The organism is Xaviernesmea oryzae (genome assembly GCF_900109605.1).
GTDB lineage: Bacteria > Pseudomonadota > Alphaproteobacteria > Rhizobiales > Rhizobiaceae > Xaviernesmea > Xaviernesmea oryzae.
Window position 1 is genome coordinate 56,539 of the sequence record NZ_FOAM01000011.1, and the last position, 55,913, is coordinate 112,451.

Here is a 55,913-nt window from a genome sequence, read left to right on the forward strand (position 1 = left end):
GCCAGCCAAGAACGTCGCTGGGCACTTTCGAGACCATGTCCACCTCGCGACCTACCCGGTAGCCTTTCGCTTCCAAAGCGGCGACGACCGCGATGGCGCTCGCGCCGCTTCCCGAAATGATCCCGTCCGGTGGGTTTGGTTGCGACATGCGGGTCTCGAAGGCGGCGCGGATGGTGGCCAGATTGTCGTCGATGTCCACGGTGAGCAAGGGAATGGCTTCCAGGCCGAATTCGGCAATGGCGCGGTCGAAGCCGGCGCGCATGTGGCGATAAAAGGTCAAATGGGCCGGCGGCTGCAAAAGCAGGATCCGACGCCGGCCAAGGGCCGCCAGGCGGCGCACAGCTTCATAGGCGAAATGTTCATTGTCGAAGTCATGGAAGGGATGGGCAAACCCCATATCCGTGCGCCCATGGGTCACGAAAGGAAAATTCCGCTCCATCATCAAGGCGATGCGCGCATCCCTCGGCTCCGTGCGGGAGAGGATGATGCCGTCGGCCGCGCCCGTGTCCAGCACATAGCGAACCGGCGCCAGGCTGTCGCCGGAGGGGCTGTAGGGCGTCACCACCAGATGATAGGGCGTGTCGCGCAGCACTTCGGAAATGCCGATGACGATCGGGCTCGTCAAGCCCATCACTTCCTCTTCCAGCGACAGGATGAGGCTGATCACATTGGTCTTGCCTGTGCGCAGGCGCACGCCGGCGCGGTTCGGCTGATAGCCGATCTGCCGCGCCACCAGGCGCACGCGCGCCTTGGTCTCCGCACCGATGTCAGGTGCATCCTTCAGCGCACGCGAGACGGTGGTGATGCCAAGCCCCGTCATGAAGGCAATGGTCTTCAGCGTCGGGCGCGCTGCCGTCTGGTGGGCACCGTCGGCGCCCTTGGTCGTTTCGTCCATCTCTGCCGGTTCCGCCCGTGATCGATTTTCCGTCCTCGTTTCCTGATCACCTCAACGCCTAAATGGCTTCAAGTGCAAGGAGAGGAAACTTCGGAGCGAAAATGAAAACTGAAACGATATAGGAGGCTTGTCCATCGAAAAATATCAGGCATCTGCAACCTGAGCAGGATTTTGGTTTTGCGCATGTGCAAAATCATAAGATGTACTTCTCGGCCAAAATTTGCGTCATATTTTGCTATCATTGCGCATATATGGCAGATTTTGCCGCTTTCGCAGTGCGGCAGCCTAGGAAGAAGGTTCTCTCATGAATTGTATTGCGGCGATTCACAAAAAATTTCGGATACTGCGGTTGCCAACCAAGACGCGCTTCAGTAGCTTTTCTACGGCAACGTTACAGTGAGGGAGGAGACTCATGACTTTGCGTATCTGGACGGCCATCATGGCGGCAAGTGTGGTTCTGCCGCTGTCGGCGGCGAAGGCAACCGATCTCGAAGTGACCCATTGGTGGACCTCGGGCGGTGAGGCGGCGGCTGTCGCGGAATTTGCCAAGGCATTCGATGCCACGGGCAACAAATGGATCGACGGCGCGATCGCCGGGTCCGGTGGCACGGCACGACCGATCATGGTGAGCCGCATCACGGGCGGCGATCCGATGGGCGCAACCCAATTCAACCACGGGCGGCAGGCTGAGGAGCTGGTTCAGGCCGGCTTGATGCGCGACCTGACCGACGTTGCCACGAAGGAAAAATGGAAAGAGATCATCCGTCCGGCCACCTTGCTCGATGGCTGCACGATCGACGGCAAGATCTATTGCGCACCCGTCAACATTCACTCCTGGCAGTGGCTGTGGCTCTCGAACGACGCTTTCAAGAAGGCCGGCGTCGAGGCGCCGAAGAACTGGGACGAGTTTGTTGCCGCCGCACCGGCGCTCGAAAAGGCCGGCATCGTGCCCCTGGCCATCGGCGGCCAGGCCTGGCAGGCGTCTGGCCTGTTCGATGTTCTCGTGATCTCGCTCGGCGGCAAGGATTTCTACGAAAAGGTCTATAGCGCCAAGGACGCCGATACGATCAACGGTCCCGACATGGCCCGGATCTTCAAAGCAGCCGACGATGCACGCCGCATGTCCAAGGGCACGAATGTCCAGGACTGGAACCAGGCAACGAACATGGTCATCACCGGCAAGGCCGGTGGCCAGATCATGGGGGACTGGGCGCAGGGGGAATTCCAGCTGGCTGGCAAGAAGGCCGGGACTGATTACGCCTGCCTGCCGGGTCTCGGCGTGAATGAATATATCACCACCGGCGGCGACGCCTTCTACTTCCCCCTCTTGAAGGATGAGGCCAAGAGCCAGGCGCAGGCGGTCCTCGCCAGCACGCTGCTCAACCCCAAGACCCAGGTGGCTTTCAATCTGAAGAAGGGCTCGCTGCCGGTGCGCGGCGATGTCGATCTGAATGCAGCCAATGACTGCATGAAGAAGGGTCTCGACATTCTCGCCAAGGGCAATGTCCTCAAGAGCACGGACGAGCTTCTTTCAGCCGACATCCAGAAGCAGAAGGAGGATCTGTTCGCCGAGTTCTTCTCCTCCTCTATGAGCCCTCAGGACGCACAGAAGCGCTTCGCCAGCATCATTGCTTCCGCCGATTGAGGCCTTCTCCTGCCCGAAGCCGGCCGATACGCCGGCTTCGGCACCGCATGCCCCGGATGGGTTATCCCAAGCCACGGTGTGCGGTGCTGCCTTCCTTGCTTTGGCTGAAAGGCAAAGCGGGGCAGGGCAGTCATGCCCTCGAGACATGCGCCCAAGGAGACGTCTTGCCATGACGGGTCAGACCATCGCCCGCCGTCCGAACCAGCTGTTTCGCAATCTCAATGCGAAAATCGCCTCCATCCCGATGATCCTCACCGCCGTGGTGATCTTCCTCGGGGGCACGCTGTGGACGGTCGTTTATTCCTTTACCAATTCCAAACTGCTGCCGCGGCTGTCCTTCGTCGGTTTGGATCAGTATGAGCGCCTGTGGGCCGCCACGCGCTGGACGGTCTCCATCACCAATCTCGCCATCTATGGCGTGCTGACGCTGATCTTCAGCCTGGTGATCGGCTTTCTCCTGGCCGCGCTGATGGACCAGAAGATCCGCTTCGAAAACACCTTCCGCACGATCTTCCTCTATCCCTTCGCGCTCTCCTTCATCGTCACCGGCCTGGTGTGGCAATGGATTCTCAATCCGGAGTTCGGCATACAATCCGTTGTGCGCGCGCTCGGATGGACGAGCTTCACCTTCGATCCGCTCTACAATGCCGACATTGTCATCTATGGCATCCTGATCGCCGGCCTTTGGCAGGGCACCGGGCTTGTCATGTGCCTGATGCTGGCGGGTCTGCGCGGCATTGACGGCGAGATCTGGAAGGCTGCCCGCGTCGACGGCATCCCGACTTGGAAGACCTATCTCTTCATCGTCATCCCGATGATGCGCGCCGTCTTCGTCACCACGCTGGTCATCATCGCCTCGGGCATCGTGCGCGTCTACGATCTCGTGGTCGCCCAGACCAGCGGCGGCCCCGGCATCGCTTCGGAAGTGCCGGCCAAGTACGTCTATGACTACATGTTCCAGGCGCAGAACCTGGGGCAGGGCTTCGCCGCCTCCACCATGATGCTCGTCACCGTCGCCATCATCATCGTCCCCTGGGCCTATCTCGAATTCGGAGGGAAGAAGCGTGGCTAATCCTGGTTCCCTCGCCGTCACCGTTGCCGGCGCCGATGCGATGAGCGATTCCCTTGCCGGCCCGCGCGGTCGCCGCCCGCAGCGAAGCCTGTCCGGCCGCAACATCATGATCTATGGAACGCTGGCCATTGCTGCGCTCTACTATCTGCTGCCGCTTTACGTGATGGTCGTCACATCGCTCAAGGGCATGCCCGAAATCCGGCTTGGCAACATCTTTGCGCCGCCTGTGGAGATCACCTTCGAACCCTGGGCAAAGGCCTGGGCCAGCGCCTGCACGGGGCTCAACTGCGATGGCCTGTCGCGCGGCTTCTGGAATTCGGTGCGCATCACCATTCCCTCGACCGTGATCTCGATCGCGATTGCCTCGATTAACGGTTATGCGCTGGCCAACTGGCGCTTCAAGGGCTCGGAGATCTTCTTCACCATCCTGATCGTCGGCGCCTTCATCCCCTATCAGGTGATGATCTATCCGATCGTCATCGTTCTCAGGGAAATGGGCATCTACGGCACGCTGACCGGACTGATCATCGTCCATACGATCTTCGGCATGCCGATCCTGACGCTGCTCTTCCGCAACTATTTCGTCTCACTGCCGGAGGAGCTGTTCAAGGCCGCGCGCATCGATGGCGCCGGCTTCTGGACGATCTATCTCAAGATCATGCTGCCGATGTCGCTGCCGATCTTCGTGGTGGCGATGATCCTGCAGATCACCGGCATCTGGAACGACTTCCTGTTCGGCGTGGTCTTCACCCGGCCGGAATATTACCCGATGACCGTCCAGCTCAACAACATCGTCAACTCCGTTCAGGGGGTGAAGGAATACAACGTCAACATGGCGGCGACGATCCTCACCGGTTCCGTTCCGCTCTTCGTCTACTTCGTCTCCGGACGTCTCTTCGTGCGCGGCATCGCCGCCGGCGCCGTGAAAGGCTGATCTCTCATGTCTTCAAGCGTATCCATCAGAGACCTGTCGCTGAATTTCGGTGCCGTCAGCGTGCTCCAGCATCTCGATCTGGAAATTGCCGATGGCGAGTTTCTGGTCCTGCTCGGCGCGTCCGGCTGCGGCAAGTCCACGCTTTTGAACTGCATTGCCGGCCTGCTCGATATTTCCGACGGCCAGATCTTCATCAAGGGCAAGAACGTCACCTGGGAGGAGCCGAAGGACCGTGGCATCGGCATGGTCTTCCAGTCCTATGCGCTCTATCCGCAGATGACGGTGGAGAAGAACCTGTCCTTCGGCCTGCAGGTCGCAAAGGTGCCGCAGGCGGAGATCGACAAGCGCGTGGCACGAGCCGCTGAGATCCTGCAGATCCAGCCGCTCCTGAAGCGAAAGCCGGCGGAACTCTCAGGCGGCCAGCGCCAGCGCGTCGCCATCGGCCGGGCGCTGGTGCGCGACGTCGATGTCTTTCTGTTCGACGAGCCGCTTTCCAACCTCGATGCCAAGCTGCGCTCGGAGCTGCGTGTCGAGATCAAGCGGCTGCACCAGTCGCTCAAGAATACGATGATCTACGTCACCCATGACCAGATCGAGGCTTTGACTCTGGCCGACCGGATCGCGGTGATGAAGGGCGGCGTCATCCAGCAACTCGCCGACCCCATGACGATCTACGGCACGCCGGAAAATCTCTTCGTCGCCGGCTTCATCGGCTCACCCTCGATGAATTTTTTCCGCGGTGCCATTCGCCAGGAAAATGGGCGGTCGATCGTCGATGTCGGGGGCCTGGCCTTCGATCTCTCGCGCTATCCTGCCCGCGCGCTGTTGAAAGCCGGTCAGAAGGTGGTGCTCGGGGTGAGGCCGGAGCATATCCGCGTGGACGAACCCGTCGAGGGTTTCATCACGCATCAGGCTGCCGTCGATATCGAGGAGCCGATGGGCGCCGACAATCTTCTCTGGCTGAACCTTGCCGGCCAGCCCATCTCGGTGCGAATTGCCGGCCAGCGCCGCTACGCACCAAAAACGCCCGTCACGCTCGGCTTCGATATGGCCACCGCGTCGCTGTTTGATGCCGAGACCGAAAATCGCCTTTGATCGGATACCTCCCATGTCCTTCGAAACCACCACTGTCCAGCCCGAAACCATCGATCTCGCCGGCACCTGGCAACTGTCGTCGGCAGATGGCCAGCATCGCACGACGATCCATCTGCCTGGGGATGTTCACTCGGCGCTGGCGGATGCAGGCCTGATTCCCGAGCCCTATTTCGGCGCCAACGAGGCCGTGGTTCAGTGGGTGGCCGAGCAGGATTGGGTGTTCGAGCGCGAGGTCACTCTGGCGGCCGAGGCCCTGGATGCACCCTGGTATCTCGATCTCGAAAGCCTGGATACGATCGCCTCGGTCTTCGTCAACGACCAGCTGGTGCTGGAGGCGGAAAATTGCTTCCGCCGCTATCGGCCGGATGTCGGTGGCGTGCTGAAGGCCGGCGTCAACCGCTTGAAGATCGTCATCCGGTCTTCGATCGCCGCCGGCGCCGAGCTGCAGGCGGCACAACCCTTCTACATTCCGCATCAGGAGCTGAACTCGCCGATCCCCAATGGCAATATGCTGCGCAAGCCGCAATGCCATTTCGGCTGGGACTGGAACATCGCCATCGCCCCCTTGGGCGTCTATGGCACACTGGCGCTGAGGAAGTTGGCACCGGCGCGCATCGAGCATGTGCAGACGCAACAGATCCCGCGCGCCGATGGCGGCGTCGACCTTCTCGTCAAGGCGACCCTGTTTGCCGAGGAGCCCTGTGTCGTCTCGGTCGCCTTCGGGCTCGATGAGCGCAAAGACCGGATCGACTGCGCGCTGGGCGCCGGCGAAACGGTGGTCTCCCAGGGTTTCACCCTGGCCGAGCCTCGGCTCTGGTGGCCGGCCGGCAGCGGCGAGCAGGCGCTCTATGCGCTGACGGTGACGGTGGCAGGCGAGACGGTCGCGCGCCAGATCGGTATTCGCTCCGTCGAACTCATCACCGATCCAGATGCGGCCGGCGCCCGCTTCGCGCTCAAGGTCAATGGCCGTGAGATCTTCTGCCGTGGCGCCAACTGGATTCCGGCCGATGCCCTGATGTCGCGGGCGACGCGCGAGGCGACGGAGGATCTGCTGCGTTCGGCGGCCGACGCCAATATGAACATGATCCGCATCTGGGGCGGCGGCTTCTATGAGGCCGACAGGTTCTACGATCTCTGCGACCGTCTCGGCCTGATGGTCTGGCAGGATTTCATGTTCGCCTGCAACCTCTATCCCTCGACGCCCGATTTCCTTGCCAATGTCGAGGCGGAGGTCGATTATCAGGTGCGCCGGCTCGCCAGCCATCCCTCCATCGTGCTGTGGTGCGGCGACAATGAGCTGGTGGGCGCGCTGACCTGGTTCCCCGAGAGCCGCGAGAACCGGGACCGCTATCTGGTCTCCTACGATCGCCTGAACCGGGTGATTGAGGTGGCGATGAAGAAGGCCGCGCCGGAACTGATCTGGTGGCCGTCGAGCCCGTCTTCGGGCTACCTGAACTTTGGCGATGCGTGGCATGCCGATGGCTCCGGCGACATGCATTACTGGTCGGTCTGGCACGAAAACAAGAGTTTCGACAATTACCGCACCGTGCGCCCGCGCTTCTGCTCGGAATTCGGCTTCCAGTCCTACACCTCCATGCCGCTCGTCCGGCAGTTTGCCGAGGCGAAGGATATGAACATCGCCTCGCCTGTGATGGAGGTGCATCAGAAGAATGTTGGCGGGAACGAGCGGATCGCCGGCACCATGTTCCGCTATTTCCGCTTTCCCCGCGACTTCGACAGCTTCGTCTATTTGAGCCAGATCCAGCAGGGCCTGGCGATCCGTACGGCCGTCGAATTCTGGCGTTCGCTCAAGCCGCATTGCATGGGCACGCTCTATTGGCAGCTGAACGACACCTGGCCCGTCGCCTCGTGGTCGAGCCTCGATTATGGCGGCAACTGGAAAGCCATGCACTACATGGTGCGCCGCTTCTTCCAGCCCGTGGCGGTGGCGGCGATCCCCTCCGAGGATGGCAAGACGATCGCCTTCTCCATGGTCAACGACACAACCGCGCCCGTGACGGTCGAGCTCGAAACCTTCCTGGTGTCGCTGACGGGCGAGCGGCGGCCTTTGATGGCCGTGGCTGGCACATGCAGCCCGGATGCCGCCGCCACGCTTGCCACGATCGAAGCGAACGACATCCCGGCCGATCACCTCTTATTCTGGCACTTCACCGCCTCGAACGGCATGAACGGCGAGGGTCATCATGTCGCTGCGACCTACAAAGCGCTGGAACTCCAGCCCTCTGGCCTGTCGCTGAAGGCCGTGCCCGCAGGCGATGGCGCCTATGACCTGACAGTTACAGTCACAGGGCTGGCGCTGCATGTGATGATCGAGGCTGATCGCGAGGGACGTTATTCAGACAATGCCTTCGATCTGACTGCCGGCGAGAGCCGGACGATCCGCTTTACCCCGGTTGGCGGTGGTCAGGCCGTTCCGCGCTTCCACGCCTATGATCTGCACACGTCATACGCGGCATCGGCGCCGGTGCGGGACCTATCCGCAGCCGCCTGAGGCGAAACGGATCTGCGTGGCCGCCAGCGGCCGGGCTATTCAAGACGGCGGGGAGGTTGCCGCCGTTTTTAGCGCTCTTGCGAAAGCTCGTCCGGCGCGTGAGCCGGAGGCCGCAAGGCTTTTATAAACAGGAGGATTCACCATGCAAGCCATCAGCTTTCAGCTCTATAGCGCCCGCAATTTTCAGCCCTTTTCCGAAGTCTTCAAGACGGTCGCCCAGGCCGGTTACACCCAGGTCGAAGGCTATAGCGCGCTCTATGCGGAGCTGGATGAAGCCGCGCTTGCGGGGCTGAAATCCGACCTGGAGGCGAACGGCCTGACGATGCCGACCGCGCATTTCAGCCTGGATATGATCGAGAACAATCCATCACGTGTCATCGAGATCGCCAAGGCCGTCGGCATCGAGGCAATCTATTGCCCGCATATCATGGCTGATCTCAGGCCCACGGATGCAGAAGGCTGGCGCGATTTCGGCAAGCGGCTGGAGGCGGCCGGCGCGCCGCTGGTGGAGGCTGGTCATTCCTTCGGCTGGCACAACCATGACTTTGAATTCGTGGCGCTGCCATCAGGTGAAATTCCGATGGAGCTGATTTTCCACGGTGGCCCCAATCTGCGCTGGGAAGCCGATATCGCCTGGGTCGTCCGCGGCGGCGCCGATCCGTTCGACTGGATCGACCGCTATGGAAGCCGTATCGGCGCCGTTCATGTGAAGGATATCGCCCCAGTGGGCGAGGCCGCCGACGAGGATGGCTGGGCCGATGTCGGTCATGGCACGGTCGATTGGCCAAAGCTCTTCCCGATCCTCGAGGCCACGCCAGCCAAGTATTTCATCGTCGAACATGACAATCCGAAAGACGTGAAGCGTCTTGCCGATCGGTCGATCGCCTCCATTCGCACCTATGGCTGAAGGCCTGCCGGCCTCTTCTGAACCCTTTCTTCGAAAGCTCTTGCGGATCGGCGCCTGCCTTGTCGGGCAGGCGCATGACCGCCTTCAAAGGCATTCTCCATGACCACGGATATTGAAACACGCGAGCTTGGCGTCGGCATCATCGGCTGCGGCAACATCTCCACGACCTATTTCAAACTGGCGCCGCTGTTTCGCGGCATCAAGGTCGTTGCCTGCGCCGACATCAACATGGCAGCAGCGGAAGGCCGCGCAGAGGAATTTGGCGTCGAGGCACAGACGATCGATGCACTGCTGGCCAATCCGGCCGTCGATATCGTCGTCAACCTGACCATTCCCGACGCGCATTTCCCGGTCTCCAAGGCGATCCTGGAAGCCGGCAAGCACGTCTACTCGGAAAAGCCGCTGGTGCTCTCGATCGAGCAGGGCGAGACGCTGCGCGGCATCGCCACGGCCAACGGACTGAAGGTCGGCTGCGCGCCGGATACGTTCCTGGGCGGCGCGCATCAGCTTGCCCGCCATCTCATCGACGAAGGCCGCATCGGCCGCGTCACCTCCGGCACCTGCCATGTGATGAGCCCCGGCATGGAGATGTGGCACCCCAATCCGGATTTCTTCTTCCTTCCAGGCGGCGGCCCGATCCTCGATCTCGGCCCCTATTACATCGCCAATCTGATCAACCTGATCGGCCCGGTGAAGCGCGTCGGCGCCATCACCTCGATGGCCAGCACGACGCGCACGATCACCAGCGAGCCGCGTAAGGGTGAAGTCATTCCGGTAAAGACGCCGACGACCATTCACGCCCTGCTGGAATTCCAGAATGGTGCGACGATCACGCTGTCGGCAAGCTGGGACGTCTGGTCGCATCGCCATGCCAACATGGAGCTTTACGGCACCGATGGCTCGCTCTTCGTGCCCGATCCGAACTTCTTCGGCGGCACGGTCCAGGCGAGCGGACGCGACAAGAATATCCAGCCGGTGCAGATGTGGGAGCATCCTTTTGCCGTTCCCAATCAGGAGCACCCGCAGGGGCCGATGGCCAATTACCGCACGGCCGGGCTTGCGGACATGGCCATCGCCATTCTCGAAGGCCGCGATGCCCGTTGCTCGCTGGAGCGCGCCCTGCACGGCGTCGACGTGATGGTGTCGATCCTGCGCTCCGGCGAAGAAGGTCGCTTCATCGATCTGACGACGACCTGCACGCAGCCGGCGGCGCTCAGCATCGAGGAGGCGCAGGCGCTCCTGCGCTGAGTCTGTCCCAGCCTGCCGGAGGCCGCTGCCTGTCGCGCAAGCAGCCGGTGCAATCCAGCGGCCGCCGCCGAATGTGGCGGCCGCTTCGGTCGGACCTGACCCAAGAGCCTGCATGGCAGACCGCTTACACTTGCAGGAACCCGTTTCTGAAAGCCCCGTTCCATGTCCAAGATCCAGAACCCCATTCTGCCGGGCTTCAATCCCGATCCCTCGATCTGCCGCGTCGGTGACGATTATTATATCGCCACCTCCACCTTTGAGTGGTTTCCGGGCGTGCAGATCCATCATTCGCGCGATCTCGTCACCTGGACCCTGATCACGCGGCCGCTGACACGCGCGAGCCAGCTCGACATGCGCGGCAATCCGGATAGCTGCGGCATCTGGGCGCCATGCCTCTCGCATGCGGATGGCCGGTTCTGGCTCGTCTATACCGACGTCAAGCGCTATGACGGCAGCTTCAAGGATGCGCATAATTACATCGTCACCGCCCCCTCCATCGAGGGACCATGGTCCGACCCGGTCTATGTCAACTCCTCCGGCTTCGACCCCTCGCTGTTTCATGACGATGACGGCCGCAAATGGTTCGTCAACATGCAATGGAACCACCGGCCGGAGACTTTTCACGGCGTTGCCAATTCCTCTGCCTTTGATGGCATATTGCTGCAGGAGTGGGATGCCGAGAGCGGCCGGCTCATCGGCCCCGTTCACAATATCTTCGCCGGCAGCGGCCTTGGCCTCGTCGAGGGACCGCACCTCTTCAAGCGCAAGGGCTGGTATTACCTGACGGTTGCCGAAGGCGGCACCGGCTACGATCACGCCGTGACCATGGCGCGGTCGCGCTCGATCGAGGGCCCTTACACGCTTCACCCGAATGCCCATCTGATCAGCTCGAAGGATGCGCCGGAGGCCGCGCTGCAGCGCGCCGGCCATGGGCAATATGTCGAGACGCCGGATGGCGAGGTCTATCATACCCATCTCTGCGGCCGGCCGCTTGCCCCGCACCGCCGCTCGGCGCTCGGCCGCGAGACCAGCCTGCAGAAATGTGTCTGGGCCGAGGACGACTGGCTGTATCTGAAGCAGGGAGGCATGGTGTCTGATGTCGAGGTCGAGGGGCCCGCCTTCGCGCCGGATGCGCCGCCGGCCAGCCAAGACCTCGCCGTCGAGACGCGGTTCGATGCGCCAGAGCTGCCGATCGATTTTCAGTGGCTGCGCACGCCGCTTCCCGAGCGCATCTTCTCGCTGACGGCAGCGCCCGGGCACTTGCGGCTTTACGGGCGCGAAAGCATCGGCAGCTGGTTCGAGCAGGCGCTTGTTGCCCGCAGACAGCAGCATCATCGCGTGCGGGTCGAAACCGTGATCGACTTCGAGCCTGAGATCTATCAGCAGGTGGCGGGCCTGACGCATTACTACAATCGTCACAAGCTGCATGCGCTCGGGATCACCCGCCACGAGACCCTCGGCCGCTGCCTGACCATCCTCTCCTGCCCCGGTGACTATCCGGAGGCGAAGCTGACCTATCCGATCGGCTCGGGGATCGCGGTGCCGGACGGTCCCCTGACATTGGCGGCCGAAATCGATGGCAACGGGCTACAATTTTTCTGGCAGAGCGAAGGCATGGACGCATTCGCGCCTATCGGCCCTGCGCTCGATGCAAGCGTCATCTCGGACGAGGGCGGGCGCGGCGAGCATGGATCGTTTACCGGCGCCTTTCTCGGTGTCTTCGCCTTCGATATTTCTGGTCGGGCAAAGCCGGCCGATGTCAGCCGCTTCCTCTACCGGCCGCTTGCCTGACGGCCACGCTTTGTCTGTCAGATCTCAGGCAAAGGGTTCGGCGCGTGGCGGCAGGGCCGGCACGTCGAAATGATCGGGCGCTGCGCCGGCCTTGGCGCTGTCGGCCATCATCCGATAGCCGATTTCCAGATGGCGGCAGAAGCGCTCGGCGTCGAAGAGCGGCGACCGGAAACGGTTTTCCGCGATCCTCGCCTTGTAGGCGGCGATTGCCTGCCTGTCTTTCGCGAGTTCAACGGCTCTGGCGACAAAGGCGTCCTGGTCGGGCGCTACGAGATCCGGCAGCCCGATTGATGTCAGCAGACTTTCGGAGACGCGCGAGGCGAAGTTCGTGCCTTTGACCGTCAGCACCGGGAGCCCGGCCCAGAGCTGGTCCGAAGTGGTGGTGTGGCCGTTATAGGGGAAGGTGTCGAGCGCGAGATCGGCCGCCTGCAGACGGGCGAGGTGATCTGCATAGGCCATCTTCGGCGCAAAGAGGATGCGCTCAGCCGCAACGCCGCGTGCCGCAATGGCCTTCAAGAAGTTGGTCCTGTGTGTGTCGCCGTCGATCATCACCCAGAGCAGCGCTTCGTGCTTCGCGCGAAGGATCGCCGCCCAGCTGTCGATGACCGCCAGGCCGATCTTGCGCGGCGTGTTGAAGGCCGCGAAGACAAAGCGGTCTTCGGGTAGGCCGAGTTCCGTCCGGCTCTTGGGCGCGGGAAGGGGGCGGTGGACGGGGTCGTTCGGCTGGTAGCTTTCAGGCAGGCGGCAGAATTTCTCGTGATAATAGGGCCGGGCGGTCGACGGCAGCACGATCGGATCGCCGATCACGTAGTCGCAATCGATATTCAACCCGCTTCCCGGAAAGCCCAGCCAGGCCACCTGCACAGGCGCCACCATCTGGTTGAGGATCGCCGAGCGCGAGGCGCTGGTCGGCCCCTTGAGGTCCACAAGGATGTCGATGCCGTCGCGGCGGATTGTCTCGGCTGCCTCCGCATCGCTGAGGGACAGTAGCGAGACGATCGGCCAGCCCCAGCGCTCCCGTCCGCCTTTGTCGAAGGCTTTCAGATGCGGCGGCGTATAGCAATAGAGGGTCACCTCGAGGCTGTCGCGATCATGCAGTTCCAGCACCCGCTGGAACAGGATCATCGTCGCATGTTGTTCCCAGAAATCGCTGGAGAGATAGCCGACCCGGATCTTTTCGCCCCACCTATGCGGCCGCAGGCGGCGTTGGCGCGCCAGCATGGGCGATGCCGTCAAGCGCCCCCAGCTGTTGTTCGTCGCCAGCCGGTTGATGCGCTCATCTTCGCAATAAAGCAGATTGCCATAGGGTAGTTCGCCGGCCAGCACCGCGGGATCGCCCATGCGCAAAGCCGCAGTCAGCTTCTTTTCGATGGTCTCGATTGTTTCGTAGTCGCAGAAATTGCGGGCGACCGACAGCAGGTTGAACAGTCGGTATGGGTCGTCCGGATCGCGCGCCGCAAGCTTCTTGAAGATGTCGAGCGTCAGCACATTGCGCTCGTCCTCCATGCTGATATCGGCAGCCAGGGTCAGATGCTCCTCGTCGTCGCTCTCCGCCAGGCTTTCCAGCACAAGGCCTGCCAGCCGTGGATCGTCGCCCTTGCGCAGCGTCTTTGCGAGGTTGAAGGCGATGGTGGCGTCGTGCGCCTTTCGTTCGAAGAGCATCATGCCGTAAAGCTGAGCGCGGTCATCGACGCCGGCGGCGGCGAAGAGCTTGGCGGCGCGGCGCAGCAACGCATCGTCCTGGCGCGCTTGGGCTACCTCGGCAAACAGGTCTGCAGCATCCGCCTCAAAACCCAGCTTCTCGAAGGTTTCGGCCAGCAAGGTGAGAACATCGGGATTGCGGCTGTCATCCACCAGGTCGCTTAAGAGCGTCAGCGCATCGATGTAATCGCCACGCTCATAGGACAAGCCTGCCGCAGCCAGTTTCACCTTCATTTCTTGCCCCTTGATTGCGCATCGCTCTCGTGCGGCCAAGACCTTGCCACCGGCCGCTTGCGCGAGGCTTCACCGCGTCATGAGGCTTTGGACAGGCAATCCACCAGTGAGGTGGCAAGATTGTCCATCAGGGTCAGGTAGAGCCCTGCGCCGGGCTTGAGGCTGCCGCCTTCAGGGTCGAGCGTGCCGGCATGGGCAGGCGTCCCCTCCAGAACCGTTTCGACCAGACGAGGCTCGAATTGCGGTTCGGCAAAGACGCAGACCGCGCCGGCCGAGAGGATCTTGGCGTGGATCTCCTGGATGCGCCGCGCCCCCGGCATGGCTTCCGGGCTGACGGTGATGGAGCCCGCCACGGTCAGCCCGTAGGCTCGCTCCAGATATTGATAGGCATCGTGAAAGACGATGAAGGGCTTGTGCCGGAAGGGGGCCAGCTTTTCCTTCATCCGCGCGTCCATCTCATCGATCTGGCGTGCGAGCTCGGCCCGATTGCGCTCGAAAAGCTGGGCGTGGTCTGGATCGGCGGTCGCGAGGCGCCGGGCGATTTCGTTGGCCATCGCTTTGGCATTGGCAGGGTCCAGCCAGAGGTGCATGTCGATCTCGCCATGCGGGCCTGCGTGGTCATGGCCGTGGCTGTCTTTTTCCGCTTGATCGTCGCCGTCCTCATGCGGTTCGAACAGCCCTCCTTCGCGCAGCGGCAGCGTCGTCACGCCCGGCGCATCGGCAAGGGTAACGATCAACGCCTTGCCGGAGAGGCTTTCCAGCGGTTTTTCCAGAAAGGTTTCGAAGCCGGGACCGATGCGAAAGACAAGATCGGCACGCGACAGCGCCGTGGCATTCGAAGGCTTGAAGCTGTAGGTGTGCGGCGAGGCGGCACCGTCGACAATCAGTTCCGGCGTTCCCACATCCTGCATGATCGCCGCCACCAGCGCGTGAACCGGCTTCACCGTGGCGACCACGTCAAGCGCTTCCCCCCAGGCAGGGCCGGAGAGAAGCGATGAGATGAGGGCTGCCGCAAGCCAGCGAGATAGGGCGATGGTCATGATCGGGCGGTTCCCCTCGCGTCAGACGAAAATCCCGGCAGCCATGGTTCCAGTGCCGGCAAGATCTTGTAATGCTTCGTAATGTTATTACATTGTTGTTCCGGGCTATAGTCTATGCGATACCCGCTGGCAAGTTTGAACTGGACTGCGCATCGTGTTCCTTCCTTCACCCTTCAAGTCCGTTTTGCGCGCCAAGCCCCACGTTGCGGCACTGGCAAACGATGATGGCCGGCTGGTTGCGCTGTCGGGCATGGGCGTTCGTCGTAGCGGACGCTGGCTGGTGCGCGGCGTCGATCTCGATGTGCGGCGCGGGGAGATCGTGACGCTGATTGGCCCCAACGGATCGGGAAAATCGACCACCGCAAAAGCTGCCATCGGCATCCTGTGCCCCGATGAAGGCGTGGCGGGCCAGCGCCCAGGATTGCGGATCGGCTATGTACCGCAGAAGCTTGCGATCGATTCGACCCTGCCCCTGACGGTGATGCGGCTAATGACCCTGACGGGGCCCATCGCACCGGCCGATATCGACGCCGCACTGCACGAAACCGGCATTGCGCATCTGGCGCGGGCGGAGGTGCAGGCGCTTTCCGGCGGCGAATTCCAGCGCGCGCTGCTGGCACGCGCCATCGCCCGCAAGCCCGATCTCCTGGTGCTGGACGAGCCGCTGCAGGGGGTCGATTTTGCCGGCGAGATCGCGCTCTACGCGCTGATCAAGCGCCTGCGCGACCGGACGGGATGTGGCGTCTTGCTGATCTCCCATGATCTGCATATCGTCATGGCTGAAACCGATACGGTGATCTGCCTCAACGGCCATGTCTGCTGCCGGGGAACACCGCAGAGCGTGACGGATAGTCCGGAATATCGACGTCTCTTCGGCCCGGTGGCGGCGCCGGCCGTTGCCGTCTATCACCACCATCATGATCATACCCATCTGCCCGATGGCCGAGTCCTACATCAAGATGGCAGCGTCACCACGCATTGCCATCCCGACGACGGTCACCATCATGAGGCGGCCCTGGCTGATGGGGATGACGATGCCTGTGGCTGCGGCGCAAACCATCATCGTCTCCAGGGTTTCGCGCCGGCGGAGGAGCGCCATGTTTGACGACTTCTTCCTGCGTGCCCTCGTCGCCGGCATCGGCCTCGCCTTCGTAACCGGCCCGCTGGGCTGCCTGGTCGTCTGGCGGCGCATGGCCTATTTCGGCGATACGATGGCGCATTCGGCGCTTCTGGGTGTGGCGCTGTCGCTGCTCTTCGATCTCAATGTGATGATCGGCGTCTTTCTTGTTGCGGCGGTGATCGCCTTGTCGCTCCTGCTTCTTCAGAGGCGCGGCGCGCTGTCAACCGATGCGCTCCTTGGCATTCTCTCGCATTCCACGCTGTCGCTCGGGCTCGTCCTGCTCGCCTTCATGCCCTTTGTCCGCGTCGACCTGATCGGCTTTCTGTTTGGGGATATTCTGGCGGTATCGACCACCGACCTTGCGTCCGTGTGGGTCGGCGGCGTTCTGGTTCTCGCGGCGATCGTCGCGCTTTGGCGGCCGCTTCTGGCGGGAACGGTCAGCCCCGATCTCGCGGAGGCCGAAGGCCTGCAGCCCGAGCGGGCGCGTATGCTCTTCATGTTTCTCATGGCCTTCGTGATCGCCATCGCCATGAAGATCGTCGGCATCCTGCTCATTACCTCGCTCTTGATCATTCCGGCCGCTACCGCCCGGCGCCTTGCCGGCTCGCCGGAGGTTATGGCCGTGCTCTCGGCTCTGCTTGGCGCGGCGGCGGTGATGGCCGGCCTGTTCGGCTCGCTGCGCTTCGACACACCCTCAGGTCCGTCGATCGTCGTGGCCGCACTTGCGCTCTTTCTCCTCAGCCTGCTGCCGTTTCGCCGCGAGGACCGACGCCCACAGGGAGTTCGCTCATGACCGACCCAACCAAACTGACCCGCAATCAGTCGCTCGTCGTCAATGCGTTGCGCGAGGCGGAGGCGCCGCTCTCTGCCTATATGATCCTCGACAAGCTGCGCGACGACGGATTTCGCGCGCCGCTCCAGGTCTATCGCGCGTTGGACAAGCTGATGGAGCGTGGCCTCGTGCACCGGCTGGAAAGCCTCAACGCCTTCGTCGCCTGCCAGCACGATCATGCGCATGGCGAGGCTCATGGGCACGGCAGCGGCGTGCTCGCCTTCGCCATTTGCGAGGACTGCGGCAGCGTGGCGGAGATCGATGACCCCGCCATCAATGCAAGGCTTTCCGCGCTGGCCGCCGACCGCAGCTTCAAGACCGACAAAACGACCATCGAAATACGTGGGCATTGCCGCGAGTGCACGGCAGTGGCCACGGCCTGAGCCTGTCAATCGGAATCGAATGAAGGGCTGAGGACTTCCAGGTGATGTGGTGCATCGTCCTCAGGCCATCCTCAGGCGGTTGTGCCTTTCGACCTCAGCCATACGGTTGGCGCTGTTATTTCGAGGCACGAGCTCCATCGAAATCGGCCGGCTGCGAAGCTGACGCGTGGCCTCTTATGATTCCGGGTGGAGGCGGGTGAGCGTGCAGGCGAAATGGCGCCAGTTTCGGACATAGCATGCGGCGGAAGCCTCAAGCCGAGCCACAGCCTGGGCATCCAGCAAGCGGATCGCGCGGGCGGGCGAGCCGACGATGAGCGAATTGTCCTCGAAGGTCTTCCCTTCCGTAACAAGCGCATTGGCGCCGACAAGGCAGTTGCGGCCGAGCACCGCGCCGTTGAGAATGGTGGCGCCCATGCCGATAAGGCAGTTATCGCCGATGGTGCAGCCATGGACGATGGCCCTGTGGCCGATGGTGCATCCGCTGCCGATCGTTACCGGGAAGCCTGCATCGACATGCACCACTGCGCCTTCCTGAATGTTCGACCTGTCGCCGACGACAATCGGCTCGTTATCACCGCGCAGCACTGCCCCGAACCAGACGCCGACTTCATCGCCAAGTGTGACGCGGCCGATGACATGCGCATCGGGTGCGATCCAGAACCGCCCCTCCGGCGGCAGGGCAGGTCGATCCGCACTTAGGGCATAGATCGCCATGGCGGTATCCTTTCAGGCAACGGTCACGGTGAAGTCGGGCAGGCCATCAATGCCACAAGCGATGACATCGCCGCGCGCCACAGGGCCGACACCGGCCGGTGTGCCGGTCATGATCAGATCTCCCGGCGCCAGCCGGAACAGCTTCGACAATTCGGCGATGACCTCCGGCACGGTCCAGGTCATGTCTTCCAAATGGCCTTCCTGACGAAGCGTGCCGTTCTGGCTCAGCCAGATCCGTGCCTTCGGGTCGAGTGCCAGCGTTTCCGCTGCGACGATGGGCCCGATCGGCGCCGATGCCTCGAAGGCCTTGGCCGCCGCCCAGGGCTTGCCAGCCTTCTTGGCGTCGGCCTGAAGGTCCCTGCGGGTAAAATCGATGCCGATGGCATAGCCGAAGATTTTCGAGTTGGCATCGGCGACGCTGATATCGCTCCCGCCATCCTTCAGCGCAACGACCAGCTCCACCTCGAACTGAACATCCTGCGAATGTCCAGGATAAGGGAAGGCCGTGCCTTCGAGCAGGCAGTTATCCGGATTCTTCTGGAAGAAAAACGGTGGCTCGCGGGTAGGATCCTGGCCCATCTCACGGGCATGGGCGGCATAGTTACGGCCGACGCAATAGACACGACGCACCGGAAAGGCGAGCGGCGAGCCGGCGATGGGAAGGAGCACAGGGGCGGCGGGTGGAAAAACGGTCTGCATGGCGAGGTCCATTGGCTGGATGTCGGGTGTCAGGATGCGTGGCCATGGAGGCCTATCATCACCCTGCGCGTACCGCCATCCTTGCGACGAACAGCCTCGAGGCGCAACCTTTCGCGGATGCGCCTCGCGATCTTTCACTTCCGCCGGCCATGCCCCACTGTTTGCGCAACAGCCACGCTAACTTATGCCAGCTCTGGTCGTTGAAACGGCGCGTCCTCAGCCGCAGGCGTAGGCCTGTAGCTCTTCCCGCGTGATTCGCATGGGGCCGCGCCGGCTCTTGTCATCGGGATTTGTATATTCCAGTCGTCCGGCAACCGGCAATTCCAGGGCTTGGCGAACCGTCATGATGCCGACGTCCTGTCGCTCGTTCCCACGCTTCAGGCTGACTTCAACGATTCTGGTCAGATGCTCCGCATTCATCGTGCTTCTCCCTCGTCCGTGCAATTGGTTATGAAGCGCGTCCGAATTCCTCAGGCACAGTTACTGACACGATCACGGTATTTATGAGGCGCCTCATGATCAGGATGACACAAGCTTCGCGTGCCGCAAAGTGAAAATTTTGCGTCAAATACCTGTTGAGCGCGTCTGCAATGTGTTAGTTCAGTATAAACAAGCTATACCTAGTGCATTGCACAATATACCGCAGCGCACAGCGGCTTCTTCCTCTGCCATGGGAACCGGTCGCTCAGTTTGGACGTTCATCATGGTCTACAATTAAAAGCGAGACGGTGATGACCTCTATCGGTGATTTGAGAACCGGCTTTACCGGCGACGTCGAGCGCAAGGATAGTCTGGGCGAACGGGCCTCTGGACTGGCCCAGGCGACCAAGGATGAAATCGGGGCGGTGGCTGCACATGCGCAGGACCATCCTTCCGCCACGGCGGCCTCCGCCCTGACCATCGCCGTTCTCGCCTTTGCAGCCGGCTATTTGTTGGGACAGAGCCGGCGCGACGACAGGATTTATGAACGCTTCTGGTGAGGACGCATCATGGACAATCGCGGATCGAAAGACGGAATAACGATCAAGAAGCTGCAGTGGTCACTGCCGATCGCGCTTCATCACGCAGGCGCAAGCCAGGAAGTCAGCGGCCCTTCCGAGGCCTTGGATTGGATGAGCCGGAACTGGCCGGATGCCCGCGGTCCACGCTACGTGGCTGCCCGGTCGCTCTGCCGCGCGGCCATGAGCGGGCGTAAGAGCCCCGAGGAGGCGCGGGACATGTTCCTGTCGGCCGCCGAGGAGGCCCGCCTCTCTGCCTCCGTTGCCTCGGCTGCCTTGCGCGCCACCGAGCACTGATGTTTTCACGCGTGGCATGCGCACCGGCTGGTATCTTCACGATTCCAGCCGGTCTTGCGGCGACCGTCTTGAAATTTTCCGCAGTAATCAAGCTCTGTGCTTTCGCACGAGTGGCGTTGTCAAATTCCTGCTCGCTACCTATCGGCTCGGTGTTGAGCTGCTTCGGCGAGACACGCCGGCCGGACTTGTTCTAGAACAACCCGATATCTCCCCGAGAGACCTTGCCATCTCGCTTTATCCGTCTTTGCGCCGTATAAGCCGGTCGTTCAAGGGGAGCGTTTTGGCTCCGTGATCGTCTCCATCGCTTTTGCTACAAGTCTCCCGATCTTGCTACAATGTAGCACTATCATCAGCGGAATGGGCAGGGAGGCGAGGGCACAAGGAAAGTCGGATATGAACGAAAGCCGAATGGACGGGGACAGAACATGAAAGCGCACTATTTCAGTGCCCCCGTCTTCGCTGTCGCCCCAATGATCGACTGGACCGACCGTCATTTCCGGAGTTTCGCGCGGACGATGACGCGTCATGCGCTGCTCTATACGGAAATGATCGTGGCCGATGCGGTGCTGCGCGGCGATCGCCAGCGGCTGCTCGGCATGGAGGCGCCGGAGCATCCGGTTGCGCTGCAGCTTGGCGGCAATGATCCCGCAAAACTGGCGGAGGCCGCGCGGATCGCGGTTGACTTCGGCTATGCCGAAATCAACCTTAATGTCGGCTGCCCGTCCGATCGGGTGCAATCCGGCATATTCGGGGCCTGTCTTATGCTCAACCCGGCGCTGGTGGCCGATTGTGTGGCAGCGATGAAGGCAGCCGTTGCGCTGCCGGTGACGGTGAAATGCCGCATTGGTGTGGATCAGCAGGAGCCTGAGGAGGCCCTGCGCGGTCTCATTGACGCGGTGAGCGCAGCTGGCGCGGATGCGGTCTGGGTGCATGCCCGTAAGGCTTGGCTTGAGGGGCTGAGCCCGAAGGAAAACCGCGAAATTCCGCCGCTCGACTATGATCTCGTATCCCGGGTAAAGGCGGAGAGACCGCAGCTTTTCATGGGTCTGAATGGCGGGCTGCAGACGCTCGATGCGGCGCTGGGCATGCTTGATCAGGTGGATGGTGTCATGCTCGGCCGTGCGGCCTATCACGATAGCGGCCTGCTGTCGGCCGTCGATGCCGCCTTTCCGGGGCTGGACGGACCGTCCATCGGTCAGCTTGCGCCTGCACAGCCTTTGACCCCGCGAGGGCATCGCGCCGATCCCGCCTTCTGGCAGAATGTGGCCGAGCGCATGGCCGACTATGCCGGGCGTCACCTTGCCAGCGGCGGACGCCTGATTCATGTGACCCGCCATATGGTCGGCCTGTTTCAGGGATGGCCGGGCGCCAGACGCTATCGTCAGATCCTCTCGTCCGAGGCCGCAGCGGCTGGTGCCGGTCCTGAGGTCATTCTCAAGGCTTTCGCAGCCGTTCTCGGGGGCGAGGAGCAGGCTTCGATCGGGCACGACGGTCTGTTGGCAACTGGCTGACTGGTCTCTGGCACGCAAGCAGAGAGGCGGAGCGCGCTTGCCTATCGGAGAGGGTAAGCAGGGCCGTCGATCTATAGGCAGCAACCGACTGGTCTATGCGGCTGCGCGAGCGAGCTTGACCGTACTGAGCATGGGTTTTGCAATCACGCTTCGCCGATCGATGCGAGCCGCCGTGCTGTATTTTGCTCAGCCGTTCATGGCGGGCGCATGAAAAAGGCGAGGGGATGCCTCGCCTTTTCCTTTAATCTGTCGCGCTGGCCGGGGCCAGCGGCGGGGCGCCTGTTAGGCGCGGATGTTGACGGCCTTCGGGCCCTTGCCCATGCGGTCCGGCTCGGTGTCGAAGGTGACCTGCTGGCCGTCCTTCAGGGTCTGGATGCCAGCAGCCTGCAGCGCGGAGATGTGGACGAAAACGTCCTTGGCGCCGCCTTCCGGCGTGATGAAGCCGAAGCCCTTGTCCTGGTTGAAAAACTTAACGGTGCCCTTGGTGGCCATGGGAAGATGTCCTTTGATCCCTTGAGTGTCTTTGCCAATCCCCCGCTGGATGCCCTTGCGGGGCGGGGGCCTGGCGTAGTTTTGCCCGGCGGCGCTGAAAACAGCACAAGCCTGGCGGTAGTCTGGATGTCCACGTACGGGAGGAAAGAACGTCTACGTTGGAGGCTCCAAGGGCGCGGGCTTGCCCGCCGCACTCATGCTTCCTACCGCTTTCGCCGGGGCTGTGCCGAAAACCTGCCGTCGTGAACGACGAGCTGAGCTTCGACCGGCAGCGGCCCCAGGCGGGCGGCAAACCACATCGGTCCAGTCTCCGGGATGAAACGCCCGAACGGCGTGATTTCTGACAGAAACCTGCTGATCTGGCAAGGTTTTTCTCCCGCGAGGCGGGAAAAGCGGCGGTCCGCATGGGCTGTTCGGTCAGGCTGGCTGAGCGAAATCCGGCGACATCGCGGCATTCGACGCAAAAGCGTCGTTTTCCAAGACGAGGTTCCGGCTTCGGTCAGGTTGATTCTGTCGCGTGCAGGCAAGGCGCAATGGGGCATCGATATCAGGGCATTCTGCCTGTGGTGCGGCGGGACGGCGGCTTTTGCACAGGCCTATGTTCCCCTGCGGCTTCAAGCTCTTGCGGCAATGGCATTTGACGAACGGGGGCATGCGGGGCGGAAAGCGGCTTGATGTCGGCGCCCGCTCGCGGTACCCCATGGAGACGCCCTGAACAGTCTGCCGGGACGAATGCGGCATGACCGGCCAATGGCCGAGAACGGGTTCGCATCGCTGGCTTTTGGCCTGGGCGAGCGGCCTGATCAGACGAGAGTGCGCATGCCCTTGTGGCGCGCCGGAAGAAGGGGCAAAGCGTGCCGCCAAGGACGATGCGAAGCGTGAAGGAGTGGGCCTGTTGATCGATCCCTATGAGCTTTTGGGCCTGGCACAGGGCGCGGATGCCGAGGCGATCCGTGCCGCCTATCGCAAGGCCGCCAAGGCCGCGCATCCGGATGCGGGTGGCGATTCCGAGGCCTTTGCCCAGCTCCAGACGGCCTATGAGCTTCTGCAGGATCCCGTGCGCCGTCGCGTTTACGACGATACCGGCTTCGACCCGGAACTGGCCGATCCCAAGGCGCTCAAAGGGCTCATGATGCTGGAAAATCTCGTCAACGACATGATCCTGGACGAGCGTGAGCCCGGCAGCTTCGATCCGGTCGCCGCCATGCGGCGCAAGCTTTCGGACGATATCGTCAAGAGCCGCTTCCACATTCTCGAGCTGGAGCGCCACCGCACGCGCGTGCGCCACCACATCGACCGTCTGGGGCGCCGGCCGGAAACCGATGTGCTCGGCGCCATGCTTACCGCCCGCGCCGCCACCATCACCGAAGCGATCCGCTCGGCCGAGCTGCAGATCGAAGCGATCGAGCAGGCCTATGAAATGTTGTCCGGCTATTCCTACGAGCTGGAAAACCCGCCTGTCATGGCGGTCGAACGTGCCGAAACCGAGCCTCAGGCCGCAGAGTAGGCCGAAGCCGGCGGGGCTTTTATTGCACAGCGGCTCTGTTCCCGCGGTTTTGCGCGCGACTTGAAGGCTGTTGCGATCTTTCCGATTTGCTCTGGCCGACAAAGCCACCATCCACACGACAGTGCTAAAAAACAAACAGCAGGTTGCACGAGCGCGCAGCCTGTGGTTCTCTGCCGCGCATTCCTGCTCAGCCGAGAAGGATAAAATAGAGCTTACACATTCTTCCATCGTCCTGCGGCAGTGGACCTGTGCAAGATCTGCCGGATCGCCCTCAAAAGTCTCAGAGCGCCGGCCCGGCAGATGGCTGGCCCTAGCCGTAAGCCGATGATGGGAGAAAAGAGGAAAGGATTGAGCCGGCCGACGCAAGCGTCGTGCCATGGCTCGCAGAGATAAAGGGAGATGTCGATGATCGGCGGCAATGTCAAACTTGAGCTGCTCTATCCCACGGTAAACGAAGCGGCGATCTATCCGGTCGTCAAGCCAGTCAGCGATACGGCGGTGGAATTCACGCCTGAGGATCTGCACCCGACGGGCCGTTCGCCCGTAGCCGTGACCCATGACATCACCGGATCGACTTACACGTTCACTGTCGTCGATAAGAATTTCTGGTTTTTCGACGCACCCTCCGGCGCGAAGGCCGCCAACACCTATGTCCTGACCTTCGATGCGCTGGGCGGGACGAGCGGCATTAGCCTGCTGAACGCCGACATCCTCAAGAACGATATGGGCTTCAGGGCCTCCGACATCACGGCCACGGGCAACCAGCTCAGCATCAATCTTTCCGGTCATGCGCATGCATCGCAATCGCAGCTCGGGCTGCAGCTCGGCTTCCTGGTTCAGGGCACCGGCAATGCCGACGCGCTCTCGGGCATGGAAGGGCGCGACAGGCTGGAAGGCGGCGCTGGCAATGACCGGCTGACCGGCGGGGCGGGCGCCGATCAGTTAATCGGTGGGACGGGAAGCGACACCGCATCCTACGCGACTGCCGCCTCCGGCCTGATCGCCGACCTGACGAAATCCGCCAACAACACCGGTGACGCCGCTGGGGACAGCTTCGATTCCATCGAAAATCTGGAGGGCTCCGCCTTTGCCGATCGGCTGACGGGCTCAGCCGAGAAGAATATCCTGACCGGCGGCGCGGGCGACGATACGCTCTTCGGTCTCGCCGGCAATGACAGTCTCTATGGCGGCGATGGCAATGACAGCCTCGACGGGGGCGCCGGAAACGACCGGATCTTTGGCGAGCTTGGCAAGGACATTCTGACCGGCGGAGCCGGCAAGGACATCTTCTTCTTCAAGACGATCGGCGATTCCACCGCCACGGCCGCCGGCCGCGACACGATCACCGACTTCTCCGGCAAGGGCGGCGACAAGATCCACCTCGCCTTTATCGACGCTGACACCACGCGCGCCGGCAACCAGGCCTTCGACTTCATCGGCACCAAGAACTTCACCGGCGATGCGGGCGAGCTGCGCTATAAGAAGCTCGGCGGCGATGTCTACATCTATGCCGATGTCGACGGCGACAAGAAGGCCGATTTCTCGCTGCATCTGGATGGGGTGACCGAGCTGCAGAAGGGGTATTTCTTCTTGTGACTCTGGAAGGCCTGTCGAAGCATAAGGGCGCGCTCTGATTGCGCAGAAAGCAGATTATCCTCGGCGTTGTGCCGAGGATGCTAAACTGTTGGTGACCGGGTAGTTTAACTAATCTTCAGGTCCGGTCCGACCAAAACGGTGCGGCTTTTGAAGCAGCTGGAGCGTCGACCTCTTCGAGGTCGAAAGGCGCTCCAGCCGTCAATCACCGCCCCGGCCGTCCCGTCTTGCCCTTGGTCCGCCCCTTGCGCTTGACGTCGCCCGGATCCTCGTAAGACCCGACGCCCGCCTTGCCGCGCACCAGCGGGCGGGGGTCGTCAGTGGCGCGTTCGGGCTGGCCTTCCAGCACGGGCGAAAAGCGCTTCTTGGTGCTGAGGCTTTCTTCCGGTCGGTCGGGCAGGGCGCCGGTGACGGGTTTTTCCGTGCGGCCGACGGTCATTTCGTCCAGCGTGTTCTTGCGGAAGAGCGGACGAGCCGTGTCGGTCCCCGGGCCCATATCGTCGAGCGAGGGCTTCTGGAACAGCGAGGTCGACTTGGCCGGGGCGCTGGCGCTTGAGCTCTTGCCCTCCTGGCTCCTCGCCTCGTCGCGCGCGATCGGGTCGTCCATGACGGCGAGTTCGGCGGCCTTCAGACGCTTGATCTCGTCGCGCAGGCGGGCGGCGGTCTCGAAGTCGAGATCGGCAGCGGCGTTGCGCATCTGCTTTTCGAGCGCTTCCAGATGGGCGGCGAGATTGTTGCCGACGAGATGGCCGCCGGAGGCGAAGCCCTTGCCCTTGGCGCCCGATATATCGGCACGCACATGGTCGCGCTCGTAGACCGAGTCGAGAATGTCGGAAATCCGGGCCTTGACCGATTCCGGCGTGATGCCGTGCTCGGCATTGTAGGCCATCTGCTTCTCGCGGCGGCGGCTCGTTTCCTCCATCGCCCGGCTCATGGAGCCGGTGATATTGTCGGCATAGAGAATGACCTTGCCATCGACGTTTCGGGCCGCACGCCCGATGGTCTGAATCAGGGACGTTTCCGAGCGCAGGAAGCCTTCCTTGTCGGCGTCGAGAATGGCGACGAAGCCGCATTCGGGAATGTCGAGGCCTTCGCGCAGAAGGTTGATGCCGACGAGCACGTCGAAGGCGCCAAGGCGGAGATCGCGGATGATCTCGATGCGCTCCAGCGTGTCGATGTCGGAATGCATGTAGCGCACGCGGATATTCTGCTCGTGCAGATATTCGGTCAGATCCTCGGCCATGCGCTTGGTCAAAACCGTGACGAGGCTACGATAGCCCTTGGCGGCGGTCTCGCGGATTTCGCCGAGCACATCGTCTACCTGGCTCTTGGCCGAGCGCACCTCGACCGGCGGATCGATCAGGCCGGTGGGGCGGATCACCTGTTCGGCGAAGACGCCGCCGGACTCTTCCATCTCCCACCCGCCCGGCGTGGCCGAAACAGCGACCGTGTCGGGGCGCATGGCGTCCCACTCCTCGAAGCGAAGCGGGCGGTTGTCCATGCAGGAGGGCAGGCGGAAGCCATATTCGGCCAGCGTCGCCTTGCGCCTGAAGTCGCCCCTGTACATGCCGCCGATCTGCGGCACGGTGACGTGGCTTTCATCGATGAACAGCAGGGCATTGTCCGGAATATATTCGAACAGCGTCGGCGGCGGCTCGCCCGGCTTGCGGCCGGTGAGATAGCGCGAATAGTTTTCGATGCCGGCGCAGGAGCCCGTGGCCTCCAGCATCTCGATATCGTAGCGCGTGCGCTGCTCCAGCCGCTGGGCTTCCAAGAGGCGGCCGGCCTTTTCCAGTTCGGCGAGCCTGAGCCTCAGCTCTTCCTTGATCGCCTTGATCGCGCCGTTCAGCGTCGGGCGCGGCGTGACATAGTGGGAATTGGCGTAGATCTTTACTGATTTCAGATCGCCGGTCTTCTGGCCGCTCAAGGGATCGAATTCGGAAATCGAATCGATCTCGTCGCCAAACATGGAGATGCGCCAGGCGGCATCTTCCAAGTGGGCCGGAAAGATCTCGATCGTATCGCCCCGCACGCGGAAGGAGCCGCGCTGGAAGTCCATTTCGCGCCGCTTGTACTGCTGGGCCACGAGGTCGGCCAGGAGTTGGCGCTGGTCCAGCCGGTCGCCCACCTCCATCTGGAAGGTCATGGCCGTATAGGTCTCGACCGAGCCGATACCGTAAATGCAGGAGACCGAGGCGACGATGATCACGTCGTCGCGTTCCAGGAGCGAGCGGGTTGCCGAGTGGCGCATACGGTCGATCTGCTCGTTGATCGAGCTTTCCTTCTCGATGAACGTATCCGAGCGCGGCACATAGGCTTCCGGCTGGTAGTAGTCATAGTAGGAGACGAAATATTCGACCGCATTCTCCGGGAAGAAGTTCTTGAACTCGGAATAGAGCTGCGCCGCCAGTGTCTTGTTCGGCGCGAGGATGACGGCGGGGCGCTGGGTGGCCTCGATCACCTTGGCCATGGTGAAGGTCTTGCCCGAGCCGGTAACGCCGAGCAGCACCTGGCTGCGCTCGCCTGATTTCAGGCCCTCCACGAGGTCGGCGATCGCGGTCGGCTGGTCGCCGGAAGGCTGGTATTCCGTAACCATGCGGATCGGCACGCCGCCTTCGGATTTTTCCGGCCGGTGCGGCCGGTGCGGCGTCCAGAGCTTGCCGTCCTTGAACAGCGGATTGCCGCTCTCGATCAGCTTGCTCAGCGCGTCGACCGTCGCGGTCACGGCACTTGGCCCTTCAAGTCCCGCATCGTCGGGCATGGTGCCGGCCTTGCCTGCCTTGCCCTTTGCCGTCTTGCCAGCCGGCTTGGCGCCAAAGCCCAGCGCTTCCGCCTGCTCCAGCGTGACATCCAGGCCCGCCACCGGGTTCAGCCCGGCGGCTGCGCGGGCCTTGGGATCGGACGAGCTGCCCATGGAGGTTCCGCGCGCCGATCTGGCGGCGGGCTTTGCCTTGGCAGGCGGAGCAGCCGCATCGCGCTGCTTCTCGCGCGCGGCGGCCTGTTCGACCTGCTTGCGGTGTCGGCCGGCGCGCGAGGCGACGTCATGGCGGGTCTCGATGCTCTCGGCCTCGGCCATACGTTGCAGCTCCTCCGCCCAGTCGGCAACATTGGACGAGAGCGGCATGTCGGCGTCGAAGGAGGCCTGCGGCACTTCGCCGAAGCCTGCGGAATTTTTCGGGGATCTGGCCATGGCGGGAATATGGAGGGAGTCCGCCGGAAAGAAAAGGGTCCGGCGGAACAAAGCGGGATCAATTTTGCCCTGGCGCGGTCCTGTTCATCGCGTGCGGGCTGGCGGGGCGACATCACGGCGGAAGAGCAGGAAGGGGATGAGCGCGATCAGCGCCACCGCTCCATGCGCCCAGTAGGCGGCGTGGAAGCCGTAGCTCTCCGTCAGCGTGCCTGCAACGATGTTGGAGGTGGAGGCGCCGATGCCTTGGACCGTCATCACCGCTGCCAGGCCGACATTGAAACGGCCCGTGCCGGAGAGGATGCGTTCGGCCGCCACAGGCGTGGCGATGCCGATCAGGCCGGCACCGAGGCCATCCAGCACCTGCACCGGATAAATCATCCAGAAATTGTCGATGCTGCCGGCAATGGCGCCGCGGATCGGCAGGGCGAGGAGGCCGATGATGAAGATCGAGGCGAGGCCGAAGCGGCGGATGAGGAAGGGAGCGGCCACCGCAGCACCGATCATCGTCAGCTGCGCGACGCCGGTGATCAGCGCCGTGGTGCGGAAGGGCGTGCCGAGCTGAACCGAGAATTGCTGCGCGACCAGCCGGCTGATCGGCGCATTGCCGAAATGGAAGACCAGCATGATGACCGCCAGCACGATCAGCCCGCGCGAGCCCGCCAACACGGAATAGCCCGAGGGGCCTTCTTCGCCCTCGTCATGGCCGAGCCCACGCGCCACCTTGTGGTCGATCTTTTTCGGATCGATGGCCAGCGTGGCAGCAACCGCACCGATGGCAGTCGCCACCATCAGCACGACAATGCCCGGAAGGCCGTAGAAGGTCGCAGCGAAGTAGACGCCGGCGAGCGACGCGACATTGCCGGCATGGTTCCAGAACTCGTTGCGCGATACCTGGTGCGGAAAGGCGGCTTCGCCGACCAGCCCGAGCGTCAGCCCCATCAGGGCCGGGCCGATCACCGCGCCGACGATGGCGGTCACCGTCTGGCCGCCAACCACGACAGCCATGTTGGGCATGGCCAGCGTCCACAGCGCGGCGGCGGTCACCAGCGTCACCGGGATGATGACCAGCAGACGCTTATAAGGGGAGTTATCGACTAAGGCGCCGAAGAGCGGGGTGACGGCCATGCCGAGCACGCCGCCAAAGGTGGCAATCATGCCCAGCGAAAAGGGCGACCAGCCCTGCGTTGCCAGGAAGGCATCGAGAAAAGGTCCCAGACCGTCTCGTGCATCGGCGAGAAAGAAATTGACGAAGGCAAGGGCGACCAGCGGTGTCGCGACCAGGGCAGCGCCCGTGTTGCGCGGCAGATGCAGGGCGGCGTCGTGCGACATGAGGACCTCGATCAGAGCATAGGCCGCGACAGCGCCGGCGGGCGAGGGCGGCGGGTGGATCCGTTTGGCGTTTCTCCACCTGTGCGCCAGGTCCGGATCATGCAGGTCACCTCGACAACCGCATCCTTCCCGTCGCCCGGCGGCAGGCTGTAGCGGCAACTTCCGCGGGCAGGCTTCGGGTGCAGCGTCGCAGAAAAGCGTAAGGTGCTGCTTCAGTTCCGCATATTCGAATATTTTTTGAGGCTTGTGCCGCTGTGGCCGATACCGCACGCGGTAGCATCGCTGCTGGCAAGTGCGAGGGGCCGCCGCCGTCGGACATATCGTTCGTAGTCTTTCAGATCGAGCCGGCTATTCCGCCGGCAGCGGTTTCGGCTTGCCGTCATCGTCCAGCGCCACCATGACGAAGGTCGCTTCGGTGACCTTTTCCAGGGCCCGGTGGCGGTTGCGCTGGGCCCAGGCTTCGACATGGAGGGTGATCGAGGTTCGGCCGACGCGGGTAATGTCGGTATAGACATTGAGCGTATCGCCGATCTTCACCGGCAGATCGAAGGCCATTTCCTTCACCGCCGCCGTGACCACGCGGCCGCGCGCCCGTTCGGCGGCGCGAATGCCGCAGGACAGGTCCATCTGCGCCATGACCCAGCCGCCGAAAATGTCCCCTGCCGGATTGGCGTCGGCGGGCATGGCGAGTGTGCGAAGGGTGAGTTCGCCGGTGGGCTTGGTCATGGGTCTTCGGTCTCCAGAACGGTTCGGGGCGGACGGCGTGACGCCTGGCGAGCCAGAACGGTCCGCCTCGCGTCCAGGCGCCTTGTGACGTCGGGCGCGCGGGTGGTGCCGCAGGCCGTCTGCGAGACACAGTAGAGCAAGCAGAATGGCAGAGAAAAGCCCTTTTTCGCCGCCATTCTGATCGCCGCACAAGAGCGCGGTAAAAGGGGGCCTTAAACCTGAACATCCTGCGGGAGATCAGCCTCACGCAAAGACGACTTTATATCGTAAATTATTAACTTATTATCTTCGTGAAGGATGGTTTCGATGTCGATGATTTCAGCCTTTAGACATTATCGCATGGTGCGTTCGGGTGGCTACAACCTTGCGCAGAACAGTGACGACGCAACGAAGACGACGGCGAAGGCAAACGACTCCGGCGCATCCGCGCTCAGCCGCCTGCGCGCGTGGTCCGTCACCACACCCCGATCCGCGACACCATCGCAATCGACAGCCGCAACGTCATCCTCCAGCAGTTCCGCCGTGAAGACCATCCGGATGGACAGCTCCACGCAGCAGGCGGTGGATGCCCGCGCGCTTCTCGATGCGGCCTACCAGAAGCGCGGCAAGAAGGCGGATGAAACGGCAACGATCAATGACTGGCACAACAAGATCGGGCTCGGAACCTTCGATCGCGGGGCGCTGCAGGCGATGATCGTCAATCGCGGCGGGCTGTTTTCGAAACTCGAAGTCGATGCCGCGCAGATCGAAATGCAAGGCCGCAAGTCGGCGGCCATCTTCTCGGCCGACCCGACCGGTCTGCAGAAAGCCGCCGCCGCCAAGGCGTCGATCGATTTCCTGGATGCCGGTGGCGATGACGAGAAAGCCAGCTTCGCCTGGGCCGAGGAGCGTGCATCCGCGCAGATCGACTACAAGGCTGCGACCAAGTCCTCCAGCAGCAAGGCCGCCGATGTCACCAGCAGCAATTCCATCGTCAAGCTGCTGGTGGCTGCGCGCGAGGAAGCTACGGTGGCCGGCAAGTCGGCGGCCGACTATATCTCCATGCCATCCTATCAGAAGGCGGTCGACCTCTCGCAATTGATCAACCGCAGCCGGTCGTCCGTTTCCTGGACGCTGTGAGGCGCGCCTTGCCAACAGCGGTGTAGCAAGTAAGGAAACATTTACCCTGTTGGCCGATCCTGGTGCGCGACAGGCCTGTGCCATGCCGGCGTCTCATAAAGGACCCATCGGCACCGCAGCTTGGGCAGCGACGATCATCGGATGGGCCCATGCGCTTCAAGGACAGATTGACATCGGGCGTCTTGGCCCGTCCGCCGCTTCCGCGCCCGGCTTTGGCTCTGATGGAGCTTGGACCGGTGCGCCGAGGTGCAGCGCCGGGCTGCAGTCTGGTGAGGAAGGCGGGTTTCGTGGCGCTGCTGGCAGTGCTCTCGGCCTGCACCTCCGAGGGGCTGGAGCTCGAACCTTCCGCCCGGATCGATCCCGAGCGCGCGGCGCCGGTAAGGTCCATGACGGGTGCGGCACGCGGCATGCCGACCGTGGAACCACCGCCCGGGCCTGCTTCCGCGCCCCTGTCCGCGCCCGAGCCGGAAGAGCAACTGCCGCCGGCGTCATCGTCTCCAGGCTATCCCGGCCAGGCGGCCTCGGCTGGCTATTCCGGCCGGAGTGCTGCGGCCGGTGTCGATATCGATGGCATGCTGGGCGAGCCCGCGATCACCGGCCTTGCCGAGGAGGAAGCCGGGCAGATCGCCGAGGGTCGCACGAGCCAGCCGGTGGTCGATGGTATCGGCGGCAAGGTGCATGCGCTCCCTGCCAGCCGCCGCGCCTTGAAAAGCGAGGCCGAGCCGGCGATGGATTCAGACCTGCCGCCGCTGATGCCGGCTTCCCGCCGCTCGGCTGCCGAAGCGCCTTCGGGCCCGTCGCCGGGCAGCCCTGCCGGCGCGGACCAGGTGGCATTCATTCCCCGCCTTGCGCCGAAGAGCGATGCGCCGATGTCGCTGCCAGCGCCATCAGGCGCGCTCCCGGCCGATGAGGTGGCCTGCCGCCGCCAGCTCGACGCGCTCGGCGTCGTCTATCGCGCGGTGCCGCCGATCGCCAAGGGCCCTGCCTGCGGCATCGACCATCCGGTGCAGCTCTCGGGCCTTTCGGGTCAGATTGCCGTCAGCCCGGCCGTGACGCTCAATTGCCGGACAACGCTCGCTTTCGCCGCTTGGGTCAAAAACGAGCTCGCTCCGGCGGCGCGCCTGCGCTATCTCTCCGGCATCGCCGTGGTCAAACCGCTCGGCGGCTATTCCTGCCGAACGATGAACAGCCAGCGCGGCAATCCCATGTCGGAGCACGCCCATGGCAATGCCATCGATGTCGGTAAATTCGTGCTCAAGAGCGGCAAGGAGATCGACGTGCGCAAGCCCGGCTTCTTCGCGTTCCGCGAAAAGGGTCTGCTGAAGGCGGTGCGCGCCGATAGCTGCAAATATTTCAATACCGTGCTCGGCCCGGGCAGCGACCCGCACCACAAGGATCATTTTCACTTCGACCTGCGCGAGCGCCGCTCCGGCTATCGTCATTGCGACTGAGCGGCTTGAAGAGCATCCGGTTGCCGCGCGGCGCGGAGCGCTGGACAAAAAAAGGCCGGCATCATGCCGGCCAAAAAGGAACGGGACCAAGCGCAGAGGGGACTGCCGACGAGGTCCATGCAGCGAATCTGGTGTGCGCAGCTTCGCAAGGCGGACCCTGCACCGGCGGCGTCACGATTTGATGACGAAGACGCGACGGGATGATGACGGCAGCGATAGTTCGTCCATCAGCATTCCTGCATGCTTGCTTTCGCTTTCCGCACCGGCCTGATAGGAAGAGCCGACGCAGCGAGGCGGAGACTCATGCAGCCTGATCCCGGATTTCGCGAGCGCATCGCGCTCTACGCACTGCTGACGGCGATGACCTCTTTCAGCATCGATGCGCTTCTGCCGGGGCTGCGTCAGCTGGGTGCGGAACTCGGCCCCGCGCCGCCGCTGTCGACCCAGCATGTGATTTCGCTGTTCAAGTTCGGCATGGTTTTTGGCGAGCTTTGGTTCGGGCCGCTCTCCGATGCGCTGGGCCGCCGGCGATCCCTGATCATCGGCCTCTGTCTTTATGTGGCGGGCAGCCTGATTGCCATGTGCGCCCCCTCTCTGCCGCTGCTGATCCTCGGCCGGGTGCTGCAGGGCATCGGCGTGGCCGGTCCCAAGATCGCCACACGGGCGATGATCCGCGATCAGTTCGAAGGCGATGCCATGGCGCAGGTGATGTCGCTGATGTTCACCCTTTTCATCCTTGTGCCGATGCTGGCGCCCGTGCTCGCCCAGGGGCTGATCGTCCATGCCGGCTGGCGCAGCCTCTTTGCCGTCTATATCGGGTTGGCCGTGCTGGGCGGTGCCTGGCTGCTGGTCCGCCATCCCGAGACCTTGCCGCGCGGGCGGCGAATCGCTTTTCAGCCCGGCCTTCTCTGGCGCAATGGCAAGCGCATTCTTGGCTGCACGCGCGTCACGCTCCTGATCGCGGCAACCGGCTTGGTCTTCGGCGCCCAGCTTCTCTACCTCAGTATTGCACCGGACCTGTTCTTCGATCTTTACGGGATCGGCGATCGCTTTCCGCTGTATTTCGCCGGTCTCGCCGCCGGCCTCGGCCTTGCCTCCTTCGTCAATGCCGCCTTGGTGCGCCGCTTCGGCATGGAGGCCATGGCGTGGGTTGGATTTGCCGGCCTGGTGTTGTCGGGCATGGCGCTGCTGCTGGCAACGGTGCTTTCGGCCGGCCGGCCTTCGCTCGGTCCGTTCATGGGGCTGATGCTCTGCGCCTTCTTCGCCATCGGCATTCTCTTCGGCAATCTCAATGCGCTGGCGCTCCGCTCGCTCGGCCAGATCGCAGGCCTCGGCGCATCGCTGATCTCCGCCGGCTCCAGCCTGGTCTCCACGCTCTTTGCCGTCGCGCTCGGTCGGTTCTACGATGGTACTGCCTATGGGCTGGCGGCAGGCCTGACGCTGGCCGCGCTGGGCAGCTCCGTGCTGTTCGGCCTCTCGCTGCACGCCGATGCAAGCCCCGTGGTGCCGGTGCAGGCGGGCGATGTCGGGCGAAGTGCCCATCCCGGCAATGCGGCGTGACTATGCCTGACCTGTGATGCGCCGATCTGGAGCTGCTGCCCGTCCGCCGACCTAAACAAGGTGGATCACGCTTTAACAAAGGCGGTTAAGCGGGTTTTAAGAGCTGCCGGCGAATAGATGGTCGGTCAAGATTGTTTGCGTATAAGAGGTTTGGCCCGCATGAGACTGCCCGCCCGCTCGCTCATCGCTGTTCTCATCGCCGGCCTCCCGCTGGCTTCGGCGAAGGCGGGCGATCATCTCTGGTCTGGCGACTGGTCGTTGACGCTCGGCGGCTCCATTGCCAATGGCCCGTCCTTTTACGGCGCGCGCGACCGCAAATTCCTGTTCTCGCCGATCATCGCACTCGGCAAGCAGGGTAAGGTCGAGCGTTTCGTCTCGCGCAATGACAGTGCCAGCCTGCCGCTTTACGAGTCAGACCGGGTGCGGTTCGGCGTTGCCGCCCGCCTGCTCTCTGCCCGCGACGACGGCACCTCCGGCGATCTAAAGGGCCTGTCGGAGGTCAAGTTCGGCGGTGAGGCCGGCGTCTTTGCGGAGGCTTATCCGGCTGACTGGCTGCGTGCCCGCGCCGAAGTGCGCCATGGTATCCGCAGCCATCACGGCACCGTGGTCGATCTGCAGGTCGATGCCTTCACCGATATCACCTCGACGGTTCGGTTGTCCGGCGGCCCGCGCGCCACCTATGGGACCTCCGCCTTCGGCCGCGCCTATTACGGCGTCAATGACGAGGAAGCCGCCGCCTCCGGCCTCGCGCCCTACGATCCGGCCAGCGGCTGGCAATCGGTCGGTGCTGGCGGCGCCTTGACCTGGAAGGCGACGGACGCCTTGGAAACCAGCGCCTTCGTCGAATATCGGCACATGGTCGGTGTGGCCGCCGACAGCAGCCTCGTGCGCCAGAAAGGCTCGGACAATCAGCTGACCGTAGGCCTGTCGGCCAATTACCGCTTCGATTTCACGCTCGATTGAGAATCCGCAAACCGGGGTGATTTTTGTCGGAAATGCGGCGTGGCATGTTGGCCGGATCGGTTTCGAGCGCCATATGTGGCGGCGACAGACCGCTTCCAAGGACATTCCCCCCATGCCCCCCATCGTTTCCGTCTCCGGCCTGGTGAAGACCTATGGCAATGGCTTTCAGGCGCTGAAGGGCATCGATCTTGCAATTGAAGAGGGCGAGATCCTCGCGTTGCTCGGGCCCAATGGCGCGGGCAAGACCACGTTGATCTCGATCATCTGCGGCATCGTCAACCCCTCCGGTGGCAAGGTGCTGGTGGGCGGTTTCGATGTCGTCAAGGATTTTCGCCAGACGCGGGCGATCATCGGCCTGGTGCCGCAGGAGCTGACGACCGATCAGTTCGAGACCGTCTGGAACACCGTGTCCTTCTCGCGCGGGCTGCATGGCAAAGCGGCCAATCCCGCGCATATCGAACGGGTGCTGAAGGATCTTTCGCTCTACGACAAGAAGGACAACAAGCTGCGCGAGCTTTCGGGCGGCATGAAGCGGCGCGTGCTGATCGCCAAGGCGCTGGCGCATGAGCCGCGCGTTCTGTTTCTGGACGAGCCCACCGCCGGCGTCGACGTCAATCTGCGCAAGGACATGTGGAAGGTGGTGCAGCGGCTGCGCGAGAGCGGCGTGACGATCATCCTCACCACTCATTACATCGAGGAGGCGGAGGAGATCGCCGACAGGATCGGCGTCGTCAGTGGTGGCCAGCTGCTGCTTCTGGAAGAAAAGGCGGCGCTGATGAAAAAGCTCGGCCGCAAGACACTGGCGATCGAGTTGGCCCAGCCGATCCCGGCGGTTCCTGAGCAGCTTTCGGGCTTCAATCTCCGGCTGGAGGAGGAGGGGCGGCGGCTGATCTACGATTATCACGCCTCCGGCGCGCGTACCGGCATCACCACGCTTCTGGCGGCGCTTGCCGAAGCAGGCCTGACGCTCAAGGACATTTCGACCCGGCAAAGCTCGCTGGAGGATATTTTCGTGGAACTGGTGGAGGCGGGCCGATGAACGGGCAGGCGATCAAGGCGATCTATCTTTTCGAGATGGCGCGGATGCGGCGCACGCTGCTGCAAAGCGTCGTTTCGCCCGTCATTTCCACCTCGCTCTATTTCATCGTCTTCGGCGCGGCAGTCGGACAGCGCATCCAGGAGATCGACGGCGTGCCCTACGGCGCCTTCATCACGCCCGGGCTGATCATGCTGACATTGCTCACCCAATGCGTGAGCAACGGCGCCTTCGGCATCTATTTTCCGAAGTTTACGGGCACGATCTACGAGCTGCTTTCCGCGCCCGTCTCCATGGCCGAGGTGCTGATCGGCTATGTCGGTGCGGCGGCGACGAAAGGCATGATTATCGGCCTGATCATTCTGGCCACGGCTTCCTTCTTCGTCGATATCCGCATCGCTCATCCCCTGATGATGGCGCTGTTCTTCGCGCTTACCGCCATCACCTTTTCGCTTCTGGGCTTCGTCATCGGCATCTGGGCGAAGGATTTCGAGCAGTTGAACCTCATCCCCATGCTGGTCGTGCCGCCGCTCGTCTTTCTCGGCGGCAGCTTTTATTCGATCTCGATGCTGCCGCCTTTCTGGCAGGCTGTGAGCCATGCCAATCCGGTGCTCTATCTGATCTCGGGCTTCCGCTGGTCCTTCTACGAGATCTCGGAGGTCGATCCGATGATCAGCCTCGCCATCATCGTCGTCTTCCTCGCAATCCTCTCGGCGCTGGTCACCTGGATCTTTCGCACGGGTTACCGGCTGCGGGAGTAGACGGCGACAGGGCGGGGACGGTAATTTGTCGGGCCGCGCTCTCATCTGCCTGCCGGCATCTTATCCCCGTCGGCATGAAGAGACATGGAAGCAGCCGCTTGCCTCGAATGCGACAGATCTCTGTGGCAAAAGCCTCCTGTGCCCACTTGGTGGGAGAGGGAAGGGTGAGGGGGCTCGGCGTAGCCCCACCTCCCTCGGCGCTGGCTAATCTCTGAGCCTAAGCTCGTTGGTCTTCATCTGCAGCAAGTCGAGTGTCGAGAGGAAGCTCATGCCGAGCAGGCTGCGGTCGAGCCGGCCTTTTTCGGCCACAAGCGCGGCCACGCGCTGGCGCTCGATCGGGCCGATGGCGATGCGATCGAGCGTGATAGGTGCGGCGCTTGCCTCGCCATTGGCGGTCAGCACACGGCGCGAAAAGGTCAGCCTATCAGGCGAAAGTCCGAGCCGTGTCGCGTCCTCGAAGGACAGGGTGACGGCGCTGGCGCCGGTATCGACCAGCATGCGCAGCGTCTTGTCGTCAACCTCGACATTGGCTTCGAAATGGCCGTCCATCATCTTGCTGAGCACGACCTCCTGATAGCCCTCATTGTCGGTGAAGACGGCGGCATAGCCGGGCATCATGCCGCCGGCAAGCCGCTGGCCAAAACCCTTGAGATCGCCGCTATAGATATAAGCCACCACAAGCGCCAACAGGATCACCAGCCAGATCAAAAGGCGCTGCATATTCTGGCCGAACTGCATGCGACCGCGCCAGAGCCCGGCCCCGATCAGCGTGAGGATCGCCGAAAGCGAGATCAGCCGCGCGAAGGCGTCATTGCCGAGCCCGAGCGTCTGGCCGCTTTGATGATTGAGGAGAAGAGCAAGCAGGCCGAAGCCGAGAATGGCAAGACCGATCACCCGCAGCTTCATGATGCAACCTCCAGCCCCGCCACCTGCGGCGGCACAAGACCCGCCGCGTCCCGGCGCGCGGGCAGCTGCGCCATGATGCGACCGCGTTGTGCATCGTCAAGCCCGGACCAGGCTCCGATTTCCTCCAGGGTGCGGGCACAGCCGAGACAAAGGCCGGTGGACGGATCGATCGAACAGACGAGGATGCAGGGCGAATGCAAGGCGATGAACTTCCTGGCGAGGCGAGGGCCTCCTGAACGGGATGCGCCGCAGAGAGCCTTGCCACCACCAACGGGTCAAGCTCCGCTCTATCGCGCGCAACCGATCTAAGACTCCCTCGAAGGCGGGACTATGGCACTTCATATAAGGCAGCGCGCGGCAATCTCGAAGGCCCGAGCACAACTGCGTGACCGCTCTCTCTCTGCAGACGCCGCTACAGCGAAAGCGCCAGTGCGGCGAGCAGCGCGGCCTCGCTGAGTTGCTGTGTTGCGCCAATGGTGTCGCCGGTATGGCCGCCGAGGCGGGTGCGGATATAGCGGGTGAAGAGATGGGCCGTTGCGGCGCAAAGCACGAGGGCGAGCACGGCGGCGCCTGACGATGGCGGGGTCAGGGCCAGAAGAACGGCGCCGGCACATGCGAAGCCAGCGGCCATCCGCACCGATTCTGTTTCAGGCTGCCCTGCCCCGGCCGCTATGCCCGATGGCCTGGCGGGGCCGAGCGCCTGCCAATGATAGAGCATGGCGAAGCGGCTGATCCCGGCGGCGAGCATGATGGTGATCACCAAGGACAAAGGTGGCAGCACCGCCATCAAGGCCGCGAGGCTTGCGATCCTCAGGCCCAGGACGAAGATCAGCGCCAGCCCGCCATAGCTGCCGATGCGGCTGTCCTTCATGATGTCGAGCGCCCGCTCGGCCGTCTGTCCGCCGCCGAGCCCGTCCGCCGTATCCGCCAATCCATCTTCATGCAGGCCGCCAGTGATCAAGGCCATCAGCGCCATGGCCAGGAAAATGGTCACGAGCGGCGGGGCCTGTATGGCGGCCAGCAGCCCCGCCAACATGGCCGCCGGCGCAGCGATAATGGCGCCGGCCAAGGGAAAGGCGCGCACCGTGCGCCCCATGCGGCCGTCGTGACCGGCAAAGAAGCGGTCCGCCACGGGCAGGCGGCTTAGAAAGGCGATGGAGCGGGCGATGTCGTCGAAAAAAGACATAGTGAAAAACCGCCTTGCTCAGGGCCGTCAGGCGCTTGCCTGCGAATCCCTGCGATTGTGAAACCTTTGTCCGCGAGATCACGGCCAATCCCTTCGCGATGTCAAATTCATTCCGGCGCGCGCGCCTGCCGTGAAAAGGGAATTTCCATTCGGGTCGGCATGGGCTAAAGCGCCGCGATACGGGCCGCTTGCTCCTGTTCTCCTCATGGCTCTGAGGAGGAGCAAGGAGATGCCGGTGCCGGACGAACGAGAAGGACGAGTAATATGAGTGCCAGCGGGCTGCCTTTCGACGATTTTCGCGAGCTTCTGCGCGCCCTGCCGGGGCCGGATGGCGCGGCCCTTTCCGCCGCGCGGGCGCGCGACCAGGACCTGACCAAGCCGCCGGGCGCGCTTGGCCGGCTGGAGGAAATCGCCTTCTGGCTCGCGGCTTGGACCGGGCGTGCACCGGCGGTCACCCGTCCGCTGGTGGCGATCTTTGCCGGCAATCACGGCGTGACGAAGCATGGCATCACCCCCTATCCATCCAGTGTCACCGCGCAGATGGTGGAGAATTTCGCCGCAGGCGGCGCGGCCATCAACCAGATCTGCGTCGCCTATGATCTCGGCCTCAAGATCTTCGATCTCGCGCTCGATTATCCCACCGGGGATATCACGCAGGAAGCCGCCCTGTCGGAGCGCGATTGCGCGGCCACCATGGCCTTCGGCATGGAAGCGCTGGCCGGTGGAACCGATCTGCTTTGCGTCGGCGAGATGGGCATCGGCAACACGACGATCGCAGCCGCGATCAATCTGGCGCTTTATGGCGGTAGCGCCGCTGATTGGGTCGGCCCCGGTACCGGCTCGACCGGCGAACTCATGGCGCGCAAGGTCGCAGCTGTGGAACAGGCCGTGGCGCTGCATCGCGATCACCTTGCCGACCCCTTGGAGGTGCTTCGCCGGCTCGGCGGGCGCGAGGTTGCGGCCATGGCGGGGGCCATTCTGGCGGCCCGCATGCAGAAGGTTCCGGTGATCATCGACGGCTATGTCGCCACGGCGGCCGGCGCCATTCTACAGGCGGTGAACCCGGCTGCCCTCGACCATTGCCTCATCGGCCATGTCTCGGCCGAGCCCGGCCATCTTGCCGCGATCCAGAAACTCGGCAAGACGCCGCTGCTGGCCCTTGGCATGCGCCTTGGTGAAGGGACGGGCGCAGCCATGGCGGCCGGCGTCGTCAAGGCCGCCGCCGCCTGCTATTCCGGCATGGCCACCTTTTCCCAGGCCGGCGTCAGCGGCGCTCAGGCCTGATATTCGTCAGGGCAGGGCAGGCGTCTGCCTTGCTCTGGCTCCCCGTCCGTTTGGTTGTGGCGATCGCGTTCGATGAAAATCGATGCCGGTCACAGTTTTGCCGCGTTCTCAACTTCGCATTTAACTTTGTTCGGCATGATCTTGTTAAGGCTCTTTGGTGGGCCTCGTCGATGGGGGAGGGAGGGGCCCTCCCTCTTCAGGATGAAAGCAGGGGCCATGCCGAATTCCACAGGCCAGAGGATTACGATCAAGACTGTCGAGCGGGCGCTGGCGCGCCGATCCTGGCGGCTGCGTTTTTCCGCGGCGCTGGAGGAGGCCTTCCTGGAAGCCTATATCGACAAGCGCGTCGCCCATGCGCTGGGCTGGTGCCTGACGGCGATGCTCAGCTATGACCTGCTGCTGGTCAAGGATGCGCTGCTTCTGTCCGACCAATTCGCCGCCATGTTCATCACCCGCTGTGTTGTCTTCACAGCCGCCTGTGTAGCGCTGACCTATGCCAGGGTGAAGTGGCGCCAGCCGGACCTGCACGACATGCTGTGCTCGGCCATCTTCCTTCTCGCCGTGCTTCTGCCGCTGCTGGTGATGATCTTCAGTGACAGCCCCTATAGGGTGATCCATCAGGTCGGCACCGTGGCGGTGATGATCTATTTCGTTCTCGTCATTCGCGTGCGCTTCGCCTGGGCGTTGAGTGCGCTTCTGGTCGCCTATGTCACCCAGGTCGCCGCGATTTTCGCTTGCGGCGCCTTCGATACGGTCACCTGGCTGTCCTTTTCGCTCATGGTCGCCTGCCTCACCATATCGGCCTATATTCTCGAACGGGCTGAACGGCGCGAATTCCTGATCTTCTGGCAGGGTCGGCTGCAGCACCAGGAACTGCGCGAGGATGCCGAGCGCGACGCGCTGACCGGTCTGCGCAATCGATACGGCCTGACGGCGGATGTCGCCACCTTCTGGCAGAGTGCCATTCCGCAGTGCATCTTCGCCATCATCGTCGATATCGACCATTTCCGCCGCTTCAACGCGGAGCATGGCCATGCGCGCGCCGATCAATGCCTTCGCGCGCTGGCCCATGGGCTGCATCGCTTCACCGGCGAGCGCGTCAAGCTCTATCGCTATGGCAGCGACAAGCTCCTGCTGCTCGCGCTCGATATGACCATCGACGAGGTCTTCACTTTGGCCGACGCCGTGCGCCGTACGCCGGAAAACCTGCGCATGGCCCAACAGGCATGGCGGCCGCGCCAGGCCGTCACCGTCAGTCTCGGCGTGGCCGCGGCCGATGCGCCGAACACATCGATCGACACGCTGCTGGACCATGCCGGCATCGCGCTCGATGCCGCCAAGCGTCTTGGCGGAAACCGGATCTGGCCGCCGCAGGTGCCGTCGATCGCCGCCGCCATGCCCATCATCCCCAGCATGGATGACGATGCCGCCGATGTACCGGTCACCAAGATCGCGCTCAGCGCGTGAGCTGGCTCGCCGTCAGGCGGATCATCCAAGTCGCAATGCTGATGCGTCGGCGTCCCGCTTGCCGCGTGGCCGAAAAAGACCATGATCACGTTTCATCAAGCGGTGCGCGACGGCTTTGCCTTGCCGGATAAGACTCGCTAAGAAGAGCGGCGCCTGGGCGGGCCTCATGTTCCGCGCGGTGTGCCCAGCGGGGAAGCACACGCATTCGATCGACGGGCGCTGACAGATGCAACCTTCCAGCAGACGGCTTTCGATAAGGATGCCGGGGCAGCCGCGGAGCGACAAGGATTGACGACCATCGACCGCCCGGACCTCATGACGAAAAAGCGCACCGGCCATAAGCTGAAGGGGATCCCGCATCTTCTGGCGGCGGCAAGCTATTCCATCGGCGGCGCGCGGCGCCTGCTGGGCGAGGCGGCCTTCCGCCATGAGCTGATCGCCTTTGCCGTGGCCATGGTGGGCTTTGTCATCAGCAGCGCCACGCTGTTTCAATATGTGGCGATGGTGCTGCTTTTCCTCCTGATGATCGCCTTCGAGGCGCTGAATACCGCCATTGAGGAAATCGTCGATCGGGTCTCGCCGGAGATCTCCGACATGGGGCGCAATGCCAAGGATCTTGGATCGCTGGCCTGCCTCTGCCTGATCCTCGCCAATTCAGCCTATGCCGTCTATGTGATCTTCATCTCGCATTTCCTGCCTGTCTAAAGGCCGACCTTCGGTTTCGCACGAGCAGATGGGGCCCTATCCAGCCCACGAAAGGCTTCAGGCGAAGGAGCGGCGACGGCGCTCGACCGGCTTGGCCTGACGCACTGCTGGCAGGCTCTGCAGCACGCGCTTGGATGGGAGGATGGCGATGGCTTCGGTGCCTTCGCGCAGCTTGGAGCGCAGCAGGAATTCGCCGCCATGCTTGGCCAGAAGCGCCTGGACGATCGGCAGGCCGAGGCCCGTGCCCTGCTCGGCGCTCTTGATGGCGATGGAGCCCTGGCCGAAGGCCGAGAGCACCACCGGAATTTCCTCCTCTGGAATGCCGGGGCCATTGTCACGGATGCTGACATATTGGCCACCGCCGGCTGTCCAGCCGACCTTGACGATGATCTCTCCGCCCGCCGGCGTGAATTTGACCGCGTTGGACAGAAGATTGAGCGTTACCTGGCGGATTGCCTTCTCATCCGCCCAGACGGCCGGCATGCCGGCTTCCGCCTGTTCGCGGATGCGCAGATCTTTTCCACGAGCGCGCAGCTGCACCATGCCGATGCAGTCTTCCACCACCTCCAGAAGATGCACCGCTTCCTCGTGCAGCTCATAGCGCCCCGCCTCAATGCGCGAGAGGTCGAGGATCTCATTGATCAGATTGAGCAGATGCTGGCCGGAGCGGTGAATATCCTTCGCATATTCCTTGTAGATTGGGTTTTCGAGCGGTCCGAGCACCTCGGTGTGCATCACCTCGGAAAAGCCAAGGATCGCATTGAGCGGCGTGCGCAGCTCGTGTGACATGGAGGCGAGAAAGCGGGATTTGGCCAGGTTCGCATCCTCGGCCCGCCGGCGGGCCTCATCCGACATGGACTTCGCTACTTCCAGCTCGGCGATCAGATCGTCCTTTTCCGATTGGATCGATAGGATATGCAGATTGGCCTGCTGCATGCGGTTGGTCATGACGAGCAGGAAGATCAGCGCGACGGCGATGCCGCAGGCAAGGGCGGCGGCGCCGGGCTCCTGGTTCTGCACGGCACGCAGGATGAGAACGGCCACTGCCGGCAGAAAAGTGGCAATCAGGGCCGGCCGCAGCAGAAAGCTGCCCATGGCGCTGGCGGCAAGCCCGATGAGAAGCGCGCCGCCTTGATAATAGTCTGACAGCTCGGGTCCGCAGGAAGTGCAATCCTGCAGCGTGAAGAGGGCCCAGCTGACGCCCGTAAGTCCTTGAAGCACGATGAAGCGGCGGCGCAGCGGGGCGACGTCGCCCTCCGTAATTGCGTGTGCGCGGGCGCGCAATGCCGCGAGAACCGCCAGGCCATGCAGGCTCAGCGCCATCAGCGTCCAGCCGGCCAGACCGAAATCCTTCGACAGCGCCATGCCGACCGCGCCGGCCAGCAGAATTGCCAGCGCCACGCCCAGCGCGTTGCGGATGACGGCATCCAGATGCAGCCCCATCATCTCGCGGTTGAAGGCCGCGCTGCTGAACCGGCCGGTCTGCAGCCGTGCCCGTGTGGCGCGCACCGCCCGTGCCACGGCCCGGTTGCCGCGGGTTCGCGTTCGGTCGACAATGTTCTTGTCCGGGTTGGCGCTGGCGGTCTGAGGCATTACATCGATAAAGGTGCTGGAGGCGACAGGGTATTTGTCGGTCACTCTAGACACCAATTCTTAAGAAGATGCCTCGCCCATGCGCGCCTTCTCTCCCTTCGATCTCGCGCTGACGCTCGGCCTGTTTCTGCTGCTGTTTCTGGCCGCAGCCTATTGGGGCACGCCGGTCGGCGGGCAGAGCGAGCGGGTCGGCGCCGTCCGCGTCGTGGACGGCGATACCGTCGCTTTTCTCAAGGGTGGCGCACGGCTTCGCCTTGCCGGCATCGATGCGCCGGAACGCGAACAGACCTGCGCGCGTCCGGACGATCCGTCCTGGGGCTGCGGCGAGGATGCGCGCGCCTTTCTGGCGCAACGCGTCGGCACGGGTCCGCTGCACTGCGCGGTATCGGGCAAGGATCGCTACGGCCGCCTGCTCGGACGTTGCACCGCAGGCGGGGCGAGCGTGAACGCCGCAATGGTGGATGCCGGCCTTGCCGTCGCTTACGGCGATTACCACGCCGAAGAGGCCCGCGCCCGTGCGGCGCAGCGCGGCATCTGGGCGAGCCGCTTCGACCGGCCGGAAAACTGGCGGCGCCGGCAGCGCGCGGAAAAGGACGGCGGCACAGCCTGGGGCGCGACCCTCGATGCGGTTTTCAGCGCTCTTGGCGACGCACTGTCCGATGGACTGGAGACCTTGATGGAGCGGCTCTTCGCCCTCTTCGACAAGACAGGCCGCAACGCCGGCTGATCCCATGTTGGTCAAGCGCGCAAAGCACGGGCTGGCCTCGTGCGATCCGCCTGCCATGCCCTTGATCGGATTTGGACGGCGCTACCTTCTCAAACGGCCAATGAAAGGAAGCGCGCTGAATGGAAAGGATCATGTTAGGCGATATCATGTCAGGCGATATAAGGAGGAACAGTGAGATCGATGCGATTGACGGTCACGCAAATCCTGCGCTCGGCGATCCGCTCGCCACGGCCGCGCTCGCCCTTCGCATGGCAGGCTGTCGCCTTTGTCGCGACGCGCCGCTTGGCGGGCCGGAGCGCGCCCTGCCGCATGAACCCCGGCCGATCTTCGTGCTCTCGGCACGCGCGCCGATCCTGATTGCCAGCCAGGCACCGGGGATCCGCGCCCATGATAGCGGCGTGCCCTTCAACGACCCGTCCGGCAACCGTCTCCGGCAATGGCTGGGGGTCGACCGCGACCGCTTCTACGACCCCGACCGTTTCGCCATTCTCCCCATGGGCTTTTGCTTTCCCGGCCATGATCGGCATGGCGGCGATCTGCCGCCGCGCAAGGAATGCGCGCCCGCTTGGCGGGCCGAGGCGCTGGCCGCCATGCCCGGCGTGCGGCTGATCCTGACGATCGGCGCCTATGCCCAAGCCTATCATCTTGGTCCGAAAAGCTCGATGACCGAAACGGTGGCGGGATGGCGCGATATCCTCGCAGCGACGCAAGGACATAATTCACTGCCTGCGATCCTGCCGCTGCCGCATCCGAGCTGGCGCAACAGTGCCTGGCTGAAGCGCAATCCCTGGTTCGAAGCGGACTTGGTGCCGGAGCTTCAGCGGCGCGTGCGGACGCTGATCTCCTGGTGAAATCTGAAATTTATTTCTTTCCTTTAGACGGTATATCGATATAGAAAGAAAATTATTCCGAATTCCGACGGATGAACCCGATCAAAGCTCTGCCCGGCCTGGACAAGGCCGCGCCATAAGGACCCGCTTCATGGACCGCCTCGACCGCAAGATCCTTCGCCTGCTGCAGGAAGATTCCACCCTTGCCGTGGCCGATCTTGCCAAGAAGGTCGGCCTGTCGACGACGCCCTGCTGGCGGCGCATCCAGAAGATGGAGGAGGAGGGCGTGATCCGCGGCCGTGTCGCGCTTCTCGATCCGGGCAAGGTCAATACCAAGGTTACCGTCTTCGTCTCCGTGCGCACCAGTTCCCATTCCACCGAATGGCTGAAGCGCTTTTCCGAAGTGATGGTGGAATTTCCCGAGGTGGTCGAATTTTACCGCATGAGCGGCGATATCGACTATCTCCTTCGCGTGGTCGTTCCCGACATCGCTGCCTATGACGCCTTCTATAAGCGCATGATCGCCAAGATCGAAATCCGCGACGTCTCCTCCGCATTCGCCATGGAACAGATCAAATATACGACCCAGCTGCCGCTGGATTACATGATCCTGGAGCAGGCCAAGTCTGCGGAGGATTGAGAGACCGTTGCTGTCTTCCATCTTCGAGCCTATATTCACAGTGGCTGGCTTTGCCTGTCCACCAGGCCGATCTCGGCGCGAACGCTGAAGGATTGCACCGTGAAAGCGCTGGATTGTTTGAGAGAACTTGAAGCCCAGCTCGACAAGGTCGCTACGCAAGCCCGTCAAGAGGCGGCGGCCTGCGGCACGTCCGTCTTCTACGCGCGTTCAGGCCAAGACGGCGTTATCTTTGAGGAGACAGTGAAAGGCGAAATACGGACCGACGAGGTCGCTGAGTGCGCCGAACACCATGCTGCCGAATGATCGGCCTGAGCTCGTGGTTCTCGCCGGTCCCAATGGCGCCGGCAAATCTTCGCTTTACAAGATTGCGCGCTTTTCAGGCGTATTCATCAATGCCGACGAAATTGCGCGTAGGCTTGACCCGGAAAATCCTCAGCAAAAGTCGATGGCGGCTGGAAGACAAGCGATCCGCCGTCTCGATGAAGCCTTTTTGGCCGGCGTTGATATCGTTTACGAGACAACGTTAAGCAGTCACTAGTCTCTCAATGTTCTTCGTCAAGCGCGGACGCTACGCTACAGCATTCTCTTGCTGTTCGTGGCTTTGAGCAGCGCCGACCTGCATATTTTGCGCGTTGCGCAACGTGTTGCCGCTGGCGGACATGACATTCCCCCCGAAACCATTCGGCGACGTTACGACATCTGCTTCAAAAATCTAGCGGAGGCTTAGCCGTTATGCGATATCGCTGCGCTGTTCGACAACAGTGACAAAGTGCCTGTCAAGAAGCTTGAGCTCCATGACGGGCGACTTGATCAAACCGCGCTTCATGAGACCAGCATTCTCTATCGGCGTTTTGCGTGTGTTGTCGCGAAGGCGTACCCGGACCTGCACGGCCGCGTTTTTGCCCGTCACGGGGAACAACTTCGACCCAGCTGAAACGTCTATGTCGACGCTCTCCTGTTGTGCGTCCTACCTCTTCGCCTTCTCCAGTCGCGCCAGCAGCGAAGATGTGTCCCACCGGCCTCCGCCCATCGCCTGCACCTCGCCATAGAATTGATCGACCAGTGCGGTGACGGGCAGGGTAGCGCCGTTGCGGCGCGCTTCCGACAGGACGATGTCGAGATCCTTGCGCATCCAGTCGACCGCGAAGCCGAAATCGTAGCGTCCGTCCTTCATCGTCTTGTGACGGTTCTCCATCTGCCACGATCCGGCCGCGCCCTTGGAGATCACCTCCACGACACGCTCGATATCGAGCCCGGCAGCGGCGCCGAAATGCAGGCCTTCGGCCAGGCCCTGAACCAGCCCGGCAATGCAGATTTGGTTGACCATCTTGGTCAACTGGCCGCTGCCGACGGGACCCATCAGACCCACCATGCGGGCATAAGCGGCGATGACCGGCTCAGCCCGTGTGAATACCGCCTGCTCGCCGCCGCACATGACGGTAAGAGCGCCATTCTCGGCACCGGCCTGGCCACCGGAGACGGGCGCATCGATGAAATGGGCACCGCGATCGCGTGCCGCCGCATCGAGTTCCCGCGCCACTTCGGCCGAGGCCGTGGTGTTGTCGATGAAGATCGCGCCGGATTTCAGCGTTTCGAATGCGCCACCTTCCCCTGTGGTGACGGAGCGCAGATCGTCATCATTGCCGACACAGGCGAAGACGAAATCGGCACCCTCGGCGGCCTTGGCCGGCGTCTCCGCCATCCGCCCGCCAAAGCGCTCCACCCAGGCTTCGGCCCGCGCTTGCGTGCGGTTGAACACCGTGACCTCATGCCCGCCCTTGGTCTTCAAGTGTCCCGCCATGGGAAAGCCCATGACCCCGAGGCCGATGAAGGTGACGTTTGCCATGACTGCGCTTTCTCCTGATTTCCGTTCCGGCTCTTCGACTCAGCCTTTGAACCGCGCCACCACCAGATGGCCCGGCGTCGGCTGGCCCTGCTCCATCCGCACGGTGATCTCGCTGACCTCCAGAACTTCGAATCCGGTCGCCTCCAGCCGCTCGCGCACATAGTTTTCCGCATGGGCGAAGCGCTGGTGCGGGCCGACCATGAAGCGGCGGCCGGCGAGTATGGCTTCAGGCAGGGTCTCGCTGGAAAAGACGAAGATGCCGCCGGGCGCCATGGCCTCGGCGGCGGCGAAGAACAGCGCTTCGAGCCCGCCGAGATAGGGCAGGACGTCGGTGGCGGTGATCAGGTCGAAGGGGCCGTCATCATTGTCTTCGAGATAATCGACTGCCTCCGCCACATAGAGCGTCTCGTAAAGCTCTTTTTCATGGGCGATCTCGACCATGTTTTCCGAGAGATCGACGCCGGTGATATCTGCCGCCATGTCGCGCAGCGCGCCGCCGGTCAGCCCCGTGCCGCAGCCGAGATCGAGCATCTTCTGGAAGGGCCCGACCCCGAGCGCCTGCAGTCGCTGGCGCACCATCATCGGCACGGAATAGCCGAGCTGCTCGACAAGCACATCCTCGAAGACCTCGGCATGCTGGTCGAACAGGGTTTCGACATAGGCATCAGGCGCCTTGTCCGGCGTCTCGCCGCGGCCCATGGCGGCAATGCGCACGGCCGCGCCGCCGTGATCCTCGGGGTCGAGGGCCAGCACCTCTTCATAGGCCTTGACGGCCGCGTCCACCTCGCCAGCCTTTTCCAGCGCAAGAGCGCGGTTATAGGCTTCGGCGAGCGCCTCTTCATCGATCTTTTTCATGGCCGCGCTTCTACAGGAAGCGAAGCCCGAGCGGAACCGTTTTCGCAGCCGATGTCCCGGTTTTAACACCACGACCTGCTGGAGATGAGGCGGGTCAATTGATGACGAATTCGCCCTTCAAGGCCCGCCAATCGCTCGCCGAAATCAACTTTCGATGGACGAAGCGCACCGAATGCAGCGGCCCGTCGAGCGTCTCGCGCCAGAATTTCAGGAAGCTCTTCATCTCGGGAAAATCAGGAGCGAGATCATAATGCTGCCAGAGAAAGGTCTGGAGCAGTACCGGATGATCCGGCAGGCGATAGGTGATTTCCGCCGTGGTAAGGCCGTAGCCTCGCATCTGCAATTGCAACTCGTGTGTCATGCAGGACCTCATCTGTTTCAATGTGGTCCTTGGAAGGATGCGCCGCCAGGGTTGCGCGAGGGTTAACGAAACGACAGCCGGCTTCGAAAAATCGGGCCATCTTCAGAAATCGCTGCGTTAAGATTGTGCAATGAAATAACTTCGAATTTTAGTTGCATTTTGACTTGGTTAATTTACCGTTGGGGCAGGGGCAATAAAGGGGAACTTCTCTATGAAAACCTTGCTGCAGGCATGCAGCGCGGCGCTTTCGGCTGCGCTTATTTCGGGATGTGCAACGCATCCGCTTCCGGATGCTGTTACGGATGACACAGTAACCATCGTGAACAAGGTGCGTTGTGAGGCAGGGGATGCGGTGATCATCGCGATGGCCGCACATCTTGAAAAGACCGGTTATAATGAGGATGCAAAATTTGCACGGAAACTGAAACTCAAACGGGCGACCGCAGCGGAGCTCATGGAGCCAGATGGAAGCGGAAAAATATCTCGCATCGCTCTGAATTATTTCAAGAAATATGTCCGAGGTGTTATTGTTTACGATTTCGACCTCGATATTGAAAATGAGAGAACACATGGTTTTGGCGTTACAAAAGTAAGTGAAAATCTTCGGAGAGCGTTCGACTACAAGGTCGGCGGAAGCTTGGACCTCAAACATCAAGCACGTCGGCAGTTTCGTATCCTTGATAAGTTTTCCGACTTAGTAGCGTTGTACAAAAATAATCAATGTAGCTCGTCGGTACCACTTAGCCCTAATTATCCGATCGCAGGGAAGATCGGTCTTCTGGAGTCAATTAAAACGTTCATCGCGATAAATGACGGAGCAAAAGTTGAAGCTGGAGCAGACAGAAAAGCGAATGTCACAAATTATACCGACGAACTGACATTCACAACTCTGAGAAAAGGCAATGCGGATCCGACGGTGGTCTTCATTGCTGGCGCAGCTGCCAAATTGACGACAAATCTAGACTGGACCAACAGCTTTAGTCGACAGGATACGCATAAGATCATTTTCTCGATCGAGATTCCGCTTCAAGAGAACGATGCACTTGAAGATCAGAAAAAGACGATTGCGAGAGCGCAAAATCGCTCTTCAGGCGAGCCAAGCAGCGTGACGCCTAACAGTCCGGCTGCGCGTGCCATTCAAAATCTTAACGAGAAATATAGGAGAGACTATTACCTTAAGCTTGATGAGCTTTAATGTCGAATAAATCGGGAGGAGAGACAATGTCAATTGCCTCTCCTCCCGCGTCAAACCTTGCAGCAATATAATATTACCGCTTCAAATGCCGTGTCAGCCGCCGCTCCAGCACGGTCCAGAGATTGCGGAGGATCTCGACGATCATCAGGTAGAGCAGTGCTGCCCAGAAATACATCTGATAGTCGAAGGTGCGCGAAAAGGCGCGGCGGGTTTCGCCCATGAGGTCGAAGACCGTGACGATGGCGACGATGGCCGAGCCCTTGATCATCAGGATGATCTCGTTGCCATATGGGCGCAAGGCCACGATCAGGGCCTGGGGCAGGATGATCTTCAGGAAGCTGATGCGCGGCGAAAGGCCGAGCGAGGCCGCGCCTTCGCTCTGGCCGCGCGGCACACTCTCGATCGCGCCGCGCAGAATTTCGGCCTGGTAGGCGGCCGTGTTGAGCGTGAAGGCGAGCAGGGCGCAATACCACGCCTCGCGGAAGAACCACCAGAGGCCCACGGCATCCAGTTCCGGCCGGAAGCTGCCCAGACCGTAATAGACCAGGAAAAGCTGAGCGATGATCGGCGTGCCGCGGAAGAAATAGACATAGACATAGCTTGCCCAGAAGGCGATCGGATTGCGCGACATGCGGCCGAAGGCGAGGGGCACGGACAGGAAGGCGCCAAACAGGATCGACAGTGACACCAGCGTCAGTGTCACGCCGAGGCCGGAGAGGAGCTTCGGCCCGTAGCTAACGAACTTCTCGGTGTCCCAGCCTTGCGCCGCCCCGATTGCGATGCCGACGCCGGCGGCCAGCCAGACGCCGAGGAGGATGCGGCCGAGCAGCCGTTCGGCGGTATAGGGCTTGGCCGCCTCGGGCGGCGGCGCCTGGGGCTCGATCAGACGGTCTGTCACGCTCATCGCATTGCCTCCGAGCGCCGCGCGCGCCGTTCCAGATAGGAGAACACCAATGAGGTGGCGAGCGCCAGGATGATGAACAGCAGGCAGGCGAGGCTGAAGAACTCGAAGGCGCGCTTGGTCACGCGCGCGGCGATGCCCGTCTGGCGCAGAATGTCCGGCAGGCCGATGACCGAGACCAGGGCCGTGTTTTTCAGCAGTTCCATCCAGAGATTTCCAAGTCCCGGCAGCGCCACCCGCAGCAATTGCGGCAGAACGATCAGCCGCATGGTGCGGCCGCGTGACAGGCCGAGCGCATAGCCCGCTTCATATTGGCCAAGCGGAATGGCATTGAAGGCCGATTCCAGCACCTCGGACGCATAGGCGGCAAAGACGACGCCGAGTGCCACCATGCCCGCCGCAAACGCATTGATTTCCACCGGTCCCTGATAGCCAAGCGTGCCGAGGAACCGCTGCACCATGATCTGCAGGCCGTAATAGACGATGAAAAGCGTTAGGAGCTCCGGCAGGCCGCGAAACAGGGTCGTGTAGATGTTGGCGGCGCGGCGCAGCGAGGGTTCCTGGGAGCGTTTGGCCAGCGCCACGAAGAAGCCGAAGACCAGGCCGAAGGGCAGGGTGGCCAGTGCCAGAAACACGGTGATCTTGAAACCACTGGCGATTTCATCGCCCCAGCCGGCATCGCCGCAGGCCAGCAGCGAGCCGCCGGCAAACCAGGTAAAGACGCCTGCCGGCCCGCAAAAAGGATCCAGCAGGGTGGTAAGCCGCTCCAGCGCAGCGGTGATGGCATCCATGCGCAATGTCCCCGGATGGCGTGGTAGGACGCGCCCTAGCCGATCGGCCTCAAGGCGCGGGTTCACGCTTCTTCGTCTTTGTCCTGCTTTTCTTAGCGTCTTGTCCCGCCGCTGCAAGGGGCAAGCGCGCAGACTGGGGCCGCACCGCCAGATGCTGCAGGCGTCCATATCCGGATGCCCAGGTCGGGCATCCGGACCGGAGGCTTTGGTTTATTGCGCGTTTTCGGCGCCATAGGCGTCGAAGGTGAAGTATTTGTCGTTAACCTTCTTGTATTCGCCATTGGCGCGGATCGCCTTGATCGCGGCATTGAACTTCTCGCGCAGCGCGTCATTCCCCTTGCGCAGGGCGATGCCGGCGCCCGGGCCGTTGATCACGGGATCGATCGGCAGGGTGCCGAGCAGCTTGCAGCAGGCGCCATCCGGCGTCTTCAACCATTCGGACAGAACTACGACATCGTCGATCGCGCCGTCGATGCGCCCATTGGCAAGATCGAGCTTATATTCGTCAGCGGTCGGATAGAGCTTCAGCTCAGCGCCCTTCAGATGCGCTTCGGCATAGTTGGAATGGGTGGTGGAGCTTTGCGCGCCGAGCGTCTTGCCGGCGAAGGCCTCGGCCGTAGTGGCGGTGATCGCGCTGTCCTTGGGCACGGCGATGGCCGGCGGCGTGTTGTAGTACTTATCGGTAAAGTCGACCTTCTGCTTGCGCTCCTCGGTAATCGACATCGAGGCGATGAAGGCGTCGAATTTCTTGGCGCTCAGCGCGGGAATGGCACCATCCCATTCCTGCGCGACGAAGGTGCAGTCGGCCTTCATCTGGGTGCAGAGCGCGCGGGCGATGTCGACATCGAAGCCGGACAGCGTGCCGTCGGCGCCGAGCATGTTGAAGGGCGGATAGGCGCCTTCCGTGGCGATCACGATCTTCTCGCCGTCGGCCATGGCCGAGCCCGCCGAGAGCGTGAGAAGGGCCGCGGCGGCGGCAAGGGCGAAGCGTTTGGACATGCGCATGTCGATCCTCTCTGTTTCGGGCACCCGTCTTTGGGTTTGGTGTTCGGTGCCCTGATCCCGGCTGTAAGCCGGTTGCCACGATCATCCTACGGCATCGGGATAAAAATCAACAGCAAACAAGCCTTTGTACGCCGTCAAGCGGCGGCAGAGGCTCGCTCTCCCCTAGCTTTTCCCCTGTTTCATCGGTCAAGCAAGACTGACTTTGTGGCGACCCCGGCAACAGGATGCTGCAGCCGCGCGGGCGATCCGATCCGGCGCTCGTCTTGCCGATGATCGGGCGCGGATGCCGAAGCCTGTCTGCCCGCTGTCGAACGCGTCAAATCGGTGCGGCATCGCTCTGCACAGATACGCCTGCAGTTCTTGAGTGCCGGGGGCGGCTATCAGCGGTTTTTCACGCGATCTGATGAAAGCATGCGCTGATACACCCCTTTGAAAGCGCGGGACGACGCCTATGTCCGGGCAGATGAACGGGGCATTCATCACCGATTCATGCAGGCCCGCTTAAGCGTGGGCAACAAGAAGCCATCGCGCCGCCTTCTTTTCCGCGCAGAGCCGGCCCGAAAAGGGGCCGGCGGCACGGACAAGAGCGCATCGCCAGACGGACCTCTTCATGCGAGGAAAGACCCAAATGAGCAATCGATCGCGACTTTTCGCTTCCGTGGCCTTGCCGATCCTGGCGGCGACGGTGGCTTTCCAGCCTGCCTTGGCCGACAGCCAGCGGGCGCCCGTCCAGCTTGCACCCGTTCAACTGGCGCAGGCCGATCCGGGCGACGCGCCGCAGGGCGGGGACAATCCGGAAGAGCTTCGCCGCAAGCGCCGTGAGGAGCGCCAGCGCGAGCAGCAGGGCGATCAGGGCGGCCGCGCCGGCGCCGAGCAGGGTGGCCGCGATGCAGGTCCTTCCGACGAGGATCGTCAACGCATCCGCGAGGAACGCCGCAAGCAACGCGAAGCCGACCAGCAGCAAGGCCAAGGCGGCGACCAGCCGCAGCGCCGCCAGCAGGCCGCGCCCGACGGCGGCAACGACAATGGCCCCTCGGCCGAAGAACGCCAGCGCATCCGCGAAGAGCGCCGCAAGCAGCGCGAGGCGGACCAGCAGCAGGGCCAGGGCGGCGAACAACCGCAAGGCAAGGGCGGCGATCAGCCACAGCGCCGCCAGCAGGCCGCGCCAGATGCCGGTAATGACAATGGTCCCTCAGCCGAAGAGCGCCAGCGTATCCGTGAGGAGCGTCGCAAACAGCGCGAGGCGGACCAGCAGCAGAACGGCGATCAGCCGAACGGACAGCAGCCAAACGGGCAGCGTCCGCCGCGCGGTGGCGATCAGCCTGCGCCAGCCGGCAATGACGGCCAGCAGCCATCCGATAAGGATCGCCAGCGCATTCGCGAGGAGCGCCGCAAGCAGCGCGAGGCCGATCAGCAGAAGCAGCAGAACGGTGACCAGCCTGATGCCGTCCAGCGCCCGCCGCGCGGCGATCAGGCAGCGCCGGCCGATCAGAATGGCCAGCCGCAGCCTTCCCCCGAGGAGCGCCGCAAGCAGCGCGAGGCAGATCGTCAGCGCCAGCAGGGCGATGCCCCTCAGCCCGGCCAGCCGGCTGCCCGTGATGGCCAGAACGCCCAGCCGGGCCGCAATGCGCAGCCCGATCCGAATGCCCAGCCGGCCCAGCCCGGTAACCCGCCGCCGCGCGACCGTCAGCGTCCCGGAGATCAACGTCCGGGAGATCAGCAGCCGGGTGATGCCGGGCCGGATGGCGCCGCCCCGCGCGATGGCCGCCGCGCCGGCGACCGCACCGACCAGCTGACACCGGACGAGGTACGCGACCTCGAACAGTTGTCCCCGGCCGAGCGTGAAAAGCTGCGCGAAGAGCGTCGCGTGCGCCGCGATCTGCCCGACGTGCCGACGCAGGAACGCCAGCGCATTGCCCGCGATCCGGCCAAGACCGACGACACGGTGGTGCTGCCGGTGCAGAACGGCGCGGCCGTGCTCGATAGCGACAAGGATGCCGATAGCCGCGGTGGCCAGCAGGCCCGCGAGCGCCGACGCGCCGAGCGCGAGCAGCTGCGCGAGGAGCGGGGCAACATCGCCCTGCCGAAGAACGATGCCGACGCCCAGGCCCCGATGCGCGAACGCGGTATCGACCGCGACCAGATCGACGAGGCCCTGCGCGAGCGTGGCCGCCGTGTCGAGCGCGCACCGCAGTTCGACCTGCAGGACGCCATCGATGCCTTTACCGGCAATGATCGTCCGCGCCCGCGCATCGAAGAGCGGCGC

At 62.9% G+C, this 55,913-nt stretch carries 53 protein-coding genes (2 of these 53 only partly in view); 33 read left to right on the top strand and 20 right to left on the bottom strand.

Translation table 11 applies throughout. The annotated features are described in order from the left end of the window. Positions 1-895, bottom strand: partial view of a LacI family transcriptional regulator gene (locus tag BMX61_RS14715; protein WP_075626515.1) — the 5' portion only. The gene continues 152 nt to the left of window position 1, outside the view; the window shows 895 of its 1,047 coding nt (coding positions 1-895); the start codon lies at positions 893-895; the stop codon falls past the left edge of the window. Positions 896-1,307: 412 nt separating this feature from the next. Between BMX61_RS14715 and BMX61_RS14720 the strand changes: the two genes are divergently transcribed. From BMX61_RS14720 to BMX61_RS14755, 8 genes are all read left to right on the top strand, one after another. Then, positions 1,308-2,540, top strand: a complete 1,233-nt coding sequence (locus tag BMX61_RS14720; RefSeq protein WP_075626514.1) for an ABC transporter substrate-binding protein — start codon at positions 1,308-1,310, stop codon at positions 2,538-2,540. A gap of 169 nt (positions 2,541-2,709) precedes the next feature. After that, positions 2,710-3,612: a carbohydrate ABC transporter permease gene (locus BMX61_RS14725; protein ID WP_075626513.1), complete on the top strand. Its 903-nt coding sequence runs from the start codon at positions 2,710-2,712 to the stop codon at positions 3,610-3,612. Positions 3,613-3,652: 40 nt separating this feature from the next. Continuing rightward, positions 3,653-4,546 (top strand): carbohydrate ABC transporter permease, encoded by an 894-nt coding sequence (locus BMX61_RS14730; RefSeq protein ID WP_092742810.1) that lies wholly within the window; start codon positions 3,653-3,655, stop codon positions 4,544-4,546. Positions 4,547-4,552: 6 nt separating this feature from the next. Then, positions 4,553-5,641, top strand: a complete 1,089-nt coding sequence (locus tag BMX61_RS14735; RefSeq protein WP_075626511.1) for an ABC transporter ATP-binding protein — start codon at positions 4,553-4,555, stop codon at positions 5,639-5,641. Positions 5,642-5,654: 13 nt separating this feature from the next. Continuing rightward, positions 5,655-8,153: a beta-mannosidase gene (locus tag BMX61_RS14740; protein ID WP_075626510.1), complete on the top strand. Its 2,499-nt coding sequence runs from the start codon at positions 5,655-5,657 to the stop codon at positions 8,151-8,153. A gap of 142 nt (positions 8,154-8,295) precedes the next feature. After that, entirely contained in the window at positions 8,296-9,060 is a 765-nt protein-coding gene (locus tag BMX61_RS14745; protein ID WP_075626509.1) for a sugar phosphate isomerase/epimerase family protein, read from the top strand. Between the two features lie 99 nt (positions 9,061-9,159). Further along, complete coding sequence (locus BMX61_RS14750; protein WP_075626508.1) at positions 9,160-10,308, top strand: Gfo/Idh/MocA family protein; 1,149 nt, start codon at positions 9,160-9,162, stop codon at positions 10,306-10,308. Positions 10,309-10,470: 162 nt separating this feature from the next. Further along, a complete protein-coding gene (locus BMX61_RS14755) occupies positions 10,471-12,099 on the top strand; it encodes a glycoside hydrolase family 43 protein (RefSeq protein ID WP_075626507.1) in 1,629 nt (542 codons plus the stop codon). A 24-nt stretch (positions 12,100-12,123) separates the two neighbouring features. Here BMX61_RS14755 and BMX61_RS14760 read toward each other — a convergent pair whose 3' ends face one another. Continuing rightward, a complete protein-coding gene (locus tag BMX61_RS14760) occupies positions 12,124-14,034 on the bottom strand; it encodes an O-linked N-acetylglucosamine transferase, SPINDLY family protein (RefSeq protein ID WP_075626506.1) in 1,911 nt (636 codons plus the stop codon). Between the two features lie 77 nt (positions 14,035-14,111). Further along, positions 14,112-15,074 carry a zinc ABC transporter substrate-binding protein gene (locus BMX61_RS14765; protein ID WP_075626505.1) on the bottom strand — a complete coding sequence of 321 codons (963 nt, stop codon included), beginning with the start codon at positions 15,072-15,074 and terminating at the stop codon, positions 14,112-14,114. A gap of 250 nt (positions 15,075-15,324) precedes the next feature. On the opposite strand from BMX61_RS14765, the gene BMX61_RS14770 reads away from it, so the two are divergent. Genes BMX61_RS14770 through BMX61_RS14780 form a run of 3 tightly spaced genes read left to right on the top strand, consistent with a single transcriptional unit; the run spans position 15,325 to position 17,409 of the window. Then, complete coding sequence (locus tag BMX61_RS14770) at positions 15,325-16,179, top strand: ATP-binding cassette domain-containing protein (protein ID WP_075626580.1); 855 nt, start codon at positions 15,325-15,327, stop codon at positions 16,177-16,179. Then, positions 16,172-16,987, top strand: coding sequence for a metal ABC transporter permease (locus tag BMX61_RS14775; RefSeq protein WP_075626504.1), 816 nt, complete (start codon positions 16,172-16,174; stop codon positions 16,985-16,987). The genes BMX61_RS14770 and BMX61_RS14775 overlap by 8 nt, the downstream gene beginning before the upstream one ends. Then, entirely contained in the window at positions 16,984-17,409 is a 426-nt protein-coding gene (locus tag BMX61_RS14780; RefSeq protein WP_075626503.1) for a Fur family transcriptional regulator, read from the top strand. The genes BMX61_RS14775 and BMX61_RS14780 overlap by 4 nt, the downstream gene beginning before the upstream one ends. Positions 17,410-17,583: 174 nt before the next feature. Here the strand turns inward: BMX61_RS14780 and BMX61_RS14785 are convergent, their stop codons facing one another. The 3 genes from BMX61_RS14785 to BMX61_RS14795 form a co-directional block, all read right to left on the bottom strand. Further along, a complete protein-coding gene (locus tag BMX61_RS14785) occupies positions 17,584-18,123 on the bottom strand; it encodes a gamma carbonic anhydrase family protein (RefSeq protein WP_075626502.1) in 540 nt (179 codons plus the stop codon). Between the two features lie 12 nt (positions 18,124-18,135). Continuing rightward, positions 18,136-18,822, bottom strand: coding sequence for a fumarylacetoacetate hydrolase family protein (locus BMX61_RS14790; protein ID WP_075626501.1), 687 nt, complete (start codon positions 18,820-18,822; stop codon positions 18,136-18,138). A 216-nt stretch (positions 18,823-19,038) separates the two neighbouring features. Next, entirely contained in the window at positions 19,039-19,242 is a 204-nt protein-coding gene (locus BMX61_RS14795) for a hypothetical protein (RefSeq protein WP_075626500.1), read from the bottom strand. 311 nt (positions 19,243-19,553) lie between these two features. Between BMX61_RS14795 and BMX61_RS14800 the strand changes: the two genes are divergently transcribed. The 3 genes from BMX61_RS14800 (at position 19,554) to dusA (ending at position 21,628) form a co-directional block, all read left to right on the top strand. After that, positions 19,554-19,802 carry a hypothetical protein gene (locus tag BMX61_RS14800; protein ID WP_075626499.1) on the top strand — a complete coding sequence of 83 codons (249 nt, stop codon included), beginning with the start codon at positions 19,554-19,556 and terminating at the stop codon, positions 19,800-19,802. Positions 19,803-19,811: 9 nt separating this feature from the next. Next, a complete protein-coding gene (locus BMX61_RS14805; RefSeq protein ID WP_075626498.1) occupies positions 19,812-20,117 on the top strand; it encodes a DUF982 domain-containing protein in 306 nt (101 codons plus the stop codon). A 425-nt stretch (positions 20,118-20,542) separates the two neighbouring features. After that, the gene (dusA, locus tag BMX61_RS14810; RefSeq protein WP_075626497.1) at positions 20,543-21,628 is read left to right on the top strand and encodes a tRNA dihydrouridine(20/20a) synthase DusA; all 1,086 of its coding nucleotides are present in this window, start codon (positions 20,543-20,545) and stop codon (positions 21,626-21,628) included. Positions 21,629-21,910: 282 nt separating this feature from the next. Here dusA and BMX61_RS14815 read toward each other — a convergent pair whose 3' ends face one another. After that, positions 21,911-22,120 (bottom strand): cold-shock protein, encoded by a 210-nt coding sequence (locus tag BMX61_RS14815; RefSeq protein WP_075626496.1) that lies wholly within the window; start codon positions 22,118-22,120, stop codon positions 21,911-21,913. A 315-nt stretch (positions 22,121-22,435) separates the two neighbouring features. Here BMX61_RS14815 and BMX61_RS24325 point away from each other — a divergent pair, with 315 nt between their 5' ends. The 3 genes from BMX61_RS24325 to BMX61_RS14825 all read left to right on the top strand — a co-directional run bounded on the left by BMX61_RS24325 (position 22,436) and on the right by BMX61_RS14825 (position 25,223). Then, positions 22,436-22,795: a hypothetical protein gene (locus tag BMX61_RS24325; protein ID WP_139198938.1), complete on the top strand. Its 360-nt coding sequence runs from the start codon at positions 22,436-22,438 to the stop codon at positions 22,793-22,795. 220 nt (positions 22,796-23,015) lie between these two features. Beyond that, positions 23,016-23,627, top strand: a complete 612-nt coding sequence (locus BMX61_RS14820) for a J domain-containing protein (protein ID WP_075626495.1) — start codon at positions 23,016-23,018, stop codon at positions 23,625-23,627. 405 nt (positions 23,628-24,032) lie between these two features. After that, positions 24,033-25,223 carry a calcium-binding protein gene (locus BMX61_RS14825; protein WP_075626494.1) on the top strand — a complete coding sequence of 397 codons (1,191 nt, stop codon included), beginning with the start codon at positions 24,033-24,035 and terminating at the stop codon, positions 25,221-25,223. A gap of 202 nt (positions 25,224-25,425) precedes the next feature. Here the strand turns inward: BMX61_RS14825 and uvrB are convergent, their stop codons facing one another. From uvrB to BMX61_RS14840, 3 genes are all read right to left on the bottom strand, one after another. Next, positions 25,426-28,410: an excinuclease ABC subunit UvrB gene (gene uvrB, locus BMX61_RS14830; protein WP_075626579.1), complete on the bottom strand. Its 2,985-nt coding sequence runs from the start codon at positions 28,408-28,410 to the stop codon at positions 25,426-25,428. An 84-nt stretch (positions 28,411-28,494) separates the two neighbouring features. Further along, positions 28,495-29,739, bottom strand: a complete 1,245-nt coding sequence (locus BMX61_RS14835) for an MFS transporter (protein ID WP_075626493.1) — start codon at positions 29,737-29,739, stop codon at positions 28,495-28,497. A 348-nt stretch (positions 29,740-30,087) separates the two neighbouring features. Then, a complete protein-coding gene (locus BMX61_RS14840; RefSeq protein ID WP_075626492.1) occupies positions 30,088-30,465 on the bottom strand; it encodes an acyl-CoA thioesterase in 378 nt (125 codons plus the stop codon). Positions 30,466-30,771: 306 nt separating this feature from the next. Between BMX61_RS14840 and BMX61_RS14845 the strand changes: the two genes are divergently transcribed. The 6 genes from BMX61_RS14845 (at position 30,772) to BMX61_RS14870 (ending at position 37,355) form a co-directional block, all read left to right on the top strand. Next, the gene (locus tag BMX61_RS14845) at positions 30,772-31,584 is read left to right on the top strand and encodes a hypothetical protein (RefSeq protein WP_139198939.1); all 813 of its coding nucleotides are present in this window, start codon (positions 30,772-30,774) and stop codon (positions 31,582-31,584) included. A 221-nt stretch (positions 31,585-31,805) separates the two neighbouring features. Next, the gene (locus tag BMX61_RS14850; protein WP_075626578.1) at positions 31,806-33,035 is read left to right on the top strand and encodes an extensin family protein; all 1,230 of its coding nucleotides are present in this window, start codon (positions 31,806-31,808) and stop codon (positions 33,033-33,035) included. Between the two features lie 303 nt (positions 33,036-33,338). Beyond that, on the top strand, positions 33,339-34,595 hold the full coding sequence (locus tag BMX61_RS14855; RefSeq protein ID WP_075626490.1) for a multidrug effflux MFS transporter: 1,257 nt from the start codon (positions 33,339-33,341) through the stop codon (positions 34,593-34,595). A 150-nt stretch (positions 34,596-34,745) separates the two neighbouring features. Further along, complete coding sequence (locus tag BMX61_RS14860; RefSeq protein WP_075626489.1) at positions 34,746-35,558, top strand: MipA/OmpV family protein; 813 nt, start codon at positions 34,746-34,748, stop codon at positions 35,556-35,558. Between the two features lie 112 nt (positions 35,559-35,670). After that, entirely contained in the window at positions 35,671-36,597 is a 927-nt protein-coding gene (locus BMX61_RS14865) for an ABC transporter ATP-binding protein (RefSeq protein ID WP_075626488.1), read from the top strand. Next, on the top strand, positions 36,594-37,355 hold the full coding sequence (locus BMX61_RS14870; protein WP_075626487.1) for an ABC transporter permease: 762 nt from the start codon (positions 36,594-36,596) through the stop codon (positions 37,353-37,355). The genes BMX61_RS14865 and BMX61_RS14870 overlap by 4 nt, the downstream gene beginning before the upstream one ends. 204 nt (positions 37,356-37,559) lie before the next feature. On the opposite strand, the gene BMX61_RS14875 is transcribed toward BMX61_RS14870, so the two are convergent. The 3 genes from BMX61_RS14875 to cobS form a co-directional block, all read right to left on the bottom strand. Further along, positions 37,560-38,261, bottom strand: a complete 702-nt coding sequence (locus BMX61_RS14875) for a retropepsin-like aspartic protease family protein (protein WP_075626486.1) — start codon at positions 38,259-38,261, stop codon at positions 37,560-37,562. Beyond that, positions 38,258-38,461, bottom strand: a complete 204-nt coding sequence (locus BMX61_RS14880; protein ID WP_075626485.1) for a DUF1289 domain-containing protein — start codon at positions 38,459-38,461, stop codon at positions 38,258-38,260. The genes BMX61_RS14875 and BMX61_RS14880 overlap by 4 nt, the downstream gene beginning before the upstream one ends. A 212-nt stretch (positions 38,462-38,673) precedes the next feature. Next, positions 38,674-39,447: an adenosylcobinamide-GDP ribazoletransferase gene (cobS, locus tag BMX61_RS14885; RefSeq protein ID WP_075626484.1), complete on the bottom strand. Its 774-nt coding sequence runs from the start codon at positions 39,445-39,447 to the stop codon at positions 38,674-38,676. A 264-nt stretch (positions 39,448-39,711) separates the two neighbouring features. On the opposite strand from cobS, the gene cobT reads away from it, so the two are divergent. The 3 genes from cobT to BMX61_RS14900 all read left to right on the top strand — a co-directional run bounded on the left by cobT (position 39,712) and on the right by BMX61_RS14900 (position 42,903). Then, positions 39,712-40,731 (top strand): nicotinate-nucleotide--dimethylbenzimidazole phosphoribosyltransferase, encoded by a 1,020-nt coding sequence (gene cobT, locus BMX61_RS14890; protein WP_075626483.1) that lies wholly within the window; start codon positions 39,712-39,714, stop codon positions 40,729-40,731. Between the two features lie 216 nt (positions 40,732-40,947). Then, positions 40,948-42,198, top strand: a complete 1,251-nt coding sequence (locus BMX61_RS14895) for a GGDEF domain-containing protein (RefSeq protein ID WP_075626482.1) — start codon at positions 40,948-40,950, stop codon at positions 42,196-42,198. A gap of 315 nt (positions 42,199-42,513) precedes the next feature. Beyond that, positions 42,514-42,903, top strand: coding sequence for a diacylglycerol kinase (locus BMX61_RS14900; protein ID WP_092742813.1), 390 nt, complete (start codon positions 42,514-42,516; stop codon positions 42,901-42,903). Between the two features lie 57 nt (positions 42,904-42,960). On the opposite strand, the gene BMX61_RS14905 is transcribed toward BMX61_RS14900, so the two are convergent. Beyond that, positions 42,961-44,496 (bottom strand): sensor histidine kinase, encoded by a 1,536-nt coding sequence (locus BMX61_RS14905; RefSeq protein WP_075626576.1) that lies wholly within the window; start codon positions 44,494-44,496, stop codon positions 42,961-42,963. Positions 44,497-44,575: 79 nt separating this feature from the next. Here BMX61_RS14905 and BMX61_RS14910 point away from each other — a divergent pair, with 79 nt between their 5' ends. The 5 genes from BMX61_RS14910 to BMX61_RS14930 all read left to right on the top strand — a co-directional run bounded on the left by BMX61_RS14910 (position 44,576) and on the right by BMX61_RS14930 (position 47,231). Then, positions 44,576-45,223: a thermonuclease family protein gene (locus BMX61_RS14910; protein WP_075626481.1), complete on the top strand. Its 648-nt coding sequence runs from the start codon at positions 44,576-44,578 to the stop codon at positions 45,221-45,223. Positions 45,224-45,471: 248 nt separating this feature from the next. Continuing rightward, positions 45,472-46,074 carry a uracil-DNA glycosylase family protein gene (locus tag BMX61_RS14915; protein ID WP_075626575.1) on the top strand — a complete coding sequence of 201 codons (603 nt, stop codon included), beginning with the start codon at positions 45,472-45,474 and terminating at the stop codon, positions 46,072-46,074. Positions 46,075-46,204: 130 nt separating this feature from the next. After that, positions 46,205-46,693: an Lrp/AsnC family transcriptional regulator gene (locus tag BMX61_RS14920; RefSeq protein ID WP_075626480.1), complete on the top strand. Its 489-nt coding sequence runs from the start codon at positions 46,205-46,207 to the stop codon at positions 46,691-46,693. Positions 46,694-46,792: 99 nt separating this feature from the next. Beyond that, positions 46,793-46,996, top strand: a complete 204-nt coding sequence (locus BMX61_RS14925; protein WP_075626479.1) for a hypothetical protein — start codon at positions 46,793-46,795, stop codon at positions 46,994-46,996. Beyond that, a complete protein-coding gene (locus BMX61_RS14930; protein WP_075626478.1) occupies positions 46,983-47,231 on the top strand; it encodes an AAA family ATPase in 249 nt (82 codons plus the stop codon). Before BMX61_RS14925 ends, BMX61_RS14930 begins: the two co-directional genes overlap by 14 nt. Positions 47,232-47,660: 429 nt before the next feature. Here the strand turns inward: BMX61_RS14930 and BMX61_RS14940 are convergent, their stop codons facing one another. The 3 genes from BMX61_RS14940 to BMX61_RS14950 form a co-directional block, all read right to left on the bottom strand. After that, on the bottom strand, positions 47,661-48,539 hold the full coding sequence (locus BMX61_RS14940; protein ID WP_075626476.1) for an NAD(P)-dependent oxidoreductase: 879 nt from the start codon (positions 48,537-48,539) through the stop codon (positions 47,661-47,663). Between the two features lie 39 nt (positions 48,540-48,578). Beyond that, on the bottom strand, positions 48,579-49,394 hold the full coding sequence (locus tag BMX61_RS14945; RefSeq protein WP_075626475.1) for a class I SAM-dependent methyltransferase: 816 nt from the start codon (positions 49,392-49,394) through the stop codon (positions 48,579-48,581). 94 nt (positions 49,395-49,488) lie between these two features. Beyond that, a complete protein-coding gene (locus tag BMX61_RS14950) occupies positions 49,489-49,755 on the bottom strand; it encodes an usg protein (RefSeq protein WP_075626474.1) in 267 nt (88 codons plus the stop codon). Between the two features lie 211 nt (positions 49,756-49,966). Between BMX61_RS14950 and BMX61_RS14955 the strand changes: the two genes are divergently transcribed. Continuing rightward, positions 49,967-50,950: a hypothetical protein gene (locus tag BMX61_RS14955; protein ID WP_075626473.1), complete on the top strand. Its 984-nt coding sequence runs from the start codon at positions 49,967-49,969 to the stop codon at positions 50,948-50,950. Between the two features lie 73 nt (positions 50,951-51,023). Here BMX61_RS14955 and BMX61_RS14960 read toward each other — a convergent pair whose 3' ends face one another. From BMX61_RS14960 to BMX61_RS14970, 3 genes are all read right to left on the bottom strand, one after another. Beyond that, entirely contained in the window at positions 51,024-51,854 is an 831-nt protein-coding gene (locus BMX61_RS14960) for an ABC transporter permease (protein ID WP_075626472.1), read from the bottom strand. After that, complete coding sequence (locus BMX61_RS14965; protein WP_075626471.1) at positions 51,851-52,642, bottom strand: ABC transporter permease; 792 nt, start codon at positions 52,640-52,642, stop codon at positions 51,851-51,853. Before BMX61_RS14965 ends, BMX61_RS14960 begins: the two co-directional genes overlap by 4 nt. 210 nt (positions 52,643-52,852) lie before the next feature. Further along, positions 52,853-53,647, bottom strand: a complete 795-nt coding sequence (locus BMX61_RS14970; protein ID WP_075626470.1) for an ABC transporter substrate-binding protein — start codon at positions 53,645-53,647, stop codon at positions 52,853-52,855. Between the two features lie 628 nt (positions 53,648-54,275). On the opposite strand from BMX61_RS14970, the gene BMX61_RS14975 reads away from it, so the two are divergent. Further along, a protein-coding gene (locus BMX61_RS14975; protein ID WP_075626469.1) for an OmpA family protein crosses the window boundary here: on the top strand, positions 54,276-55,913 show its 5' portion. It continues 834 nt past the right edge of the window; the window shows 1,638 of its 2,472 coding nt (coding positions 1-1,638); it begins with the start codon at positions 54,276-54,278; its stop codon lies beyond the right edge, outside the window.

What these genes read in the sequence shown, in the direction of transcription:
- BMX61_RS14735 (WP_075626511.1), top strand. Translation starts at nt 4,553, where the DNA reads ATGTCTTCAAGCGTATCCATCAGAGACCTGTCGCTGAATTTCGGTGCC.
- BMX61_RS14965 (WP_075626471.1), bottom strand. Translation starts at nt 52,642, where the DNA reads ATGGATGCCATCACCGCTGCGCTGGAGCGGCTTACCACCCTGCTGGAT.
- BMX61_RS14920 (WP_075626480.1), top strand. Translation starts at nt 46,205, where the DNA reads ATGGACCGCCTCGACCGCAAGATCCTTCGCCTGCTGCAGGAAGATTCC.
- BMX61_RS14840 (WP_075626492.1), bottom strand. Translation starts at nt 30,465, where the DNA reads ATGACCAAGCCCACCGGCGAACTCACCCTTCGCACACTCGCCATGCCC.
- BMX61_RS14725 (WP_075626513.1), top strand. Translation starts at nt 2,710, where the DNA reads ATGACGGGTCAGACCATCGCCCGCCGTCCGAACCAGCTGTTTCGCAAT.
- dusA (WP_075626497.1), top strand. Translation starts at nt 20,543, where the DNA reads ATGAAAGCGCACTATTTCAGTGCCCCCGTCTTCGCTGTCGCCCCAATG.
- BMX61_RS14800 (WP_075626499.1), top strand. Translation starts at nt 19,554, where the DNA reads ATGACCTCTATCGGTGATTTGAGAACCGGCTTTACCGGCGACGTCGAG.
- BMX61_RS14740 (WP_075626510.1), top strand. Translation starts at nt 5,655, where the DNA reads ATGTCCTTCGAAACCACCACTGTCCAGCCCGAAACCATCGATCTCGCC.
- BMX61_RS14755 (WP_075626507.1), top strand. Translation starts at nt 10,471, where the DNA reads ATGTCCAAGATCCAGAACCCCATTCTGCCGGGCTTCAATCCCGATCCC.
- BMX61_RS14850 (WP_075626578.1), top strand. Translation starts at nt 31,806, where the DNA reads ATGGAGCTTGGACCGGTGCGCCGAGGTGCAGCGCCGGGCTGCAGTCTG.
- BMX61_RS14955 (WP_075626473.1), top strand. Translation starts at nt 49,967, where the DNA reads ATGAAAACCTTGCTGCAGGCATGCAGCGCGGCGCTTTCGGCTGCGCTT.
- BMX61_RS14910 (WP_075626481.1), top strand. Translation starts at nt 44,576, where the DNA reads ATGCGCGCCTTCTCTCCCTTCGATCTCGCGCTGACGCTCGGCCTGTTT.
- BMX61_RS14770 (WP_075626580.1), top strand. Translation starts at nt 15,325, where the DNA reads ATGGGCGTTCGTCGTAGCGGACGCTGGCTGGTGCGCGGCGTCGATCTC.
- BMX61_RS14795 (WP_075626500.1), bottom strand. Translation starts at nt 19,242, where the DNA reads ATGAATGCGGAGCATCTGACCAGAATCGTTGAAGTCAGCCTGAAGCGT.
- BMX61_RS14950 (WP_075626474.1), bottom strand. Translation starts at nt 49,755, where the DNA reads ATGACACACGAGTTGCAATTGCAGATGCGAGGCTACGGCCTTACCACG.
- BMX61_RS14765 (WP_075626505.1), bottom strand. Translation starts at nt 15,074, where the DNA reads ATGACCATCGCCCTATCTCGCTGGCTTGCGGCAGCCCTCATCTCATCG.
- BMX61_RS14900 (WP_092742813.1), top strand. Translation starts at nt 42,514, where the DNA reads ATGACGAAAAAGCGCACCGGCCATAAGCTGAAGGGGATCCCGCATCTT.
- BMX61_RS14970 (WP_075626470.1), bottom strand. Translation starts at nt 53,647, where the DNA reads ATGCGCATGTCCAAACGCTTCGCCCTTGCCGCCGCCGCGGCCCTTCTC.
- BMX61_RS14940 (WP_075626476.1), bottom strand. Translation starts at nt 48,539, where the DNA reads ATGGCAAACGTCACCTTCATCGGCCTCGGGGTCATGGGCTTTCCCATG.
- BMX61_RS14905 (WP_075626576.1), bottom strand. Translation starts at nt 44,496, where the DNA reads ATGCCTCAGACCGCCAGCGCCAACCCGGACAAGAACATTGTCGACCGA.
- cobT (WP_075626483.1), top strand. Translation starts at nt 39,712, where the DNA reads ATGAGTGCCAGCGGGCTGCCTTTCGACGATTTTCGCGAGCTTCTGCGC.
- BMX61_RS14855 (WP_075626490.1), top strand. Translation starts at nt 33,339, where the DNA reads ATGCAGCCTGATCCCGGATTTCGCGAGCGCATCGCGCTCTACGCACTG.
- BMX61_RS14915 (WP_075626575.1), top strand. Translation starts at nt 45,472, where the DNA reads ATGGCAGGCTGTCGCCTTTGTCGCGACGCGCCGCTTGGCGGGCCGGAG.
- BMX61_RS14845 (WP_139198939.1), top strand. Translation starts at nt 30,772, where the DNA reads ATGTCGATGATTTCAGCCTTTAGACATTATCGCATGGTGCGTTCGGGT.
- BMX61_RS14790 (WP_075626501.1), bottom strand. Translation starts at nt 18,822, where the DNA reads ATGCAGACCGTTTTTCCACCCGCCGCCCCTGTGCTCCTTCCCATCGCC.
- BMX61_RS14785 (WP_075626502.1), bottom strand. Translation starts at nt 18,123, where the DNA reads ATGGCGATCTATGCCCTAAGTGCGGATCGACCTGCCCTGCCGCCGGAG.
- uvrB (WP_075626579.1), bottom strand. Translation starts at nt 28,410, where the DNA reads ATGGCCAGATCCCCGAAAAATTCCGCAGGCTTCGGCGAAGTGCCGCAG.
- BMX61_RS14825 (WP_075626494.1), top strand. Translation starts at nt 24,033, where the DNA reads ATGATCGGCGGCAATGTCAAACTTGAGCTGCTCTATCCCACGGTAAAC.
- BMX61_RS14870 (WP_075626487.1), top strand. Translation starts at nt 36,594, where the DNA reads ATGAACGGGCAGGCGATCAAGGCGATCTATCTTTTCGAGATGGCGCGG.
- BMX61_RS14930 (WP_075626478.1), top strand. Translation starts at nt 46,983, where the DNA reads ATGCTGCCGAATGATCGGCCTGAGCTCGTGGTTCTCGCCGGTCCCAAT.
- BMX61_RS14835 (WP_075626493.1), bottom strand. Translation starts at nt 29,739, where the DNA reads ATGTCGCACGACGCCGCCCTGCATCTGCCGCGCAACACGGGCGCTGCC.
- BMX61_RS14745 (WP_075626509.1), top strand. Translation starts at nt 8,296, where the DNA reads ATGCAAGCCATCAGCTTTCAGCTCTATAGCGCCCGCAATTTTCAGCCC.
- BMX61_RS14805 (WP_075626498.1), top strand. Translation starts at nt 19,812, where the DNA reads ATGGACAATCGCGGATCGAAAGACGGAATAACGATCAAGAAGCTGCAG.
- BMX61_RS24325 (WP_139198938.1), top strand. Translation starts at nt 22,436, where the DNA reads ATGAAACGCCCGAACGGCGTGATTTCTGACAGAAACCTGCTGATCTGG.
- BMX61_RS14720 (WP_075626514.1), top strand. Translation starts at nt 1,308, where the DNA reads ATGACTTTGCGTATCTGGACGGCCATCATGGCGGCAAGTGTGGTTCTG.
- BMX61_RS14875 (WP_075626486.1), bottom strand. Translation starts at nt 38,261, where the DNA reads ATGAAGCTGCGGGTGATCGGTCTTGCCATTCTCGGCTTCGGCCTGCTT.
- BMX61_RS14865 (WP_075626488.1), top strand. Translation starts at nt 35,671, where the DNA reads ATGCCCCCCATCGTTTCCGTCTCCGGCCTGGTGAAGACCTATGGCAAT.
- BMX61_RS14945 (WP_075626475.1), bottom strand. Translation starts at nt 49,394, where the DNA reads ATGAAAAAGATCGATGAAGAGGCGCTCGCCGAAGCCTATAACCGCGCT.
- BMX61_RS14775 (WP_075626504.1), top strand. Translation starts at nt 16,172, where the DNA reads ATGTTTGACGACTTCTTCCTGCGTGCCCTCGTCGCCGGCATCGGCCTC.
- cobS (WP_075626484.1), bottom strand. Translation starts at nt 39,447, where the DNA reads ATGTCTTTTTTCGACGACATCGCCCGCTCCATCGCCTTTCTAAGCCGC.
- BMX61_RS14815 (WP_075626496.1), bottom strand. Translation starts at nt 22,120, where the DNA reads ATGGCCACCAAGGGCACCGTTAAGTTTTTCAACCAGGACAAGGGCTTC.
- BMX61_RS14730 (WP_092742810.1), top strand. Translation starts at nt 3,653, where the DNA reads ATGAGCGATTCCCTTGCCGGCCCGCGCGGTCGCCGCCCGCAGCGAAGC.
- BMX61_RS14895 (WP_075626482.1), top strand. Translation starts at nt 40,948, where the DNA reads ATGCCGAATTCCACAGGCCAGAGGATTACGATCAAGACTGTCGAGCGG.
- BMX61_RS14780 (WP_075626503.1), top strand. Translation starts at nt 16,984, where the DNA reads ATGACCGACCCAACCAAACTGACCCGCAATCAGTCGCTCGTCGTCAAT.
- BMX61_RS14760 (WP_075626506.1), bottom strand. Translation starts at nt 14,034, where the DNA reads ATGAAGGTGAAACTGGCTGCGGCAGGCTTGTCCTATGAGCGTGGCGAT.
- BMX61_RS14750 (WP_075626508.1), top strand. Translation starts at nt 9,160, where the DNA reads ATGACCACGGATATTGAAACACGCGAGCTTGGCGTCGGCATCATCGGC.
- BMX61_RS14960 (WP_075626472.1), bottom strand. Translation starts at nt 51,854, where the DNA reads ATGAGCGTGACAGACCGTCTGATCGAGCCCCAGGCGCCGCCGCCCGAG.